Source organism: Pseudomonas sp. WMBT8, assembly GCF_050916005.1.
In the GTDB taxonomy this organism is placed as follows: domain Bacteria; phylum Pseudomonadota; class Gammaproteobacteria; order Pseudomonadales; family Pseudomonadaceae; genus Aquipseudomonas.
The window spans coordinates 2,443,598-2,501,268 of the sequence record NZ_CP188096.1 but is presented as its reverse complement, the minus strand read 5'-3'; the positions used below and the strand labels follow the sequence as shown (position 1 = coordinate 2,501,268).

Annotated in this window: 46 protein-coding genes (2 of these 46 running past the window's edge); 30 read left to right on the top strand and 16 right to left on the bottom strand. The window is 61.2% G+C overall.

The genetic code is table 11. The annotated features are described in order from the left end of the window. From purB to nuoN, 18 genes are all read left to right on the top strand, one after another. Positions 1 to 1,206, top strand: partial view of an adenylosuccinate lyase gene (purB, locus tag ACO77H_RS11620; protein ID WP_029293372.1) — the 3' portion only. The gene continues 165 nt to the left of window position 1, outside the view; only the last 1,206 of its 1,371 coding nucleotides appear in the window; its start codon lies off the left edge, out of view; it ends in the stop codon at positions 1,204 to 1,206. Positions 1,207 to 1,290: 84 nt separating this feature from the next. Further along, positions 1,291 to 2,460, top strand: coding sequence for a cupin domain-containing protein (locus ACO77H_RS11615; RefSeq protein WP_029293370.1), 1,170 nt, complete (start codon positions 1,291 to 1,293; stop codon positions 2,458 to 2,460). Next, positions 2,453 to 2,875, top strand: coding sequence for a GNAT family N-acetyltransferase (locus ACO77H_RS11610; RefSeq protein ID WP_169954348.1), 423 nt, complete (start codon positions 2,453 to 2,455; stop codon positions 2,873 to 2,875). Before ACO77H_RS11615 ends, ACO77H_RS11610 begins: the two co-directional genes overlap by 8 nt. Positions 2,876 to 3,113: 238 nt before the next feature. Continuing rightward, entirely contained in the window at positions 3,114 to 3,839 is a 726-nt protein-coding gene (locus ACO77H_RS11605; protein WP_432755485.1) for a secretin N-terminal domain-containing protein, read from the top strand. A 508-nt stretch (positions 3,840 to 4,347) separates the two neighbouring features. Then, positions 4,348 to 5,673 (top strand): isocitrate lyase, encoded by a 1,326-nt coding sequence (aceA, locus tag ACO77H_RS11600; RefSeq protein WP_003219577.1) that lies wholly within the window; start codon positions 4,348 to 4,350, stop codon positions 5,671 to 5,673. Between the two features lie 657 nt (positions 5,674 to 6,330). Beyond that, a complete protein-coding gene (locus tag ACO77H_RS11595) occupies positions 6,331 to 6,744 on the top strand; it encodes an NADH-quinone oxidoreductase subunit A (protein ID WP_003219575.1) in 414 nt (137 codons plus the stop codon). 10 nt (positions 6,745 to 6,754) lie between these two features. Then, positions 6,755 to 7,429: a NuoB/complex I 20 kDa subunit family protein gene (locus tag ACO77H_RS11590; protein ID WP_012724951.1), complete on the top strand. Its 675-nt coding sequence runs from the start codon at positions 6,755 to 6,757 to the stop codon at positions 7,427 to 7,429. Between the two features lie 71 nt (positions 7,430 to 7,500). Then, on the top strand, positions 7,501 to 9,285 hold the full coding sequence (gene nuoC / locus ACO77H_RS11585) for an NADH-quinone oxidoreductase subunit C/D (RefSeq protein ID WP_090402815.1): 1,785 nt from the start codon (positions 7,501 to 7,503) through the stop codon (positions 9,283 to 9,285). A gap of 2 nt (positions 9,286 to 9,287) precedes the next feature. Next, on the top strand, positions 9,288 to 9,785 hold the full coding sequence (gene nuoE, locus ACO77H_RS11580; protein WP_029293358.1) for an NADH-quinone oxidoreductase subunit NuoE: 498 nt from the start codon (positions 9,288 to 9,290) through the stop codon (positions 9,783 to 9,785). Then, positions 9,782 to 11,137, top strand: a complete 1,356-nt coding sequence (nuoF, locus tag ACO77H_RS11575) for an NADH-quinone oxidoreductase subunit NuoF (RefSeq protein ID WP_169954350.1) — start codon at positions 9,782 to 9,784, stop codon at positions 11,135 to 11,137. Before nuoE ends, nuoF begins: the two co-directional genes overlap by 4 nt. A 135-nt stretch (positions 11,138 to 11,272) precedes the next feature. Continuing rightward, on the top strand, positions 11,273 to 13,987 hold the full coding sequence (gene nuoG / locus ACO77H_RS11570; protein WP_432755484.1) for an NADH-quinone oxidoreductase subunit NuoG: 2,715 nt from the start codon (positions 11,273 to 11,275) through the stop codon (positions 13,985 to 13,987). Continuing rightward, on the top strand, positions 13,984 to 14,991 hold the full coding sequence (nuoH, locus tag ACO77H_RS11565) for an NADH-quinone oxidoreductase subunit NuoH (protein ID WP_017737147.1): 1,008 nt from the start codon (positions 13,984 to 13,986) through the stop codon (positions 14,989 to 14,991). The genes nuoG and nuoH overlap by 4 nt, the downstream gene beginning before the upstream one ends. Positions 14,992 to 15,002: 11 nt before the next feature. After that, entirely contained in the window at positions 15,003 to 15,551 is a 549-nt protein-coding gene (nuoI, locus tag ACO77H_RS11560; protein WP_003174725.1) for an NADH-quinone oxidoreductase subunit NuoI, read from the top strand. Positions 15,552 to 15,560: 9 nt separating this feature from the next. Further along, positions 15,561 to 16,064 carry an NADH-quinone oxidoreductase subunit J gene (gene nuoJ / locus ACO77H_RS11555; protein WP_017476146.1) on the top strand — a complete coding sequence of 168 codons (504 nt, stop codon included), beginning with the start codon at positions 15,561 to 15,563 and terminating at the stop codon, positions 16,062 to 16,064. A gap of 2 nt (positions 16,065 to 16,066) precedes the next feature. Then, on the top strand, positions 16,067 to 16,375 hold the full coding sequence (gene nuoK / locus ACO77H_RS11550) for an NADH-quinone oxidoreductase subunit NuoK (protein ID WP_003219560.1): 309 nt from the start codon (positions 16,067 to 16,069) through the stop codon (positions 16,373 to 16,375). Then, complete coding sequence (nuoL, locus tag ACO77H_RS11545; RefSeq protein WP_029293339.1) at positions 16,372 to 18,225, top strand: NADH-quinone oxidoreductase subunit L; 1,854 nt, start codon at positions 16,372 to 16,374, stop codon at positions 18,223 to 18,225. The genes nuoK and nuoL overlap by 4 nt, the downstream gene beginning before the upstream one ends. Positions 18,226 to 18,264: 39 nt before the next feature. Beyond that, positions 18,265 to 19,797: an NADH-quinone oxidoreductase subunit M gene (nuoM, locus tag ACO77H_RS11540; protein WP_057445263.1), complete on the top strand. Its 1,533-nt coding sequence runs from the start codon at positions 18,265 to 18,267 to the stop codon at positions 19,795 to 19,797. 7 nt (positions 19,798 to 19,804) lie between these two features. Further along, positions 19,805 to 21,268 (top strand): NADH-quinone oxidoreductase subunit NuoN, encoded by a 1,464-nt coding sequence (nuoN, locus tag ACO77H_RS11535; RefSeq protein WP_065944419.1) that lies wholly within the window; start codon positions 19,805 to 19,807, stop codon positions 21,266 to 21,268. Between the two features lie 233 nt (positions 21,269 to 21,501). On the opposite strand, the gene ACO77H_RS11530 is transcribed toward nuoN, so the two are convergent. The 6 genes from ACO77H_RS11530 to ACO77H_RS11505 are packed head-to-tail and all read right to left on the bottom strand — an operon-like array spanning position 21,502 to position 27,431. Further along, complete coding sequence (locus tag ACO77H_RS11530; protein WP_169954352.1) at positions 21,502 to 23,244, bottom strand: ABC transporter substrate-binding protein; 1,743 nt, start codon at positions 23,242 to 23,244, stop codon at positions 21,502 to 21,504. Positions 23,245 to 23,282: 38 nt separating this feature from the next. Further along, positions 23,283 to 23,555 carry a DUF2160 domain-containing protein gene (locus ACO77H_RS11525; RefSeq protein WP_029293327.1) on the bottom strand — a complete coding sequence of 91 codons (273 nt, stop codon included), beginning with the start codon at positions 23,553 to 23,555 and terminating at the stop codon, positions 23,283 to 23,285. A gap of 10 nt (positions 23,556 to 23,565) precedes the next feature. After that, a complete protein-coding gene (locus tag ACO77H_RS11520) occupies positions 23,566 to 24,366 on the bottom strand; it encodes a carbohydrate ABC transporter permease (RefSeq protein ID WP_017735079.1) in 801 nt (266 codons plus the stop codon). Between the two features lie 10 nt (positions 24,367 to 24,376). Then, positions 24,377 to 25,243 (bottom strand): carbohydrate ABC transporter permease, encoded by an 867-nt coding sequence (locus tag ACO77H_RS11515; RefSeq protein WP_029293322.1) that lies wholly within the window; start codon positions 25,241 to 25,243, stop codon positions 24,377 to 24,379. Further along, positions 25,240 to 26,337: an ABC transporter ATP-binding protein gene (locus ACO77H_RS11510; protein WP_432755483.1), complete on the bottom strand. Its 1,098-nt coding sequence runs from the start codon at positions 26,335 to 26,337 to the stop codon at positions 25,240 to 25,242. Before ACO77H_RS11510 ends, ACO77H_RS11515 begins: the two co-directional genes overlap by 4 nt. Then, positions 26,337 to 27,431, bottom strand: a complete 1,095-nt coding sequence (locus ACO77H_RS11505; protein WP_169954354.1) for an ABC transporter ATP-binding protein — start codon at positions 27,429 to 27,431, stop codon at positions 26,337 to 26,339. Before ACO77H_RS11505 ends, ACO77H_RS11510 begins: the two co-directional genes overlap by 1 nt. A gap of 328 nt (positions 27,432 to 27,759) precedes the next feature. Between ACO77H_RS11505 and ACO77H_RS11500 the strand changes: the two genes are divergently transcribed. Beyond that, the gene (locus tag ACO77H_RS11500) at positions 27,760 to 29,580 is read left to right on the top strand and encodes a sigma-54-dependent Fis family transcriptional regulator (RefSeq protein WP_432755482.1); all 1,821 of its coding nucleotides are present in this window, start codon (positions 27,760 to 27,762) and stop codon (positions 29,578 to 29,580) included. Positions 29,581 to 29,868: 288 nt separating this feature from the next. Here ACO77H_RS11500 and cysS read toward each other — a convergent pair whose 3' ends face one another. Next, positions 29,869 to 31,251, bottom strand: coding sequence for a cysteine--tRNA ligase (gene cysS / locus ACO77H_RS11495; protein ID WP_432755481.1), 1,383 nt, complete (start codon positions 31,249 to 31,251; stop codon positions 29,869 to 29,871). A gap of 41 nt (positions 31,252 to 31,292) precedes the next feature. Next, a complete protein-coding gene (locus tag ACO77H_RS11490) occupies positions 31,293 to 32,993 on the bottom strand; it encodes a glutamine--tRNA ligase/YqeY domain fusion protein (protein ID WP_432755480.1) in 1,701 nt (566 codons plus the stop codon). A 247-nt stretch (positions 32,994 to 33,240) separates the two neighbouring features. On the opposite strand from ACO77H_RS11490, the gene ACO77H_RS11485 reads away from it, so the two are divergent. After that, positions 33,241 to 33,744, top strand: a complete 504-nt coding sequence (locus ACO77H_RS11485; RefSeq protein WP_169954358.1) for a peptidylprolyl isomerase — start codon at positions 33,241 to 33,243, stop codon at positions 33,742 to 33,744. Further along, positions 33,741 to 34,490 (top strand): UDP-2,3-diacylglucosamine diphosphatase, encoded by a 750-nt coding sequence (gene lpxH / locus ACO77H_RS11480; RefSeq protein WP_170057959.1) that lies wholly within the window; start codon positions 33,741 to 33,743, stop codon positions 34,488 to 34,490. The genes ACO77H_RS11485 and lpxH overlap by 4 nt, the downstream gene beginning before the upstream one ends. Positions 34,491 to 34,623: 133 nt before the next feature. On the opposite strand, the gene ACO77H_RS11475 is transcribed toward lpxH, so the two are convergent. From ACO77H_RS11475 to ACO77H_RS11450, 6 genes are all read right to left on the bottom strand, one after another. Next, positions 34,624 to 36,153, bottom strand: coding sequence for a DHA2 family efflux MFS transporter permease subunit (locus tag ACO77H_RS11475; RefSeq protein WP_432755479.1), 1,530 nt, complete (start codon positions 36,151 to 36,153; stop codon positions 34,624 to 34,626). After that, positions 36,153 to 37,355 (bottom strand): efflux RND transporter periplasmic adaptor subunit, encoded by a 1,203-nt coding sequence (locus ACO77H_RS11470; protein WP_170043112.1) that lies wholly within the window; start codon positions 37,353 to 37,355, stop codon positions 36,153 to 36,155. Before ACO77H_RS11470 ends, ACO77H_RS11475 begins: the two co-directional genes overlap by 1 nt. A gap of 41 nt (positions 37,356 to 37,396) precedes the next feature. Beyond that, the gene (locus ACO77H_RS11465) at positions 37,397 to 37,870 is read right to left on the bottom strand and encodes a MarR family winged helix-turn-helix transcriptional regulator (RefSeq protein WP_432755478.1); all 474 of its coding nucleotides are present in this window, start codon (positions 37,868 to 37,870) and stop codon (positions 37,397 to 37,399) included. A gap of 220 nt (positions 37,871 to 38,090) precedes the next feature. Beyond that, positions 38,091 to 41,765, bottom strand: a complete 3,675-nt coding sequence (locus ACO77H_RS11460; protein WP_432755477.1) for a translocation/assembly module TamB domain-containing protein — start codon at positions 41,763 to 41,765, stop codon at positions 38,091 to 38,093. Continuing rightward, positions 41,762 to 43,489 carry an autotransporter assembly complex protein TamA gene (locus tag ACO77H_RS11455; RefSeq protein WP_169954364.1) on the bottom strand — a complete coding sequence of 576 codons (1,728 nt, stop codon included), beginning with the start codon at positions 43,487 to 43,489 and terminating at the stop codon, positions 41,762 to 41,764. The genes ACO77H_RS11460 and ACO77H_RS11455 overlap by 4 nt, the downstream gene beginning before the upstream one ends. Before the next feature lie 64 nt (positions 43,490 to 43,553). Beyond that, a complete protein-coding gene (locus ACO77H_RS11450) occupies positions 43,554 to 44,204 on the bottom strand; it encodes a GNAT family N-acetyltransferase (RefSeq protein WP_432755476.1) in 651 nt (216 codons plus the stop codon). A gap of 187 nt (positions 44,205 to 44,391) precedes the next feature. Between ACO77H_RS11450 and xthA the strand changes: the two genes are divergently transcribed. Together xthA and ACO77H_RS11440 are read left to right on the top strand one after the other, a co-directional pair. Further along, the gene (gene xthA / locus ACO77H_RS11445) at positions 44,392 to 45,204 is read left to right on the top strand and encodes an exodeoxyribonuclease III (RefSeq protein WP_169954366.1); all 813 of its coding nucleotides are present in this window, start codon (positions 44,392 to 44,394) and stop codon (positions 45,202 to 45,204) included. A 136-nt stretch (positions 45,205 to 45,340) separates the two neighbouring features. Further along, positions 45,341 to 46,681: a substrate-binding domain-containing protein gene (locus ACO77H_RS11440; protein ID WP_432755475.1), complete on the top strand. Its 1,341-nt coding sequence runs from the start codon at positions 45,341 to 45,343 to the stop codon at positions 46,679 to 46,681. A 104-nt stretch (positions 46,682 to 46,785) separates the two neighbouring features. Here ACO77H_RS11440 and ACO77H_RS11435 read toward each other — a convergent pair whose 3' ends face one another. Next, positions 46,786 to 48,015 (bottom strand): acyl-CoA dehydrogenase, encoded by a 1,230-nt coding sequence (locus tag ACO77H_RS11435; RefSeq protein WP_029298342.1) that lies wholly within the window; start codon positions 48,013 to 48,015, stop codon positions 46,786 to 46,788. A gap of 151 nt (positions 48,016 to 48,166) precedes the next feature. Between ACO77H_RS11435 and ACO77H_RS11430 the strand changes: the two genes are divergently transcribed. From ACO77H_RS11430 to ACO77H_RS11420, 3 genes are all read left to right on the top strand, one after another. Continuing rightward, positions 48,167 to 49,096, top strand: coding sequence for a LysR family transcriptional regulator (locus ACO77H_RS11430; RefSeq protein WP_169954368.1), 930 nt, complete (start codon positions 48,167 to 48,169; stop codon positions 49,094 to 49,096). A gap of 70 nt (positions 49,097 to 49,166) precedes the next feature. After that, positions 49,167 to 49,568: a MerR family transcriptional regulator gene (locus tag ACO77H_RS11425; RefSeq protein ID WP_154220670.1), complete on the top strand. Its 402-nt coding sequence runs from the start codon at positions 49,167 to 49,169 to the stop codon at positions 49,566 to 49,568. Between the two features lie 13 nt (positions 49,569 to 49,581). After that, positions 49,582 to 50,481 (top strand): hydroxymethylglutaryl-CoA lyase, encoded by a 900-nt coding sequence (locus ACO77H_RS11420; protein WP_169954369.1) that lies wholly within the window; start codon positions 49,582 to 49,584, stop codon positions 50,479 to 50,481. Between the two features lie 671 nt (positions 50,482 to 51,152). Here the strand turns inward: ACO77H_RS11420 and ACO77H_RS11415 are convergent. Next, entirely contained in the window at positions 51,153 to 52,838 is a 1,686-nt protein-coding gene (locus tag ACO77H_RS11415) for an AMP-binding protein (protein WP_432755474.1), read from the bottom strand. A 171-nt stretch (positions 52,839 to 53,009) separates the two neighbouring features. On the opposite strand from ACO77H_RS11415, the gene ACO77H_RS11410 reads away from it, so the two are divergent. The 4 genes in view from ACO77H_RS11410 to ACO77H_RS11395 are tightly spaced (at most 14 nt apart) and all read left to right on the top strand, a layout consistent with a single transcriptional unit that may run on beyond the window. Next, positions 53,010 to 54,173 (top strand): isovaleryl-CoA dehydrogenase, encoded by a 1,164-nt coding sequence (locus ACO77H_RS11410; protein ID WP_038441790.1) that lies wholly within the window; start codon positions 53,010 to 53,012, stop codon positions 54,171 to 54,173. Between the two features lie 11 nt (positions 54,174 to 54,184). Next, positions 54,185 to 55,792: a carboxyl transferase domain-containing protein gene (locus ACO77H_RS11405; protein WP_432755473.1), complete on the top strand. Its 1,608-nt coding sequence runs from the start codon at positions 54,185 to 54,187 to the stop codon at positions 55,790 to 55,792. Positions 55,793 to 55,806: 14 nt separating this feature from the next. After that, on the top strand, positions 55,807 to 56,613 hold the full coding sequence (locus ACO77H_RS11400; RefSeq protein WP_170057952.1) for a gamma-carboxygeranoyl-CoA hydratase: 807 nt from the start codon (positions 55,807 to 55,809) through the stop codon (positions 56,611 to 56,613). After that, a protein-coding gene (locus ACO77H_RS11395) for an acetyl/propionyl/methylcrotonyl-CoA carboxylase subunit alpha (protein ID WP_169954374.1) crosses the window boundary here: on the top strand, positions 56,610 to 57,671 show its 5' portion. The gene runs 891 nt beyond the window's last position; only the first 1,062 of its 1,953 coding nucleotides appear in the window; its start codon is at positions 56,610 to 56,612; the stop codon falls past the right edge of the window. Before ACO77H_RS11400 ends, ACO77H_RS11395 begins: the two co-directional genes overlap by 4 nt.

Below are 57,671 nucleotides of genomic sequence, written 5' to 3'. Positions count from 1 at the left end.
GTGCCGGCGTTCTCCGCCGAGGCTAACGCTGTACTGAACACCCTGGCGGAAAACTTCTCCCTGGAGCACGCCGAGCGTGTGAAAGAGATCGAGCGCACCACCAACCACGACGTCAAAGCCATCGAGTACCTGCTCAAAGAGCAAGCGGCCAAGTTGCCGGAACTGGCCCAGGTCAGCGAGTTCATCCACTTTGCCTGCACCAGCGAGGACATCAACAACCTGTCCCACGCCCTGATGCTGCGCGAAGGCCGTGATGACGTGATGCTGCCACTGATGCGCCAGACCGCCAACGCCATCCGCGAACTGGCCATCCGCTTCGCCGATGTGCCGATGCTGTCGCGCACCCACGGCCAGCCGGCCTCGCCGACCACCCTGGGCAAAGAACTGGCCAACGTGGTGTACCGCCTGGAGCGCCAGATCGCGCAAGTGGCTGCCGTGCCACTGCTGGGCAAGATCAACGGCGCCGTGGGCAACTACAACGCGCACCTGTCGGCCTACCCTGAGATCGACTGGGAAGCCAACGCCCGCGCCTTCATCGAAGACGAGCTGGGCCTGGGCTTCAACCCGTACACCACGCAGATCGAACCCCACGACTACATCGCCGAGCTGTTCGACGCCATTGCGCGCTTCAACACCATCCTGATCGACTTCGATCGCGATATCTGGGGCTACATCTCCCTGGGCTACTTCAAGCAGCGCACCATCGCTGGCGAAATCGGCTCCTCGACCATGCCGCACAAGGTCAACCCGATCGACTTCGAAAACTCCGAAGGCAACCTGGGCATCGCCAACGCCTTGTTCCAGCACCTGGCCAGCAAGTTGCCGATCTCCCGCTGGCAGCGCGACCTGACCGACTCCACCGTACTGCGCAACCTCGGCGTGGGCTTTGCCCATAGCGTGATCGCCTACGAAGCCAGCCTCAAAGGCATCAGCAAACTGGAACTCAACGCGCAGAAAATCGCCGCTGACCTGGACGCTTGCTGGGAAGTCCTGGCCGAGCCGATCCAGACCGTAATGCGCCGCTACAACATCGAAAACCCCTACGAAAAGCTGAAAGAGTTGACACGCGGCAAGGGCATCAGCCCCGAGGCGCTGCAAACTTTCATCGACGGCCTGGACATGCCAGCCGCGGCCAAGGCCGAGCTGAAACTGCTGACCCCGGCCAACTACATCGGCAACGCTGTAGACCAAGCCAAACGCATCTGATTGCGGCTTGATCCCTTGAGACGCCCGGCAGCGCCGGGCGTTTTTATTCCCGTCTGAAAAGTGCTTTTTTTCAATAGGTTACACATGAATCCTGATATTCCTCTTCAACTTCTGGGCGGCATCACGGCACGGGAATTCCTGCGCGACTACTGGCAGAAAAAACCGCTGCTGATCCGCCAGGCCATCCCTGATTTCGAAAGCCCGATCGACGCCGACGAACTGGCCGGCCTGGCGCTGGAAGAAGAAGTCGAGTCACGCCTGGTGATCGAGCACGGCGAGCGCCCATGGGAACTGCGCCGCGGCCCGTTTGCCGAAGACGCCTTCAGCACCCTGCCAGAGCGCGAGTGGACCCTGCTGGTGCAGGCGGTCGACCAGTTCGTACCGGAAGTGGCCGAGTTGCTGGAGCAGTTCCGCTTCCTGCCAAGCTGGCGCATCGACGACGTGATGATCAGCTTTGCCGCCCCCGGTGGCAGCGTAGGCCCACACTTCGATAACTACGATGTGTTCCTGCTGCAAGCCCAGGGCAAGCGCAACTGGAAGATCGGCCAGATGTGCAGCTCGGAAAGCCCGCTGCTGCAACACGCCGACCTGCGCATCCTCGCCGAATTCGAAGAGAGCGCCGAATGGGTGCTGGAGCCGGGCGACATGCTCTACCTGCCGCCGCGCCTGGCGCACTTCGGCATCGCTGAAGATGACTGCATGACCTACTCGGTAGGCTTCCGCGCACCCAGCGCCGCTGAAGTGCTGACCCATTTCACCGACTTCCTCAGCCAGTACCTGACAGATGAGGAGCGCTACACCGACGCCGACGCCCAGCCTGTCAGCGACCCGCACCAGATCCAGAGCGACGCCCTCGACCGCCTGAAAAGCCTGCTGGCCGAGCACATGAGCGACGAACGCATGCTGCTGACCTGGTTCGGCCAATTCATGACCGAGCCACGCTACCCGGAACTGGTCGCCGGCCCTGAAGAGCTGGCGCAGGATGAAGTCATCAGCAGCCTGGAAGACGGTGCAGTCCTGATCCGCAATCCGAGCGCACGCCTGGCCTGGTCGGAAGTGGACGACGATGTACTGCTGTTCGCCAGTGGCCAGAGCCGTTACCTGCCGGGCAAACTGCGCGAGCTGCTGAAGCTGATCTGCGCGGCCGACGCCCTGCACGTCGACAACCTGGGTCCGTGGCTGGCCGATGAAGATGGCCGCGACCTGCTGTGCGAACTGGTCAAGCAAGGAAGCCTGGGGTTTGCCGATGAATAAAATTCACGTAAGTGTCGCAGACTGGCAAAAGGATATCGCCGAGATCCGGCGCATTCGTGAAGCGGTATTTATCGCTGAGCAATCGGTTCCACCTGAGCTGGAATGGGACGCAGACGACGCCGGGGCCATGCATTTCCTCGCATTCGAAGGCGACTTTCCGATTGGCACTGCGCGCCTGCTACCCAGCGGCGAGATCGGTCGCGTGTCGGTCCTCAAGGACTGGCGCGGGCTGAAAGTCGGCGACAAGCTGATGGAAGCGGTGATCGGCCAGGCCGAAAAACGCGGCCAGACCCGGCAGTTCCTCAGCGCGCAGGTGTATGCCGCGCCGTTCTATGAGCGGCTGGGGTTCAAGATCGTCAGCGGGGAATTCCTGGAAGTCGGGATTCCCCATGTTGATATGGAGCGCGAGGGTTGATTTAAGACCATGGCGCGGCCATCGCAGGCAAGCCAGCTCCCACATTCGACCGCGCATGTCTCGAGCGACGCGGTCGGTGTGGGAGCTGGCTTGCCTGCGATGACGATATCAGCAACACCCAAAAAGGCCCTGCCATCCCCCGATGCCAGGGCCTTTTGCCGTCTACGATTCAACTCGCGCCCCTCCGGGCCGATAAACTGGCACCATCAAGCCCAAATGACTTGCAGAGATAACGGACATGTCCCTACGCACCCTAGTCGCCAGCCTGCTCATGGCCGCCAGCTTTTCAGCAATGGCAGCCACTGAAGTCGTACCCCTGAACAACCGCACCAGCGCCGACCTGTTACCCGTGGCGCAGAATTTCATTGGCAAGGACGGCACGGTCAGCGCCTACGGCAATCAACTGATCGTGAATGCCGAACCCGACAAGATCCAGGGCCTGCGCGCCCTGCTCACACAGCTGGACACCCCGTCCAAGCGCCTGTTGATCACCGTCGACACTAATGAGAACAATCAGCAGGCCAACCGCCAGGTCATTACCTACAGCACCGAAAGCCGAGAGGGCGGGGTCCAGCAGATCCAGGCCAGCGAAGGTGTGCCCGCGCTGATCCAGGTGGGCCAGAGCGTCCCCCTGACCACCACCCAGCCCGACGCCTACGGCCGCCCGCAAAACCAGACCCAGTACCGCAACGTCACCCAGGGCTTCTACGTGACCGCCAGCGTCACCGGCGAGACCGTGCACCTGAGCATCAGCACCAATCGTGACCGCATGAGCCAGGAACGTCCTGATGTAGTGAACGTGCAAAGTACCGACACAACCGTCAGCGGGCGCCTGGGCGAGTGGATCACCCTGGCCGGCATCAATCGCCAGACCCAGGCCGACAAACAGGGCACAACCCGCACCTACTCGACCCAGGGCCGGGATGACCTGACAGTGCGGGTCAAAGTCGAGACCTTGAACTGAAGCACCAAAAACTGACTGATTAGTCGTATTAGACCAAAGATGTAGTGCCATAAAAAAAGCACTACAAAACATTTGACGATCCAAAAAAGCATGGGCATGATGGCCTCGCTCCCGCTAATCAGGGGCCCTGGCAAGGGCCTTCGGATCGTCGCTCCAAGTTACCCACCTGAGCCGATTCGTGTCTGTACCGCCCACAAGGCGTGTTTGACGAGGTTGCGACTGGAACGAAGTTGTCCCGAGGGACGGAAGCTAACCAGGTAACCCGGCAACACACTGATGGATCGTACCAAGGCCCACGACGCCCGAAGACTGTTCTCGGTTCGCCTCTACCTGCTCACTTTCTCCCTTGAGCCTATCGTTCATCCCGTCGCCTTCCCCGCCAAGCCAAACTTGACCGCCTAAGCTTCTGGTCAGCGAGCAGCCATAACCACGCACTGAATACGTGGCTGGCAAACGGAATTTTCAACCCAGTAGTTTTTCCACAAAAGACGCGACGAGGTTTTTCCCCATGGCACTGACACGCGAACAGCAAATTGCAGCCCTTGAAAAAGACTGGGCTGAAAACCCACGCTGGAAAGGCGTGACTCGCGCTTACTCCGCTGCTGACGTCGTCCGCCTGCGCGGCTCGGTTCAACCTGAGCACACCTTTGCAAAACTGGGCGCCGAGAAGCTGTGGAAGCTGGTTACCCAGGGCGCCAAGCCGTCCTTTCGCCCCGAGAAAGATTTCGTCAACTGCATGGGTGCCCTGACCGGCGGCCAGGCTGTGCAACAAGTCAAGGCCGGCATCCAGGCGATCTACCTGTCCGGCTGGCAAGTGGCTGCGGACAACAACTCCGCCGAGTCCATGTACCCTGACCAATCGCTGTACCCGGTGGACTCCGTGCCAACCGTGGTCAAGCGCATCAACAACTCGTTCCGCCGCGCCGACCAGATCCAGTGGAAAGCCGGTAAAGGTCCGGGCGACGAAGGCTACATCGACTACTTCGCGCCAATCGTGGCGGACGCCGAAGCCGGTTTCGGTGGCGTACTGAACGCCTACGAGCTGATGAAAAGCATGATCGAGGCAGGCGCCGCCGGCGTGCACTTCGAAGACCAACTGGCTTCCGTGAAAAAATGCGGCCACATGGGCGGCAAGGTCCTGGTTCCGACCCAGGAAGCCGTACAGAAGCTGACCGCTGCCCGCCTGGCAGCTGACGTAGCCGGCACGCCGACCATCATCCTGGCCCGTACCGACGCCAACGCCGCTGACCTGCTGACTTCGGACTGCGACCCGTACGACCAGCCGTTCGTGACTGGCGAGCGCACCCAGGAAGGTTTCTACAAGGTGCGCGCCGGCCTGGATCAAGCCATTGCCCGTGGCCTGGCCTACGCGCCGTACGCCGACCTGATCTGGTGCGAAACCGCCAAGCCAGACCTGGACGAAGCCCGTCGCTTCGCCGAGGCGATCAAGAAGGAATACCCGGACCAACTGCTGTCCTACAACTGCTCGCCTTCCTTCAACTGGAAGAAGAACCTGGACGACGCGACCATCGCCAAGTTCCAGCGCGAACTGTCCGCCATGGGCTACAAGCACCAGTTCATCACCCTGGCCGGCATTCACAACATGTGGCACAGCATGTTCAACCTGGCGCACGACTACGCCCGCAACGACATGACTGCCTACGTGAAGCTGCAGGAGCAGGAGTTCGCTGACGCCGCCAAAGGCTACACCTTCGTGGCGCACCAGCAGGAAGTGGGCACTGGCTACTTCGACGACATGACCACCGTGATCCAGGGCGGCACCTCGTCCGTGACCGCGCTGACCGGTTCGACCGAAGAAGAACAGTTCCACTGAGTAAACTGAGTACACGGCCATTGCGGGCCCGATAGAAAGCTAACCGCAGTGCCGCACGATCTGACGCCCCGACTGGTTCGGGGCGTTTTTTTGCCTGAAAAATCGCTCCGGACCCAGTGAAGATCAAAATGTGGAAGCGGGCTTGCTCGCGATAGCGATATGTCAGTCAAGAAAGTGCTGGCTGACACACCGCTATCGCGAGCAAGCCCGCTCCCACAATGAAAATGCGCTCAGCCTGGTGTTTTTTGCGCAAAACCTTGATCCAGAGCGGTATTCGCCCAGAAAAAATCAGTTAAAAGTTGCGCGCTGGCAACTTGCGCCAAACGGGCAAGTAACAACAACTTTCCCTGCGCCCCGCTCATTATCCGCTTAAAACTCTTGCAAACAATATTCATTATCATTTAGAGCAATAAAACTTCGTTACACCCTAAACAAAACACAATTGATTAAAATCAAGCTAATGCCCGCAGCGTCTGGGCTACAGCCCCATAAAGGTGCACTATGTCCTTATTTCAGCGAATAATTTAGCTACAGGAATTTTACTTGCTAGGTGTTTAGCCATAAAATCACCGCGATTGATTGCGCTGCGACATATCGTCACTGCGTCGTTACTTTTTCGAGCTCAGAGACCTTTGCTCTCTGTTAAGGATTTCCAGCATGACCGAAGCGACAGGACTCATGGCCCACAACTGGGGCTTTGCCATTTTCCTCCTCGGTGTTGTCGGCCTCTGCGCCTTCATGCTCGGTGTCTCCAGCCTTCTCGGGTCAAAAGCCTGGGGCCGCAGCAAAAACGAACCGTTCGAGTCCGGCATGCTACCTACAGGTGGCGCCCGCTTGCGGCTCTCAGCCAAATTCTATCTGGTCGCGATGTTGTTCGTGATCTTCGATATCGAAGCCCTCTTTCTCTTTGCCTGGTCTGTGTCCGTCCGCGAAAGCGGCTGGACCGGATTCGTCGAAGCTCTCGTTTTCATAGCAATTCTGTTGGCAGGCCTTGTCTACCTATTTCGAGTGGGCGCCCTTGACTGGGCTCCGGAAGCTCGTCGCAAGCGGCAAGCGAAGCTGAAACAATGAGGCTTTGGCGATGCAATACAATCTCACCAGGATCGACCCGGATGCTCCTAACGATCAGTACCCCATCGGCGAACGGGAAACCGTCTCCGATCCGTTAGAAGACCAAGTCCACAAAAACATCTACATGGGCAAGCTGGAAGACGTGCTGAGTGGCGCGGTCAACTGGGGGCGCAAGAATTCCCTGTGGCCGTACAACTTCGGCCTTTCGTGCTGCTACGTGGAAATGACCACCGCCTTCACGGCGCCCCACGACATCGCGCGCTTTGGCGCCGAAGTTATCCGGGCATCACCGCGCCAGGCGGATTTCATGGTTATCGCCGGCACCTGCTTTATCAAGATGGCGCCGATCATCCAGCGTCTCTACGAGCAAATGCTCGAGCCGAAGTGGGTTATCTCCATGGGTTCGTGCGCCAACTCCGGTGGCATGTACGACATCTATTCCGTAGTTCAGGGGGTGGACAAGTTCCTGCCTGTGGACGTTTACGTGCCTGGCTGCCCGCCCCGCCCTGAAGCTTTCCTGCAAGGCCTGATGCTGTTGCAGGAATCGATTGGCAAGGAGCGTCGCCCACTGTCCTGGGTCGTCGGCGATCAAGGCGTGTACCGCGCCGAGATGCCTTCGCAAAAGGAACAGCGCCGCGAACAGCGAATCGCAGTCACCAACCTGCGCAGCCCCGACGAAGTCTGATCCAGCCCGCTTCTTTTATAGAACGAAAACCTGGCCTCATTCTTTACGTTGACCGAAAGCGATAAAAAACCATGACTACAGGCAGTGCTCTGTATATCCCGCCTTATAAGGCAGACGACCAGGATGTGGTCGTCGAACTCAATAACCGTTTTGGCCCTGACGCCTTCACCGCCCAGGCCACACGCACCGGTATGCCGGTGCTGTGGGTGGCGCGCGCCAAGCTCGTCGAAGTCCTGACCTTCCTGCGCAACCTGCCCAAGCCGTACGTCATGCTCTATGACCTGCATGGCGTGGACGAGCGTCTGCGCACCAAGCGCCAGGGGCTGCCGAGCGGCGCCGACTTCACCGTGTTCTATCACCTGATGTCGCTGGAACGTAACAGCGACGTGATGATCAAGGTCGCCCTCTCGGAAAGCGACCTGAGCATCCCGACCGTGACCGGTATCTGGCCGAACGCCAGCTGGTACGAGCGTGAAGTCTGGGACATGTTCGGGATCGATTTCCCGGGCCACCCGCACCTGACGCGCATCATGATGCCGCCGACCTGGGAAGGTCACCCGCTGCGCAAGGACTTCCCTGCCCGCGCCACCGAATTCGATCCGTTCAGCCTCAACCTGGCCAAACAGCAGCTTGAAGAAGAAGCCGCGCGCTTCCGTCCGGAAGACTGGGGCATGAAGCGTTCCGGCACCAACGAGGACTACATGTTCCTCAACCTGGGCCCGAACCACCCTTCGGCCCACGGTGCCTTCCGTATCATCCTGCAACTGGACGGCGAAGAAATCGTCGACTGCGTGCCGGACATCGGCTACCACCACCGTGGTGCCGAGAAGATGGCCGAGCGCCAGTCCTGGCACAGCTTCATCCCGTACACCGACCGTATCGACTACCTCGGCGGCGTGATGAACAACCTGCCGTACGTGCTCTCGGTCGAGAAGCTGGCGGGCATCAAGGTGCCAGACCGCGTCGACACCATCCGCATCATGATGGCCGAGTTCTTCCGGATCACCAGCCACCTGCTGTTCCTGGGTACCTATATCCAGGACGTCGGCGCCATGACCCCGGTGTTCTTCACCTTCACCGACCGTCAGCGTGCGTACAAGGTCATCGAAGCCATCACGGGCTTTCGCCTGCACCCGGCCTGGTACCGCATCGGCGGCGTAGCCCACGACCTGCCGAACGGCTGGGAGCGCCTGGTCAAGGAATTCATCGACTGGATGCCCAAGCGTCTGGACGAGTACCAAAAGGCTGCGCTGGACAACAGCATCCTCAAGGGCCGGACCATCGGCGTCGCTGCCTACAACACCAAAGAGGCCCTGGAATGGGGCGTCACCGGTGCTGGCCTGCGATCCACCGGTTGCGACTTCGACCTGCGCAAGGCGCGCCCGTACTCCGGCTATGAGAACTTCGAGTTCGAAGTTCCGCTGGCAGCCAATGGCGATGCCTACGACCGTTGCATCGTGCGCGTCGAAGAAATGCGCCAGAGCCTGAAAATCATCGAGCAATGCATGCGCAACATGCCGGCAGGCCCGTACAAAGCGGATCACCCGCTGACCACGCCGCCGCCAAAAGAGCGCACCCTGCAGCACATCGAGACCCTGATCACGCACTTCCTGCAAGTCTCGTGGGGCCCGGTGATGCCGGCCAACGAGTCCTTCCAGATGATCGAAGCGACCAAGGGTATCAACAGTTATTACCTGACGAGCGATGGCGGCACCATGAGCTACCGCACCCGGATTCGTACCCCAAGCTTCGCCCACTTGCAGCAGATCCCTTCGGTGATCAAAGGCGAGATGGTCGCGGACTTGATTGCGTACCTGGGTAGTATCGATTTCGTTATGGCCGACGTGGACCGCTAAGCATGAACAGCACGCTTATCCAGACAGACCGCTTCACCTTGAGTGAAACCGAGCGCTCGGCCATCGAGCACGAGCTGCATCACTACGAAGACCCGCGCGCGGCGTCGATCGAAGCCTTGAAGATCGTCCAGAAGGAACGTGGCTGGGTGCCCGACGGCGCCCTCTACGCCATCGGCGAGATCCTCGGCATCCCGGCCAGCGATGTGGAAGGCGTGGCGACGTTCTACAGCCAGATCTTCCGCCAGCCGGTCGGCCGCCACATCATTCGCGTGTGCGACAGCATGGTCTGCTACATCGGTGGCCACGAGTCAGTGGTCGACGCGATCCAGAGCAAGCTGGGCATCGGCCTGGGCCAGACCACTGCAGACGGGCGCTTCACGCTGCTGCCGGTATGCTGCCTGGGCAACTGCGACAAAGCGCCGGCGTTGATGATCGACGACGACACATTCGGCGACGTGCAGGCCTCTGGCGTCACCCAATTGCTCGAGGGCTACCCATGACCCTGACTTCCTTTGGCCCGGCCAACCTGATCAAGCGTTCGGCCGAAACCCACCCGCTGACCTGGCGCCTGCGTGACGACGGCGAGCCTGTATGGCTTGACGAGTACCAGGCCAAGAACGGTTACGCCGCTGCGCGCAAAGCCTTTGCCGACATGGCTCAGGACGATATCGTCCAGACCGTGAAGGACGCTGGCCTCAAAGGTCGCGGCGGCGCAGGCTTCCCCACGGGCGTGAAGTGGGGACTGATGCCAAAAGATGAATCCATCAACATCCGTTACCTGTTGTGTAACGCCGATGAAATGGAGCCCAACACCTGGAAAGACCGCATGCTGATGGAGCAACTGCCCCATCTGCTGATCGAAGGCATGCTGATCAGCGCCCGCGCGCTGAAAACCTACCGGGGCTACATCTTCCTGCGGGGCGAATACACCACCGCCGCCAAACACCTGAACCGTGCCGTGGCCGAAGCCAAGGCCGCAGGCCTGTTGGGCAAGAACATCCTCGGTTCGGGTTTTGACTTCGAGCTGTTCGTGCACACCGGCGCCGGGCGTTACATCTGCGGTGAAGAAACCGCACTGATCAACTCCCTCGAAGGCCGCCGCGCCAACCCGCGCTCCAAGCCGCCCTTCCCCGCCGCCGTTGGCGTGTGGGGCAAGCCTACGTGCGTGAACAACGTCGAGACCCTGTGCAACGTGCCGGCGATCATCGCCGACGGCGTGGACTGGTACAAATCCCTGGCCCGCGAAGGCAGCGAAGACATGGGCACCAAGCTCATGGGCTTCTCCGGTAAGGTCAAGAACCCTGGCCTGTGGGAACTGCCATTCGGCGTGACCGCCCGCGAGCTGTTCGAGGACTACGCCGGCGGCATGCGCGACGGCTACACCTTGAAAGCCTGGCAGCCAGGCGGTGCCGGCACCGGTTTCCTGTTGCCCGAGCACCTCGACGCACAGATGTATGCCGGCGGCATCGGCAAGGTGGGCACCCGGATGGGTACCGGCCTGGCGATGGCGGTGGACAACACCGTGAACATGGTCTCGCTGCTGCGCAACATGGAGCAGTTCTTCGCTCGCGAATCCTGTGGTTTCTGCACCCCGTGCCGCGATGGCTTGCCATGGAGCGTCAAGCTCCTGATGGCGATCGAGAAAGGCGAAGGCCAGCCGGGGGATATCGAAACCCTGCTGGGCCTGGTCGGTTTCCTCGGCCCTGGCAAGACCTTCTGTGCTCACGCACCGGGCGCCGTGGAGCCACTGGGCAGCGCAATCAAGTACTTCCGCTCGGAGTTCGAAGCCGGCATCGCGCCCAAAAGCGCCGCCGTCCCGCCTCTGGCAAAGCCGATCGTAGTCGGCGCGTAACGCTTCAATAGGCGAAGGGTCCGTGCCCTTCGCCTTGTCATGTGCTGACGCCGTGAAGGCTGTGTTGATGCACATGAATAACAAGATTCCATTAGCCACGCCCGCTGACAACGGGCCAACGAAGAACTTTGAACCATGGCCACTATCCACGTAGACGGCAAAGCGCTCGAAGTCGATGGGGCGGACAACCTGTTACAGGCGTGTCTGTCACTAGGCCTCGACATCCCTTATTTCTGCTGGCACCCCGCGCTTGGTAGCGTCGGTGCCTGTCGCCAGTGTGCGGTCAAGCAGTACACCGACGAAAACGACACCCGTGGTCGTATCGTCATGTCCTGCATGACGCCGGCCACCGACAACACCTGGATTTCCATCGACGATGATGAGTCCAAGGCGTTTCGCGCCAGCGTTGTCGAATGGCTGATGACCAACCACCCCCACGACTGCCCGGTCTGTGAGGAAGGCGGTCACTGCCACCTGCAAGACATGACGGTGATGACCGGCCACAACGAGCGCCGTTATCGCTTCACCAAGCGTACCCACCAGAACCAGGACCTCGGCCCGTTCATTTCCCACGAAATGAACCGCTGCATCGCCTGCTATCGCTGCGTACGCTTCTATAAAGACTACGCCGGCGGCACCGACCTGGGCGTATTCGGCGCCCACGACAACGTGTACTTCGGGCGCGTTGAAGATGGCGTCCTGGAAAGCGAGTTCTCCGGCAACCTCACCGAGGTCTGCCCGACCGGTGTGTTCACCGACAAGACTCACTCCGAGCGCTACAACCGCAAGTGGGACATGCAGTTCTCGCCGAGCATCTGCCATGGCTGCTCCAGCGGTTGCAACATCTCCCCGGGCGAGCGCTACGGCGAACTGCGTCGCATCGAAAACCGCTTCAACGGTTCGGTCAACCAGTACTTCCTGTGCGACCGTGGCCGCTTCGGCTATGGCTACGTCAACCGCGAAGACCGTCCTCGCCAGCCATTGCTGGCCGACGGCGCCAAGCTAAGCCTGGACGAGGCGCTGGACAAAGCCGCCGACCTGCTGCGCGGGCGCAACATCGTCGGTATCGGTTCGCCACGCGCCAGCCTCGAAAGCAACTACGCGCTGCGTGAACTGGTGGGTGCCGAGCACTTCTACAGCGGTATCGAAGCCGGCGAGCTGGAGCGTATCCGCCTGGTCCTGCAGGTGCTCAATGACAGCCCGCTGCCAGTACCGAACATGCGCGACATCGAAGACCACGACGCAATCTTCGTGCTCGGTGAAGACCTGACCCAGACCGCCGCGCGTATCGCGCTGTCCCTGCGCCAGTCGGTCAAAGGCAAGGCCGAAGAAATGGCCGACGCCATGCGCGTACAGCCTTGGCTCGACGCTGCGGTGAAAAACATCGGCCAGCACGCGCTGAACCCGCTGTTTATCGCAAGCCTTGCCGAAACCAAGCTCGACGATATCGCTGAAGAATGCGTGCACGCAGCACCTGACGACCTGGCCCGTATCGGTTTCGCCGTGGCCCACGCCCTCGACGCCAGCGCCCCTGCCGTCGAAGGCCTGGACGCAGAAGCCGTGGCCCTGGCCCAGCGTATTGCCGACGCCCTGCTCGCGGCCAAGCGTCCTTTGATCATTGCCGGTACCTCGTTGGGTTCCAAGGCGCTGATCGAAGCCGCCGCCAACATCGCCAAGGCCCTCAAGCTGCGCGAGAAGAACGGCTCCATCAGCCTGGTCGTGCCGGAAGCCAACAGCCTTGGCCTGGCCATGCTCGGTGGCGAGTCCCTGGACAGCGCCCTGCAAGCCGTGATCGACGGCAGTGCCGACGCCATCGTGGTGCTGGAAAACGACCTGTACACCCGCACCGATGCGGGCAAGGTCGATGCCGCGCTGAGTGCTGCCAAAGTGCTGATCGTCGCCGATCACCAAAAGACCGCGACCAGCGACCGTGCCCATCTGGTCTTGCCAGCCGCGAGCTTCGCCGAAGGCGACGGGACCCTGGTCAGCCAGGAAGGCCGCGCCCAGCGCTTCTTCCAGGTGTTCGATCCGAAGTACATGGACGCCAGCATCCTGGTTCACGAAGGCTGGCGCTGGCTGCATGCCCTGCGTGCGACCCTGCTGAACCAGCCGATCGACTGGACCCAGCTCGACCACGTCACCGCAGCCGTCGCCGCGAGCGCACCGCAACTGGCGCGTATCGTCGACGCCGCACCGTCCGCCGCGTTCCGTATCAAGGGCATGAAGCTGGCCCGTGAACCGCTGCGTTATTCCGGGCGTACCGCCATGCGTGCTGATATCAGCGTGCACGAACCACGTACCCCGCAAGACAACGACACCGCGTTCGCCTTCTCCATGGAAGGTTACTCGGGTTCGGTCGAGCCCCGTCAGCAGGTGCCGTTTGCCTGGTCGCCGGGCTGGAACTCGCCGCAGGCCTGGAACAAGTTCCAGGACGAAGTCGGTGGTCATATCCGCGCTGGCGACCCGGGCACCCGCCTGATCGAAAGCACTGGTGATTCGCTGAACTGGTTCGCTGCAGTACCGCGTCCGTTCAACCCGGCCCAGGGCACCTGGCAGGTTGTGCCGTTCTTCCACCTGTTCGGCAGCGAAGAGACCTCTTCCAAGGCCGCGCCGGTGCAACAGCGCATTCCCGCCGCCTACGTATCCGTGGCCAAGTCCGAAGCCGATCGCCTGGGCGTCAACGACGGTGCCCTGCTGAGCTTGAACGTAGCCGGCCAGACCCTGCGTCTGCCGCTGCGCATCAACGACGAGCTGGGTGCTGGCCTGGTTGCACTGCCAAAAGGCCTCGCCGGGATTCCTCCTGCGATCTTTGGCCAAACCGTTGACGGTCTGCAGGAGGCAGCGCAATGACCTGGTTCACCCCTGAAGTGATCGACGTGATCATCTCGGTCGTCAAGGCCATCGTGATCCTGTTGGCCGTGGTCGTCGCGGGCGCCCTGCTCAGCTTCGTCGAACGTCGCCTGCTGGGCTGGTGGCAGGACCGTTACGGTCCGAACCGCGTTGGCCCATTTGGTATGTTCCAGATCGCCGCCGACATGCTGAAAATGTTCTTCAAGGAAGACTGGACCCCGCCGTTTGCCGACAAGGTGATCTTCACCCTGGCGCCGGTCGTGGCCATGAGCGCCTTGCTGATCGCCTTCGCGATCATCCCGATCACCCCGACCTGGGGCGTGGCGGATCTGAACATCGGCTTGCTGTTCTTCTTCGCCATGGCCGGTTTGTCGGTCTACGCGGTGCTGTTCGCCGGCTGGGCCAGTAACAACAAGTTCGCCCTGCTGGGCAGCTTGCGGGCCTCGGCCCAGACTGTGTCCTACGAAGTGTTCATGGGCCTGGCGCTGATGGGCATCGTGGTGCAGGTGGGCTCGTTCAACATGCGCGACATCGTCGAGTACCAGGCTCAGAACCTGTGGTTCATCATTCCGCAGTTCTTCGGCTTCTGTACCTTCTTCATCGCTGGCGTGGCCGTGACTCACCGTCACCCCTTCGACCAGCCGGAAGCGGAACAGGAACTGGCCGACGGCTACCACATCGAATACGCCGGCATGAAATGGGGCATGTTCTTCGTCGGTGAGTACATCGGCATCATCTTGATCTCGGCCCTGCTGGTCACGCTGTTCTTCGGCGGCTGGCACGGTCCGTTCGGCATCCTGCCGCAGTTGGCGTTCTTCTGGTTCTTCCTGAAGACCGCGTTCTTCATCATGTTGTTTATCCTGCTGCGCGCTTCCATTCCGCGCCCACGATACGACCAGGTGATGGATTTCAGCTGGCGCTTCTGCCTGCCGCTGACCCTGATCAATTTGCTGGTGACTGCTGCCGTTGTGTTGTTGAACACGCCAGCGGGCGCGGTTCAGTGAGGATTTGACCCATGTTCAAATATATTGGCGACATCGTTAAGGGTACCGGTACCCAGTTGCGAAGCCTGGTGATGGTGTTCGGTCACGGCTTTCGCAAACGCGACACCCTGCAATACCCGGAAGAAGCGGTGTACCTGCCGCCGCGCTATCGCGGCCGGATCGTACTGACCCGCGACCCCGATGGCGAAGAGCGTTGCGTAGCCTGCAACCTGTGCGCCGTGGCGTGCCCGGTTGGCTGTATCTCCCTGCAGAAAGCTGAAACCGAAGACGGTCGCTGGTACCCGGACTTCTTCCGCATCAACTTTTCGCGCTGCATTTTCTGCGGCCTCTGCGAGGAAGCTTGCCCGACCACCGCGATCCAGCTGACACCGGATTTCGAGATGGCCGAGTTCAAACGTCAGGACCTGGTGTACGAGAAAGAAGATCTGCTGATCTCTGGTCCCGGTAAAAACCCTGATTACAACTTCTATCGTGTTGCAGGTATGGCCGTTGCCGGTAAGCCGAAAGGCGCCGCACAAAACGAAGCCGAGCCGATCAACGTGAAGAGCTTGCTGCCTTAAGGAAGAAAGATGGAATTCGCTTTCTATTTCGCATCGGGTATTGCAGTGGTGTCCACGCTTCGCGTGATCACCAACACCAACCCCGTGCACGCCCTGCTCTACCTGATCATTTCGCTGATCGCCGTGGCCATGACCTTTTTCAGCCTCGGCGCACCGTTCGCCGGTGTGCTGGAAGTGATCGCCTACGCTGGCGCCATCATGGTGCTGTTCGTGTTTGTGGTGATGATGCTCAACCTGGGGCCGGCTTCGGTCGCCCAGGAACGCGTCTGGCTCAAGCCCGGCATCTGGCTTGGCCCGGTGATCCTGGCAGCGCTGCTGCTGGCTGAACTGCTGTATGTGCTGTTCGCTCACCAGAGCGGCCAGGCCATCGGCCACACCACCGTAGACGCCAAGGCCGTGGGCATCAGCCTGTTCGGCCCGTACCTGCTGGTGGTCGAACTGGCTTCGATGCTGCTGCTCGCTGCAGCCATCACTGCCTTCCACTTGGGCCGCAACGAAGCCAAGGAGCAATGACGATGCCTGCTATCCCTTTGGAGCATGGTCTGGCGGTCGCCGGCATCCTGTTCTGCCTTGGCCTGGTCGGCCTGATGGTTCGCCGCAACATTCTGTTCGTGTTGATGAGCCTGGAAATCATGATGAACGCTGCCGCACTGGCCTTCATCGTTGCGGGCAGCCGTTGGGGCCAGCCGGATGGGCAAGTAATGTTCATCCTGGTGATCAGCCTGGCAGCCGCCGAGGCCAGTATTGGCCTGGCGATCCTGTTGCAACTGTATCGTCGCTTCCACACGCTTGATATCGACGCTGCCAGTGAGATGCGCGGATGAACATGATCTTTCTGACTTTCGTATTTCCCCTGATCGGTTTCCTGCTGCTGTCGTTCTCCCGTGGACGCTGGTCGGAAAACCTCTCGGCCCTGGTCGGCGTGGGTTCCATTGGCCTGTCGGCGATTGTCGCCGCCTACGTCATCTGGCAGTTCAACGTGGCGCCGCCCGAAGCCGGTCACTACACCCTGGTGCTGTGGCAATGGATGGCGGTCGAGGGCTTCAAGCCTGACTTCGCCCTCTACGTCGACGGCCTGTCGATCACCATGCTCGGCGTGGTGGTGGGCGTGGGTTTCCTGATCCACCTGTTCGCGTCCTGGTACATGCGCGGTGAGGCCGGTTATTCGCGCTTCTTCGCCTACACCAACCTGTTTATCGCCAGCATGCTGTTCCTGGTGCTGGGCGATAACCTGTTGTTCCTGTACTTCGGCTGGGAAGGCGTGGGCCTGTGCTCGTACCTGTTGATCGGTTTCTACTACAGCAACCGCAACAACGGGAACGCGGCCCTCAAGGCCTTTGTCGTGACCCGGATCGGCGACGTGTTCATGGCCATCGGCCTGTTCATCCTGTTCCAACAGGTGGGCACGCTGAACATCCAGGAACTGCTGGTGCTGGCACCGCAGAAATTCCAGGTCGGCGACTTCTGGATCACCCTGGCGACCCTGATGCTGCTGGGCGGCGCTGTCGGTAAATCGGCGCAACTGCCACTGCAAACCTGGCTGGCAGACGCCATGGCCGGTCCTACCCCGGTGTCGGCACTGATCCACGCCGCCACCATGGTGACCGCCGGTGTCTACCTGATCGCCCGTACCCACGGCCTGTTCACCCTGGCGCCGGAAATCCTGCACCTGGTGGGCCTGGTGGGCGGCGTGACCCTGGTGCTGGCCGGCTTCGCCGCGCTGGTGCAGACCGACATCAAGCGGATCCTCGCCTACTCGACCATGAGCCAGATCGGCTACATGTTCCTGGCCCTGGGCGTCGGCGCCTGGGACGGCGCAATCTTCCACCTGATGACCCACGCCTTCTTCAAGGCCCTGCTGTTCCTGGCCTCCGGTGCGGTGATCGTTGCCTGCCACCACGAGCAGAACATCTTCAAGATGGGCGGCCTGTGGAAGAAACTGCCGTTGGCCTACGCCAGCTTCATCGTCGGTGGTGCCGCGCTGGCAGCCCTGCCACTGGTGACCGCAGGTTTCTACTCCAAAGACGAAATCCTCTGGGAAGCCTTTGCCAGCGGTAACCAGGGCCTGCTGTACGCCGGTCTGGTTGGCGCGTTCATGACCTCGCTGTACACCTTCCGCCTGATCTTCATCACGTTCCACGGTGAAGCCAAGACCGAAGCCCACGCAGGCCACGGCATTTCCCACTGGCTGCCGCTGTCGGTGCTGATCATCCTGTCGACCTTCGTCGGCGCCATGATCACTCCGCCACTGGCTGGCGTACTGCCACAAAGCGTCGGGCATGCCGGCGGCGACGCCAAGCACAGCCTGGAAATCGCCTCGGGCGCCATCGCCATCGCCGGTATCCTGCTGGCGGCCATGTTGTTCCTCGGCAAGCGTCGCTTCGTGACCGCCGTGGCCAACAGTGGCATTGGCCGCTTCCTTTCGGCCTGGTGGTTCGCCGCCTGGGGCTTCGACTGGATCTACGACAAACTGTTCGTCAAGCCTTACCTTGCGATCAGCCATGTACTGCGCAAAGACCCGCTCGACCAGACCATCGGTTTGATCCCGCGTGCCGCCAAGGCCGGCCACACAGCCCTGAGCCGCACCGAGACCGGCCAATTGCGTTGGTATGCAGCTTCCATGGCGGCCGGTGCCGTGTTGGTGATCGGCGCCATCGTAGTGGTAGCGGTCTGATATGAACTTTGCGAACTTGCGAAAGGAAACGAGCCCGTCATGATTCTGCCCTGGCTAATCCTGATCCCCTTTATCGGCGGCCTGCTCTGCTGGATGGGCGAGCGCTTCGGCGCTACCCTGCCCCGCTGGATTGCGTTGCTGACCATGTCCCTGGAACTCGCACTCGGCCTCTGGCTGTGGGCCCATGGCGACTATTCATTTGCTCCGGCACCGGGTGTCGATCCAACCTTCGCGCTTGAATTCAAGCACGTCTGGATCGAACGCTTCGGCATCAACGTGCACCTGGCCCTCGATGGCCTGTCGCTGTTGATGATCCTGCTGACCGGCCTGCTGGGTATCCTCTCGGTACTCTGCTCCTGGAAAGAAATCGAGCGTCACGTGGGCTTCTTCCACCTGAACCTGATGTGGATCCTGGGCGGCGTTGTCGGCGTGTTCCTTGCGCTGGACCTGTTCATGTTCTTCTTCTTCTGGGAAATGATGCTGGTGCCGATGTACTTCCTCATCGCGCTCTGGGGTCACAGTTCTTCGGACGGCAAGAAAACCCGGATCTACGCGGCGACCAAGTTCTTCATCTTCACCCAGGCTTCCGGCCTGATCATGTTGGTGGCGATCCTGGGCCTGGTCCTGGTCAACTTCAACAACACCGGCGTGATTACCTTCAACTACGCCGACCTGTTGAAAACCAAGATGTCGATGACCACCGAGTACATCCTCATGCTCGGTTTCTTCATCGCCTTCGCGGTGAAACTGCCGGTGGTGCCGTTCCACTCCTGGTTGCCTGACGCTCACGCCCAGGCGCCCACCGCAGGTTCCGTGGACCTGGCCGGTATCCTGTTGAAGACGGCGGCCTACGGCCTGCTGCGTTTCGCCCTGCCGCTGTTCCCGAATGCTTCGGCCGAGTTCGCGCCGATTGCCATGACCCTGGGCCTGATCGGGATCTTCTACGGTGCGTTCCTCGCCTTCGCACAAACCGACATCAAGCGCCTGATTGCCTTCTCGTCCGTTTCCCACATGGGTTTCGTACTGATCGGCATCTACTCCGGCAGCCAGCTGGCGTTGCAAGGCGCGGTGATCCAGATGCTGGCCCACGGTGTTTCGGCAGCCGCACTGTTTATCCTCAGTGGCCAACTGTACGAGCGCCTGCACACCCGTGACATGCGTGAAATGGGCGGCATCTGGTCGCGTATCGCCTACTTGCCGGCGATCAGCCTGTTCTTTGCCGCTGCGTCCCTGGGCTTGCCGGGTACCGGTAACTTCGTCGGCGAGTTCCTGATCCTGATGGGCAGCTTCGTCAGTGCGCCATGGATCACCGCGATCGCCACCTCCGGCCTGGTGTTCGGTTCGGTGTACTCGCTGATCATGATCCACCGTGCCTACTTCGGCCCGACCAAGTCGGACGCCGTCCTCAAAGGGATGGATGCTCGCGAACTGATCATGGTGCTCGGCCTTGCGGCTTTGCTGGTGTATATCGGCGTGTATCCGCAACCGTTCCTCGACACCTCTGCCGCCACGATGCATGGCGTGCAGCAGTGGTTGAGCACCGCCTTCACTCAACTCGCTTCGGCCCGGTAAGAGCGCTATGGAATTCACGATCCAACACTTTATCGCGCTTGCGCCGCTGCTGATTACCAGCCTCACCATTGTGGTGGTGATGCTGGCAATCGCCTGGCGCCGCAATCACTCACAGACGTTCCTGCTGTCCACCGCAGGCCTGAACCTGGCCTTGCTGTCGATTATCCCGGCACTCAAGGTAGCCCCGCTGGCGGTGACCCCGCTGGTCATGATCGATGACTTCGCGCTGCTGTACACCGCGTTGATCCTGGTTGCGACACTGGCCTGCGTCACCCTCGCCCACGCCTATCTCGGCGAAGGCGGCACCGGCTACCCGGGCAACCGCGAAGAGCTGTACCTGCTGATCCTGCTGGCTGCAGCCGGCGGTATCGTGCTGGTCAGCGCGCAGCACCTGGCCGGCTTGTTCATCGGCCTTGAACTGCTGTCGATCCCGACCTACGGCCTGGTGGCCTACGCCTTCTTCAACAAGCGCTCCCTGGAAGCCGGCATCAAGTACATGGTGCTGTCGGCCGCAGGTTCCGCGTTCCTGTTGTTCGGTATGGCCTTGCTCTACGCCGAAGCCGGCAGCCTGAGCTTCAGCGGTATCGGTCACGCCCTGGCCGCCACCAGCATGCCTGCGCCAATCGCCCAACTGGGCCTGGCCATGATGCTGATCGGCCTGGCGTTCAAGCTGTCGCTGGTACCCTTCCACCTGTGGACCCCGGACGTGTACGAAGGCGCCCCGGCGCCGGTAGCCGCGTTCCTGGCTACCGCGTCGAAGGTTGCAGTGTTTGCGGTGATGGTGCGTCTGTTCCAGATCTCCCCTGCCGCCAACACCGGCGTACTCAGCGACGTACTGACCGTGATCGCCATTGCGTCGATCCTGTTCGGTAACCTGCTGGCCCTGACCCAGAACAACCTCAAGCGTCTGCTGGGTTACTCGTCCATCGCGCACTTCGGCTACCTGCTGATCGCCCTGGTGGCGAGCAAGGGCCTGGCGGTGGAAGCCATCGGCGTGTACCTGGTCACCTACGTGATCACCAGCCTCGGCGCGTTCGGCGTGATCACCCTGATGTCCTCGCCTTACAAAGGCCGTGACGCCGACGCCCTGTACGAATACCGCGGCCTGTTCTGGCGCCGTCCGTACCTGACCGCCGTACTGACCGTGATGATGCTATCCCTGGCTGGTATCCCGCTGACCGCAGGCTTTATCGGCAAGTTCTACATCGTCGCGACCGGTGTCGAAGCCCACGAATGGTGGCTGGTGGCATCCCTGGTACTGGGCAGCGCCATCGGCGTGTTCTACTACCTGCGCGTGATGGTCACCCTGTACCTGATCGAGCCAAACCTGCGCCGTGTGGACGCCGAGCTGCACTGGGAACAGAAAGCCGGTGGCGTGATGCTGCTGGCCATTGCCCTGCTGGCGTTTTTCCTGGGTGTCTACCCACAACCGTTGCTCACCCTGGTGCAGCATGCGGTGATGGCGGGTTGATCGCTTAGGCTCAAGCAGTAAACAGAACGGCACCCTTGGGTGCCGTTTTGCGTTCCTGGGGGCAGATGTGCGGTGCCACTGGCGTCGCCATCGCGGGCAAGCCCGCTCCCACATTGATCCGGTTTCATCATGAGAATACGGTCAAGTGTGGGAGCGGGCTTGCCCGCGATGGCGGCAGCAAAGACACCACAAAAAACGGCACCTCACGGTGCCGTTGTGCTATCTGCCCTACCTCACTTACGTGCCGCCTCCCAGGACTTGAGCAAGTCGGCATAGTTGACGGTTTCACCCTTGGGCTTTTCGTTCGCCAGTTTCGGCTTGGGCGCACCCGGCTGATCGAACCAGTACTGGGCATCACGCTCGGGGTTCATCTTCGGCCCACAGATCGGCTGCACCTTGGAGCGTTCCAGACGCGTCATGATGGCGTCCTGGTCCTTGGCCAGGCCATCCAGCGCCTGTTGCGGGGTTTTCTCGCCGCTGGCGGCTTCCGAGATGTGGCTCCACCACAGTTGGGCCAAGCGTGGATAGTCCGGCACGTTGGTGCCGGTCGGCGTCCATTGCACCCGCGCCGGGCTGCGATAGAACTCCACCAGGCCGCCGAGTTTCGGTGCCAGGTCGGTCATGGCCTGGGAGTTGATGTCCGATTCGCGGATTGGCGTCAGGCCGACGATGGTTTTCTTCAAGGACACGGTTTTCGACGTAACGAACTGCGCATACAGCCAGGCCGCCAGTTTTTGCTTCTCAGGCGTGGACTTGAGGAAGGTCCAGGAGCCCACGTCCTGATACCCCAGCTTCATGCCCTCCTCCCAATACGGACCGCGGGGCGACGGTGCCATGCGCCACTTCGGCGTGCCATCGGCGTTCATCACTGGCAGGCCGGGTTTGGTCATGTCAGCGGTAAAGGCGGTGTACCAGAAGATCTGCTGGGCGATGTTGCCTTGGGACGGCACCGGCCCGGATTCGGAGAAGGTCATGCCCGCCGCTTCCGGTGGCGCATAGGCGCGCATCCAGTCGACATACTTCTGCGTGGCAAACACCGCGGCCGGGCCGTTGGTGTCGCCGCCACGGGTCACGCTGGAACCCACCGGGTGGCAGTCCTCGACCCGAATCCCCCACTCGTCCACCGGCAAGCCATTGGGCAAGCCCTTGTCGCCGCCTCCAGCCATGGAGAACCAGGCATCGGTAAAGCGCCAGCCCAGGGACGGATCCTTCTTGCCGTAGTCCATATGGCCGTACACGCGCTTGCCGTCGATTTCCTTGACGTCTTCGCTGAAGAACTTGGCGATATCTTCATAGGCCGACCAGTTCACCGGCACGCCCAGTTCATAGCCGTATTTCTCCTTGAACTTGGCCTTGAGGTCGGCCCGCTCGAACCAGTCGGCGCGAAACCAGTACAGGTTGGCGAACTGCTGGTCGGGCAACTGGTAGATCTTGCCGTCCGGCGCAGTGGTAAACGAGATGCCGATAAAGTCCTTGAGGTCCAGGGTCGGCGAGGTGAAGTCCTTGCCTTCATTGGCCATCAGGTCGGTGATGGATTCGGTCTTGCCATAGCGAAAGTGCGTACCAATCAGGTCGGAATCGTTGACCCAGCCGTCATAGATGTTCTTGTCCGACTGCATCTGGGTCTGCAGTTTTTCCACCACGTCCCCCTCCTGCAGCAGGTCGTGGGTCAGCTTGATCCCGGTGATTTCACTGAAGGCCTTGGCCAGTACCTTGGATTCGTACTCGTGGGTGGTGAGGGTTTCCGACACCACATTGATCTTCATCCCACGAAACGGCTCGGCGGCCTTGATAAACCACTTCAACTCTTCAAGTTGCTGGGCTTCGCTGAGGGTGGACGGTTTGAACTCGCTGCCGATCCACTTTTTCGCGGCATCTTCATAGGCATCGGCCCAGGCTGCAGCACTCAGGCCGCTGAGTGCCAAGACTGCGGCCAATGAAATGCTATGTCGCAGCTTATTGTTTTTATCGAACATAGAGACCTCCTGGTTGGGATCAAAAGGGATGCCTGTGGCTATCCCCAACGCATCACAGACAACAGCCACACCACAGACAGCGCGGACGCCACCCAGATGCTCCAGCCGGTTACGCCAATCACCAGCAGATGCAGGTAGGCGCTCCCGAGAAGACCGATAAACAGGCGATCACCACGGGTGGTGCTGATCGGTAACAAGCCGCGCCGAGGGATGCTCGGCGAGCGCAATTCCCACGTGGTCATGCCCGCCAGCAACAGGGCAATCGCCGCAAAAAACAGCGCAGTCGGGGTGGTCCAGGCCATCCATTCCATCATCGTTTCCTCAGACCCGGCCGAGGGCAAAGCCCTTGGCCACATGGTTGCGCACAAACCAGATCACCAGCATGCCCGGCAGGATGGTCAGCACCCCGGCGGCCGCCAGCACGCCCCAGTCAATCCCCGAAGCGGACACGGTGCGGGTCATCACGGCGGCAATCGGCTTGGCATTCACGGACGTCAGGGTGCGCGCCAGCAGCAGTTCGACCCAGGAAAACATAAAGCAGAAAAACGCCGTGACACCGATCCCCGAGCCAATCAGCGGGATAAAGATCTTCACGAAAAACTTCGGAAAGCTATAGCCATCGATGTAAGCCGTTTCGTCGATCTCCTTGGGCACCCCGGACATAAAGCCTTCCAGGATCCACACCGCCAGCGGCACGTTGAACAGGCAGTGGGCCAGGGCCACGGCGATATGGGTATCGAACAGGCCGATGGACGAATACAGCTGGAAAAACGGCAGTAGGAACACCGCCGGCGGCGCCATGCGGTTGGTCAGCAACCAGAAGAACAGGTGCTTGTCGCCCAGGAAGCGGTAACGCGAAAACGCGTAGGCCGCCGGCAGTGCCACCGTCAGGGAAATCACGGTGTTCAGGCTCACGTAGTACAGCGAGTTCAGATACCCGGTGTACCAACTGGGGTCGGTGAAAATCACCTTGTAGTTGGCCAGGGTGAAGTCCTGCGGAAACAGCGTCAGGCCGCCGAGGATTTCGGTGTTGCTCTTGAAGGACATGTTCAGCAGCCAGTAGATCGGCACCAGCAGGAACAGGATGTAGATCAGCAGCGGGATGACCTTGCGCTTGCTCATGTTGGCGGCCTCAGCGGTTGGCGTCGGAGTGGGTCATGGCGGTGTAGAACAGCCAGGACACCAACAGGATGATCAGGAAATACACCAGGGAAAACGCGGCTGCAGGCCCCAGGTCGAATTGCCCTACCGCCATCTGGGTCAGGGTCTGACTTAGGAAGGTCGTTGCGTTACCCGGCCCGCCTCCCGTCAGGACAAACGGCTCGGTATAGATCATGAAACTGTCCATGAAGCGCAGCATCACCGCGATCAACAGCACGCTCTTCATCTTCGGCAACTGGATATGTCGGAAAACCGCCCAGGCCGATGCCCGATCAATCCGCGCAGCCTGGTAGTACACATCCGGTATGGCCCGCAGCCCCGAGTAGCACAGCAGCGCCACCAAAGAGGTCCAGTGCCATACATCCATCACCAGCACCGTGACCCAGGCGTCCATGGTGTTGGCGGCATAGTTGTAGTTGATGCCCATGGCATTCAGGCTCGACCCCAGCAGGCCGATATCGGCACGGCCGAAGATCTGCCAGATGGTGCCGACCACGTTCCACGGGATCAGCAGCGGGATGGCCATCACAATCAGTACCAGGGAGGACCAGCGGCCCTTGGTGGGCATGGTCAGGGCGATGGCAATGCCCAGCGGGATCTCGATCAGCAGCACACACGCGGAATAGATGAACTGGCGCAACAGCGAGTCATGCAGGCGCGGGTCCAGCAATACCTGCTTGTACCAATCGGCCCCGACGAAATAGCGGCTGGACTGGTCGAAAATGTCCTGCACCGAATAGTTGACCACAGTCATCATCGGGATCACCGCACTGAACGCCACCAGCAGGAACACCGGCAACACCAGCCACCAGGCCTTGTTGTTCTGCACCTTGTTCATGGGCGCGCCTCCAGCAGGTAATCGTCGGCATACACCATCAACCACTGCGCCGGGAAGCTGATCGACGCCCGCCCTTCGGGCACCGGTTTGTCTTCGGCCAGGCGCACCTTCAAGGGCGCGCCGTCGAGGTTGAGGGTCAGGATCTTGTAGGTGCCCAGGTCTTCGACATGCATGACCTCAGCCTGCAACGCGTCGGGATTGTGCTCATCCCACACATGAATGAACTCGGGACGTATGCCGACCTGAAGTTTCTTGTAGTCCTTTTCCGCGATCTGCCGTTGCTGCACCTCGGACAACGCCAGATGTGTCCCGGCAAACCGCACCCCACCGGCATCGGCCTGCACCTCAATCAGATTCATCCCAGGGCTGCCGATGAAATAGCCGACAAAGGTATGGCTGGGACGCTCGAACAACTCCCGTGGCGTGCCGAACTGCACAATCTGCCCGCCGTACATCACCGCGATCTTGTCGGCAAAGGTCGAGGCCTCCAACTGATCGTGGGTGACGTAGACCATGGTGATATTAAACTGCTCATGGATCTGCTTGAGCTTGCGCCGCAGTTTCCACTTCAGGTGCGGGTCGATCACCGTCAGCGGTTCGTCGAACAGGATCGCCGACACGTCATCGCGCACCAGGCCACGGCCCATTGAGACCTTTTGCTTTTCATCGGCACTGAGGTTGCGGGCTTTTTTACCCAGCAGGTTCTGCAGGTCGAGCACCTCGGCAATTTCCTGCACCTTGCTGTGCACTTTCGCCTCGGTCATGCCCTGGTTGCGCAGGGGGAATGCCAGGTTATCGAACACCGTCATGGTGTCGTAGACCACCGGGAACTGGAACACCTGGGCGATATTGCGCTTTTCCGGGGTCAGGTCATTCACCACCTTGCTGTCGAACAGCACTTGGCCTTCCGAAGGGCTGAGCAGGCCGGAGATGATATTGAGCAGGGTTGATTTGCCACACCCCGAAGGACCGAGCAATGCGTAGGCACCGCCCTGCTCCCAGATGTGGTTCATTTCGCGAATGGCGTAGTCTTCAGGCCCTGTGGGTGTAGGGCTGTAGCTATGCGCCAGGTTCTGCAAATGGATCTCGGCCATCAGGCAACCCTCGCGACACGGCGCCCGGGAGCCTGGACCAAACGACCCTGGCCATCGAACACAAACAGTTTATGGGTCGGTATGTAGATGCGGATCGGCGCATCCACGTCGTACTCGTGTACCCCCGGTAGGTGCAACACCAGCAAAAAATGCTCGCTGCGCACATGCAGGAAGGTTTCCGAGCCGCTGATCTCCGCAACTTCCACGGTGACCGCCAATTCCAGGTCATCGTCGTTGCTGGGCACCAGGCTGATATGGCTGGGACGCACGCCAAAACGGAACTCGCCCTCGCCGACCGGCCGCAGGTCAACGTTCAATGGGAAGTGCACATCGTTGGCGAAACTCACTTCGTTGCCGCTGATGCGCCCCGGCATCAGGTTGATCGGCGGCTCGGAAAACAGTTCGGCGGCCAGCACGGTCTGCGGTTGGTGATAGACCTCGGCGGCCTTGCCGCTCTGGATCACCCGGCCTTCGTGGAGGATGGTGGTGGTACCACCCAGCGCCAGTGCCTCGTTGGGTTCGGTGGTGGCATAGATGGCAATGGTGTTGCGGGCCTTGAACAACTCGCGCATTTCCTGACGCAGCTCTTCGCGCAGTTTGTAGTCCAGGTTCACCAGGGGCTCGTCGAACAAAATCAGTTCGGCATCCTTGACCAGCGCCCGAGCCATGGCCGTGCGCTGCTGCTGGCCACCGGACAGCTCCAGGGGATGACGTTGCAGGAACTTGTCGATGCGCAGCATCTTCGCGGTTTCCAGCACTTTGCTGTGGATCAGCTCGCTGCTCACCCCGGCCTGGCGCAGAGGCGAGGCGATGTTCTCGAACACGGTCATGGTGGGGTAGTTGATGAACTGCTGGTACACCATCGACACATTGCGCAAGCGCACCGGTTTATGGGTGACGTCGACGCCGTTCATCAGGATGCGCCCTGCATCAGGCTTGTCCAGGCCAGCCATCAGGCGCATCAGGCTGGTCTTGCCGGACAGCGTACGGCCCAGCAACACATTGAAAGAGCCAGCTTCAAAGCGCAGGTTGGCGTCATCGATCCAGGTCTGGCCTTCGACGACACGGGTCACATGTTCCAGGGTCAATGACATGACACGCCCTTTTTCTTATTGGAATTGTTCTTCCAGGGGCAGAGCCAGTTTCGTGCCAATAATAAAAAGTGTTGATTTACCAGCGACTTGAGCAAAACCAGTGCTCGGTGCTGAACAGAAATGAACATTCACAACTGAACAATTGAACAACCAGCGGGTTGACAATGAACAGTTCTGAACAACACTGAGTAAGCCCAGTAAAACCGTTCAACCTGTGGGAGCTGGCTTGCCTGCGATAGCGATCTCACGGACGCCATCGCAGGCAAGCCAGCTCCCACAAGGTGAGCGGTGCACGGTTCATAACAACAATAAAAAGAAGGTCACCACCATGGCCGCACCTGCCCCGCTTTTGCCCCACGACACCATCATCCAGGACTCCTGGCGCCGCTGCCGCGCCTTTGGCCTGGATCACCAGAGCGCCCCCAGCTTCGACCAGTTGCCCGCCGAGGGCATCAGCCAGTTGCTGGAGAGCCAGCACGCGCTAGTCCAGACTACTCACCAGGAAGTGCTGCCCTATTACGAGAACATCCTCAGCAATTCCAACTGCCTGATCATGCTCGCCGACAATCAGGGCCAGGTCCTGACTTCCTGGGGCACCCAGCGTTTTATCGAACCCAAGCTCGCCCGTGGCTTCAGCGCCGGGGCCAGTTGGATGGAGCGCGCCACCGGCACCAACGCCATCGGCACCGCGCTGGCCTGCGCCCAGGCAGTGCATATCGAGCATGACGAGCATTTCCTCAAGGCCAACCGGTTCATGACCGGTTCGGCCGCGCCGATCTTTGATGCCAACCGCGAAATCATTGCGGTACTGGATGTGTCCAGCGACAGCTACCTGCCGCCCTCCCACACCCTGGGCATGGTCAAGATGATGAGCCAGACCGTGGAAAACCGCCTGATCCTCAACCTGTTTGGCGGCGAACACTTCCAACTGACGTTCAATACCGGCCTGAACAACCTCGACAGCCAGTGGGCCGGCCTGCTGATTTTCGATGAAAGTGGCCAGGTGCTGTCGGCCAACCGCCGCGCCGACAACCTACTGGGCATCAGCCTGTCACGGGTGATGATCGACAGCCTGTTCCAAGTCTCGCTGCTGGAGCTGCTCAACCAGCCCGAAGGCCTACCCTTTGCCCTGCAAGCCGCCGGGCGCAACCGTTTCCAATGCCTGCTCAAACGCCCCAGGCAGGCGCCGGTGCAGGCCAGGGTCTTTAGTGAACCAGCCCCCGCGCCCATCGGCCTCAAGACCCTGCACTTTGGCGACAGCCGCGTGGAAAAAGCCGTGCGCCAGGCCGAGCGCCTACTGGAAAAAGACATCCCGCTGCTGATCCACGGCGAAACCGGCGTAGGCAAGGAAGTCTTCGTCAAAGCCCTGCACCAGGCCAGTTCCCGCAGCCAGCAGGCGTTTATCGCGGTCAACTGTGCGGCAATTCCGGCGGAGCTGGTGGAATCGGAACTGTTTGGCTACGAAAAAGGCGCGTTCACCGGCGCCAATCAAAAAGGCAGCATCGGCCTGATCCGCAAGGCGGACAAAGGCACACTGTTTCTCGATGAGATAGGCGACATGCCCCTGCCCACCCAGGCCCGGCTGCTGCGGGTGTTGCAGGAGCGTTGCGTACAGCCGGTGGGCAGCAGCGAATTGTTCCCGGTGGACCTGCGCATTATCTCGGCCACCAACCGCTCGCTGCGCGAACAGGTGCAGCTCGGACGGTTTCGCGAGGATTTGTACTACCGCATCGGCGGCCTGACCCTGGAGCTGCCGCCCCTGCGCGAGCGCAGTGACAAGCAGGCGCTGTTCAAGCAACTGTGGCAACAGCACCGCGAACCCACGCAGTGGGCCGGGCTCAGCGCCGAAGTGCTGGAATTGTTCGAGCAACATCCCTGGCCGGGCAACCTGCGCCAGGTCAGCAGCGTGATGCAGGTGGCACTGGCCATGGCCGAAGACCAACCGATCCGCCTGGAGCATCTACCGGATGATTTTTTTGTCGACCTGGGGCACGCCTCACCCAGCAAGCCGGTGGTGATGGGCGATCTGGACGATAGGCAAAACCTTCAGCAAAGACTGGCAGCGGTCGGCGGCAATATCTCCCATCTGGCGCGGGAGCTGGGGGTTAGCCGCAATACGCTATACAAGCGGTTGCGCGCCGTAACATAGCGAGCAACTTTTGTGGGAGCTTGCCTGCGATGGCGGTGTGTCAGCCAGCCTAGTAGTGACTGAACCATTGTTATCGCGAGCAAGCCCGCTCCCACAGGGGATCTTCAGCGGGGCGGGAATTTGGGCTTTGCCACACATCAAATGTGGGAGTTGTCGAGCCCCAGCGAGGCGGCGATGGCGGTGCGTCAAACAACATAAGTATTGGCAGTACCGCCGCCATTGCTGGCAAACCAGCACACACAAAAACGCCCCGAACCAGTCGGGGCGTTTTTGTTCAGCGTATAGCCGTCAGTCAGCCAGACGCCATGTCGTCCCGCCCTTGCCGTCTTCCAACACCACGCCCATGGCGGTGAGTTGGTCGCGGATGCGGTCGGATTCTGCCCAGTCCTTGTTGGCACGGGCATTCAGGCGGGCCTGGATCAGTGCGTCGACTTCGGCTGCATCCACACGCCCTTCGGCGCCGGCTTGCAGAAAGTCGTCAGCTTCCATTTGCAGCACGCCCAGCACGCTCGCCAGTTCCTTGAGACGGGCCGCCAGGCCGGCCGCAGCGGTGAGATCGCTCTCACGCAGGCGGTTGATCTCGCGGACCATCTCGAACAGCACGGCGCAGGCTTCGGGGGTGCCGAAGTCATCGTTCATCACCGTGGTGAAGCGCTCGACAAACGCCTCGCCACCGGCCGGCGCCACAACCGGCAGGCCTTTCAATGCGTGGTAGAACCGCTCCAGGGCGCCCTTGGCGTCCTTGAGGTTGTCTTCCGAGTAGTTGATGGCGCTGCGGTAATGGCTGGATACCAGCAGGTAACGCACAACCTCTGGGTGGTACTTTTCCAGCACGTCGCGGATGGTGAAGAAGTTGTTCAAGGACTTGGACATCTTCTCGCCATTGATGCGAATCATGCCGCAATGCATCCACGCGTTGGCGTAGGTCTTGCCGGTGGCCGCTTCGCTTTGGGCGATTTCGTTTTCGTGGTGCGGGAACTCAAGATCGCTGCCGCCGCCATGAATGTCGAAAGTCTCGCCCAGGCAGCAGGTGGACATCACCGAGCATTCGATGTGCCAGCCCGGACGCCCGGCGCCCCATGGCGACTCCCAGCTCGGCTCGCCAGGCTTGGTGCCTTTCCACAGCACGAAGTCCAGCGGGTCTTGCTTGGCTTCATCGACTTCGATGCGGGCGCCGATGCGCAGGTCTTCGATTTTCTTGCGCGACAGCTTGCCGTAGCCCATGAACTTGGCGACGCGGTAGTACACGTCGCCATTACCCGGGGCGTAGGCATAGCCCTTGACGATCAAGGTCTGGATCATCGCGTGCATGCCCGGGATGTGGTCCGTGGCGCGCGGTTCCATGTCCGGCTTGAGGATGTTGAGGCGCGCCTCGTCCTCGTGCATCGCGGCGATCATGCGCTCGGTCAGCGCGTCGAACGACTCGCCGTTTTCATTGGCGCGATTGATGATCTTGTCGTCGATATCGGTGATGTTGCGCACATAGGTCAAGTCGTAGCCGCTGAAACGCAACCAGCGGGTCACCAGGTCGAAGGCAACCATGCTGCGGCCGTGGCCGATGTGGCAGTAGTCGTACACGGTCATGCCGCACACGTACATGCGCACCTTGTTGCCATCCAGCGGCTTGAAGACTTCTTTGGTTTTGCTCAGCGTGTTGTAGATCGTTAGCACGATGCTTCCTTTTCTCTCTATGCAAGCCGCTCACGGCTGCATCACTGGCCCCACGAATCACGCAAGGTCACGGTACGGTTGAATACCGGATGACCAGGTTTGGAGTCCTTTATATCCGCGCAGAAGTAGCCTTCGCGCTCGAACTGGAAACGGTCTTCCGGCTGTGCGTCGCCAAGCGATGGCTCGGCGCGACAACCCGTAAGTACTTGCAGGGAGTCAGGGTTGATGTTGTCGAGGAAACTCGCGCTGTCTTCGGCCTTTTCAGGGTTCGGCGAGCGGAACAGGCGATCGTACAGGCGCACTTCGCACTCGACGCTGGCAGCCGCCGGCACCCAGTGCACCACGCCCTTGACCTTGCGGCCTTCAGGGTTCTTGCCCAGGGTTTCAGGATCGTAGGAGCAACGCAGTTCGATGATGTTGCCCTCGGCGTCCTTGATCGCTTCATCGGCACGGATCACGTAGCTGCCGCGCAGACGCACTTCACCGTTCGGCTCCAGGCGCTTGTAGCCCTTGGGCGGCTCTTCCATGAAGTCATCGCGGTCGATGTAGATTTCACGGGCAAACGGCAGCTTGCGCACGCCCAGTTCTTCTTTTTGCGGGTGACGCGGCAGTTCGAGGTTCTCGACCTGGTCTTGCGGGTAGTTGGTGATCACCACTTTCAACGGACGCAGCACGCACATGGCGCGCGGGGCGTTCGCGTCGAGGTCCTGGCGGATGCTGAACTCAAGCATGCCGTAGTCAACCACGCCGTCGGAGCGGTTGGTGCCGACCATCTCGCAGAAGTTGCGGATCGATGCCGGGGTGTAGCCGCGACGACGGAAACCCGACAGCGTCGACATGCGTGGGTCGTCCCAGCCGAACACGTGTTTTTCATCGACCAGTTGCTTGAGCTTGCGCTTGCTGGTGATGGTGTAGTTCAGGTTCAGGCGGCTGAATTCGTACTGACGCGGGTGCGCCGGTACCGGCAGGCTGTCGAGGAACCATTCGTACAGCGGGCGATGGCTTTCGAACTCCAGGGTGCAGATGGAGTGGGTGATGCCTTCGATGGCGTCCGACTGACCGTGGGTGAAGTCGTAGTTGGGGTAGATGCACCACTTGTCACCGGTCTGGTGGTGATGGGCATGACGGATGCGGTACATGATCGGGTCGCGCAGGTTCATGTTCGGCGAGGCCATGTCGATCTTGGCCCGCAGTACACGGGCGCCGTCCGGGAACTCGCCGTCGCGCATGCGGGTGAACCAGTCCAGGTTCTCTTCTACCGAACGATCGCGAAACGGGCTGTTCTTGCCAGGCTCGGTCAGGCTGCCACGGTATTCCTTGGCCTGCTCCGGGGTCAGGTCGTCGACGTAGGCCTTGCCGGCCTTGATCAGCTCCACGGCCCAGTCGAACAACTGGTCGAAATACTTGGAGGCGTAGCGCACTTCACCGGACCATTCAAAGCCCAGCCACTTGATGTCGCTTTCGATGGCGTCGATGTATTCCTGGTCTTCCTTGGCCGGGTTGGTGTCGTCGAAACGCAGGTGCGTGACGCCACCGAACTCCTGGGCCAGGCCGAAGTTCACACAGATCGACTTGGCGTGGCCGATGTGCAGGTAACCGTTGGGCTCAGGCGGGAAACGGGTGACGATCTGCGTGTGCTTGCCCGAATCCAGGTCCGCCTGGATGATCGGGCGCAGGAAATTGACCGGGACGGCAGGTCCGGCCTTGGAATTCGAGGTAGGGTCGACAGTGGGCTTGCTCATAGGATCCTTGAACAGACAGGTACGTGGCCGGGTCGGGCCAGACAAACAAAGGGCTTATCATAGCCGATGCTGTCAAGCACCTGACAGGGCATGGCCAAAAACTGCTGCATTTATTGCATGGGCGGTGAAAAACCACCTCGAAATTCCTGCAGGGCACGCTAAACTGCGCGCCTTGGCCGCAATTTAGCCAACCCGGTAAGGTGCCCAGGCGGCCGAACCCACGAATTCCCTGAAAAGAGTAATGAACATGACTCAAGTCAAACTGACCACCAACCACGGTGACATCGTCATCGAGCTGAACGCCGAGAAAGCGCCGACCACCGTCGCCAACTTCATCGAATACGTTAAAGCCGGCCACTACGAAAACACTGTTTTCCACCGTGTCATCGGCAACTTCATGATCCAGGGCGGCGGTTTCGAGCCAGGCATGAAAGAAAAGAAAGACAAGCGTCCAAGCATCCAGAACGAAGCGGACAACGGTCTCTCCAACGACAAGTACACCGTCGCCATGGCCCGCACCATGGAGCCGCATTCGGCCTCCGCGCAATTCTTCATCAACGTGGCCGACAACAGCTTCCTGAACCACAGCGCCAAGACCGTACAGGGCTGGGGTTACGCGGTATTCGGTAAAGTCACCGAAGGCACCGACGTCGTGGACAAGATCAAGGGTGTTTCCACCACCATGAAGTCCGGCCACCAGGACGTACCAGCAGAAGACGTGATCATCGAGAAAGCCGAGATCATTGCGTGATATTGCTGATTTCAGATTTGCATCTGGAAGAGGAGCGCCCGGACATTACCCGGGCGTTTCTGGATTTACTCCACGGCCGCGCCCGTGGCGCGCAAGCGTTGTACATCCTGGGGGACTTTTTCGAAGCCTGGATTGGCGACGATGGCATGACCCCGTTCCAGCGTTCGATATGCGCGGCTCTACGTGAGCTGAGCGACAGCGGCACCCAAATATTCCTGATGCACGGCAACCGCGATTTCCTGATCGGCAAGGCATTCTGCAAAGCAGCAGGCGCGACCTTGCTCAAGGACCCCAGCGTCGTGCAGATGTATGGCGAGCCCGTGCTGTTGATGCACGGCGACAGCCTGTGTACCCGCGACCTCGGCTATATGAAGCTGCGGCGCATCCTGCGTAACCCCCTTGTGCTGTTTATCCTGCGCCACCTGCCCTTGCGCACCCGCCATAAGCTGGCGCGCAAGCTGCGCAGTGAAAGCCGCGCGCAGACGCGCATGAAGGCCAACGATATTGTCGATGTAACGCCCGAGGAAGTGCCACGGGTAATGCAGGCCCATGGCGTGCACACCCTGGTCCACGGCCACACCCACCGCCCGGCCATTCACAAATTGCAGATTGGCGAGCAGGCGGCCAAACGCATTGTGCTGGGGGATTGGGACAAGCAGGGTTGGGCGTTGCAGGTGGATGAGCAAGGTTTCCAGTTGGCGGCATTCGACTTCGTCAATCCGCAGTTGGCGTTGCCTGGCGCATAACCCAGACACAACACCGATCAATATGTAGGAGCTGGCTTGCCTGCGATGCAGGCACCTCGGTAAATCAGTCACACCGAGGTGATGCCATCGCAGGCAAGCCAGCTCCTACAGTTGACTGCATTGCAATTCAAGATCAGTGACCCGACGCCGCCGGCCCCGCCTTTGCGGTAAACGGCGGCTTGGCCAGCCACACCAGCAGGATCAAGCCCATGAACATCCACCCCAGCAAGGTGAAGTAGTCCACGGTAGACATCATGTATGCCTGGCTGGTGAGGACGTGGTCCAGTTGCGCATAGGCCTTGTGGCCCGCACCGCCCAGGGTGTTCAGGGCATCGCGGGTGGCCGAGTCGTACACACTCATGCTCTCGCTCATGTAGGCATGATGCTGGTCAGCCCGGCGAATCCAGATCCAGGTGGTCAACGATGCCGCAAAGCTGCCACCCAGGGTCCGCAGGAAGGTCGCCAGGCCTGCGCCGTCGGCGATCTGGTGCGGCGGCAGGTCGGACATCAGGATGCTCAAGGTCGGCATGAAGAACAGCGCCACGCCGATGCCCATGAACAGTTGCACCAGGGCGATGTGCTGGAAGTCCACTTCATTGGTGAAGCCGGCGCGCATAAAGCAGCTCAGGCCAATCGCCAGGAACGCCAGGCCGGCCAGCAGCCGCAAGTCGAACTTGTGTGCGTACTTGCCGACAAAGGGCGAAATCAGCACCGGCAGGATACCGATCGGCGCCACGGCCAGCCCGGCCCAGGTGGCGGTGTAGCCCATCTGCGTCTGTAGCCATTGCGGCAGGATCAGGTTGATACCAAAGAACCCGGCGTAGCCCAGCACCAGCACGATGGTGCCGATGCGGAAGTTGCGGTGGGCAAACAGGCGCAGGTTGACCACCGGGTGTTTGTCGGTCATTTCCCAGATCACGAACACCGCCAGGGCGATCACCGAAATGGCCGCGCCGATGATGATGAAATTGGACTCGAACCAGTCCAGGTCATTGCCCTTGTCGAGGATGATCTGCAAGGCACCGACCCCGACGATCAGGCTCAACAGGCCAACATAATCCATCGGCTGATGGCTGGTGACCACCGGCCGCTTCTTGAGCTGCGCACGCACCACCATCACCGCAAAAATCCCGATGGGCACGTTGATAAAGAAGATCCACGGCCAGCTGTAGCTGTCGGTGATCCAACCGCCAAGAATCGGGCCTGCAATTGGAGCGACCACCGTGACCATCGCCAGCAATGCCAGGGCCATGCCCCGCCTGGCAGGCGGATAGACCGCGATCAACAGGGTCTGGGTCATCGGGTACAACGGCCCCGCGACCAAGCCCTGCAGGACCCGGAAGCCGATCAGCTCAGGCATCGAGGTGGAGATACCACACAGGAACGAGGCCAGCACAAACAAAATGGTGGCCCACAAAAACAGCTTCACCTCGCCAAAGCGCCGGCTCAACCAGCCGGTCAACGGCAGCGCAATAGCATTGCTCACGGCAAATGAGGTGATGACCCAGGTGCCCTGCTCCGAACTCACCCCCAGGTTGCCGGAGATGGTCGGCAGCGCCACGTTGGCGATGGTGGTGTCGAGCACCTGCATAAAGGTCGCCAGGGACAGGCCAATGGTGGCCATCAGCAAGCTGGGTGGCGTGAAGGAGGCGTTATTGCTCATCAGCGTTGCGCAGCCTTCGGCGCGGCCACACTGTTGTCATGGATCAACTGGGTGATCATCGCGTCGGCCTCGGCCAACTGGCGGTCATACACAGTGGTGCTGAACGAAGCTTTTTGCGGCGGTTGTTGCGCCAGCACCGGGCCGCTCTGGTCATGCAGGTTGACTTGCACCTGGGTCGACAGCCCCACCCGCAATGGGTGCTCGGCCAACTCCTGGGCATTGATGTGAATGCGCACCGGCACCCGCTGCACGATCTTGATCCAGTTGCCGGTGGCGTTCTGCGCCGGCAGCAAGGCAAAGGCGCTGCCGGTACCGGCGCCGAGGCTGTCGACGGTGCCGCTGTACTTCACGTCGCTGCCGTAGAGATCGGCCTCGATGTCCACCGGCTGGCCAATGCGCATCTGGCGCAGTTGGGTTTCCTTGAAGTTGGCGTCGATCCACAGTTGGTCCAGGGGAATCACCGCCATCAACGCGGTACCCGGCTCGACCCGCTGCCCCAGTTGCACGGTGCGCTTGGCGACGTAGCCGGTAACCGGTGCGATCAGGGTGCTGCGCGCATTGGCCAGGTAGGCCTGGCGCAGTTGCGCGGCAGCGGCCTGTACATCCGGATGGGAGGAAATCACCGTGTCATCCACCAACGCGGTGGAGGTATTGAGTTGCTGTTGCAGGTTGGCCAATGAGTTGCTCGCCGCGCTCAGGGCGTCGCGGGCATGGGACAGTTCTTCCAGGGAAATCGCGCCGCCCTGTGCGAGGATTCGGCGGCGGTTGAAGTTGTCCTGGGCGGTCTGCACTTGGGCTTTTTGCGCCTGTACCTGGGCTTTCATGCCATCCACATTGCTGTACAGGCCGCGCACCTGGCGTACCGTGCGCGCCAGGTTGGCCTGGGCACTTTGCAGGCCGACGGCTGCGTCGTTGGGGTCGAAGTTGATCAGCACCTGGCCTTCGTGGACCAGGTCGCCATCGTCGGCGCCAATGCTGACCACAGTGCCGGTGACCAACGGGGTGATTTCCACCACGTTGCCGTTGACGTAGGCATCGTCGGTGCTTTCGCTCCAGCGGCCATACAGTTCGTACCAGCCCCAGACGCCCACGACGCAGAGCACGACGACCAGCGCCAGGCCCAGCAACATGATTTTGCGTTTGCGCGGGTTGCTGTCGTCGGGTTGGGTTTGAGCGGTGTTGTTTGCTTGGGCAGTAGCCATGACAAGTACCTTGCGTTATTCAGCGCGCGTGACTGGCGTGTTCATTGAGTCCCGACCCGCTGCAGCGTGATGGGGTCACCGGCGGCGATCAGGATTTTCTTCAGGATGTGTTCCAGGGTCTGCAACTCCCCCGGCTCCAGCACCCCAGCCAGCTGGTTGAGGGCCTGGGCGCCGATCTGCGGCAACATGTCCGCCAGGCGCTGGCCTTCTGCGGTCAGCACCAGTTGCACCTGGCGCCGGTCCTGTTCGGAACGCTTGCGCGCCAGCAGGTCTTTTTGCTCCAGGCGATCGAGCATGCGGGTCATCGAGCCGCTGTCCAGGGACAGGTTGCGGCATAGCTCCGCCGGGGTATCGACGCCGAACTGGGCCATGATGATCAACACCTTGAACTGCGCGGCAGTGATGCCGTGGGGTTCCATATGGGTGTCGATGATGCGGTCTTTGAGAATCGCGGCGCGCCCCAGCAACAGGCCGAGATGGCAGTTGTGGAAGTTTTCCGGGGTGAAGTGTTTCATCGAAAGTCACCTTATTACTGCCTAGGCAGTGAATATGTGACCAAATATTACTGCCTAGGCAGCGAATGTCAAACAAATAGTTAGGTTGCTTGGTATACCCCACGACACAACTGTAGGAGCTGGCTTGCCAGCGATAGCGGTAGTTCAGTCACTATTTCCAGTGCCTGACAGACCGATATCGCTGGCAAGCCAGCTCCTACAGGTTGGTGTGGGCTAAACGTCAGAAATCGCGCTTGTAGAAGATATCCAGGGAGCTGGCTACGCCGCTGGCCACTTCCAGGTACACCCGCTTGCTCAGCAGGTAACGCAAGGCGATGGTACTGGCCGGTTCGAATACCCCGACCCCGTAACGCAGGCTGAGTTTCTCGGTGATCTTGCCGCTGGCCACCACGGCGGTGTTATTGCCACTGCCCTGGGTGTCCAGTTCAAAGTCCTGGATCCCCAGGTTCTTGGCAATGTCCGAGGTCACCCCGGCACTGCCCATCAACCCCAGGCCCAGCGCCGCTTGCGCCAGCATGTTGTTATCTTCGCCAGTAGTGCTCAACGGGCGGCCGAGCACCAGATAAGACAACGCCTGCTCCTGGCTCATGGCCGGTTCCGAAAAGATTTGCGTGGTCGGTTGCTCGGCACTGCCGCTCAGGCGGATACCGGCGATTACGTCGTCTGTCTTGCGGATGGCTTCGATATCCAGGTACGGCTGGTCGAGCGGCCCGGCGAACAGCAGGCGCGCACGCCGTACATCCAGCCTCTGGCCGTAGGCGCGGTAACGGCCGTCGTTGAGCCAGAGTTCGCCACGGGTGTCCAGGTTGTCGCCGATGTGCACCCGGCCCTGGACCTTGGCGGTCAGGCCGAAGCCGGCAAAGTTGAGCTGGTCCTCGCCCACCACCACGTTGATATCCATGGCCATGGCCATCGGCGGCTTGCCCTCTTCGGTCTGGCTGCCAACGATCACTGTGTCATCCGAAACCTTGACCGTGGACGGCGGCAGTTCGCGCACGGTGATATCGCCGCGCGGGATGTGCACATTGCCGGCAATTGCCAACTTGTCGTCCTTGAGGGTGATCTTCAGGTCGGGCGCCACTTCCAGCTTGGCGTAGGGTTCGACGGTCACCGGCAACTGGGAACCTTGCAGGCTGAGGTCAACGACCAGCGCCCGCCCCCAGTCGATCTGCCCCTTGAGGCTGCCCTGCCCGGCCTTGCCACTGCGCCAGCCGCCGTTGAGCTGCACGCTTTCGCCGGCGATCAGGGCCTGCACGTTCAGGCCTTCAAGGCTGATGGGCAGTTCGGGCCCGGAAATCTCGCCGGCGATCAGGTTGATGCTGCCGTTGACCTGCGGCGCCAACAACCCGCCGGAGATGCGCCCGCTGCCATTGAGCTTGCCATTGAGTTTTTCCACCATCGGCACAAACGGCCGCGCGACCGCCAGGTCCAGGCCGGTGAGGCTGAAGTTGCCGGAGATCGGCTTGTTTTTCGCCACCGGGTTGATCTGCGCCTGCAACAGCAACTCACCCAGCTTGCCACCGTGAAAATTCAGCTGGGTATCGATGCGCGTGGGGTTGAGCGTGGTTTCCAGCTTGAGGGTGTCGTAGGGGAAATCCAGCCATTGGTCCTTATCCTTGACCCGCAGCGTGCCGCCACTGGCATCCACCGCGATCAGGCCTTTGGGGCCGCTGGCCGGCAGGTCGAGTTGGATATCGGCGTTGAGCTTGCCCTGCCAGGCAAAATCCTTGGGCAGCCATTGCGCCAGGCTGTCGATGGGGAACTGCTTGAGGTGGTAACGCAGCTTGGGATCAGGCATCAGCCGCTGGTCTTCGCCACACAGGCTGGCGGGCCCGGAGACCCAGCAGTGGGCGGCGAACGTCAGCTTGCCGTCGGCCATGCGCTCGATTTTTGCCGGGGCCTGCAGTTTCCAGTCCTGGCCACCGGCCTGCACATCGCCACTGGCCAGGCGCCCGCGCCAGTTGCCCTTGTCAAGATTGCCGTCCAGGGCCAGGGCCAGCTTGACCAGGGGGCCCATCAGCTCCAGTTGGACTTTCTGGCTTTTGATATCGCCCTGGGCACTGGCGGTCAGGGTACCGAGCTGGGTGTCACCGGCCTGGATGCCGCTGCCCTTGAGGTCGATCTTCGCCCGCTGTGCGCTATCGAGCGTCGCGTCCAGGCTGAGGGCTTGCAGGCGGTTTTCTTCAAATACCAGTTGCTGGCCCTTGAGGTCGAGCTTGCCCTGGGGTGCGTTCAACGTACCGGCCACATCGAGCCGACCGTTGACCTGCCCACGCAACTGCGGCCACAGCTGGGCCAGGCGTGCGAGCTTGATGTCAATCTGCCCGGCCAGGCGTTGTTGCAGGCTGCCACTGCCATTGATGCGGTTGTCACCCAGGCGGATATCCAGGTTGGCCAGGGTCCATTGCTCGCCCGCGCCTTCGGCCTTGGCCGCCAGCACCGCAGGCTGGCCGCGCAGGCGGCCCTTGAGGTCGAGGTCGGCGTTGAGCTTGAGTTGTTCGTTCTTCAACTCACCCTTGCTGCGCAGCGGCCCGGCCAGGGTGCCCGGCAGTTCTGCGACCCAGTACGCCGGGTTCAGCGCCGACAGGTCCAGCGCCGTGTCCCAGGCGATGCCCTCGGCAAATTGCAGGTTCAGGTGGCCTTCGGCCTTGCCCTGGCCAGCGGTCAATTTCAGCTCGGGCAGGAACACTTGCTTGAGGTCGCCGCTGAACGGCGTGACCAGGCTGAATTTGCCGGCCGGGCCGTCGAGGTCGGCCTTGAGATTGCCCAGGTAGTTGCCGTCCTTGTAGGAGACTTCGCCGTTGAAGGTGCGCAACACCACTTGCGGCTCGTCAATCAGCGGATACAGGCGATGCCAGGGGAAGTCCAGCCAGTCGATTTTTGCGTCTGCGCTCAAACCCTGCTGCCAATCCAATTGGGCACTGAGCTTGAGGCTTTGCTTGTCCCCGGCGTTCAGGTCCAGGCCGGCGATCTGCGCGCCCTTGGCATCGACCCGGCCTTGCAGCAACAGGTCAACCGGGCCTTTTTCTGCGGGTAATACAGCCTTGCCCAGCAGCTGATAGCCCGTGCCCAGGTCGCCCTTGGCAGTCAGGTCCAGTTGGTTGAGTTGCAAGGTGTCCGGCAGGTCGGCGGCGGGTTTGAAGCCATCGGCGGTGATGCGCAACTGCGCGGGCAGGTTCTCGACCAGGGGTTGCAGTTCGCCGCTGAGTTTGGCGGGCAGGTAGCCCGTGCTGTCAGCGTCGAGCTTGAGGGTCTTGAGCAAATCACCGGTGACGTTCAGCGCCACAGCCCACGGCGCGCCGCCCGGGGCGTAGGGCAGGCTCAGGTTACCGCTCGCCGTCAGCGGCCAGTCACCGGTGGGTTGCAGCACGCCGTTGAGGTCCAGCACCAGGCCTTCGCGTTGCAGGTGCACCGCGTCGATCTGCATCCCCGCGGCCGTCCAGTGCGCGGCCAGTTGCAGGCCCTGGAGTTCTTCGCTGCCGTTGAACAGCAGACTGCCGACGCGCACGTCGCCCAGTTCGATGGCCACGGGCAGGTTCAAGTCCGGCAGGGTAATCGGGCCGCTGCTGTCTTCGGTGCTGGGTGGCAATTGCAGGCTGACCTGCTCCACATCCAGTTGCCGGATGCACAAGGTCATTCGCAACAGGCACGCCGGTGACCAATCGAACTTCGGCGCGTTGAGCTCCACGCGGCTGCTGTCTTGTTGCCACAGCACCTGGTCGGCGCTCCATTGCCCGCCCAGGCGGCCCTGGAAGTTATCCACGGTCAACCCCGGGACTTGGCCGAGGGCCCAGCGACTGCCGACTTGCGTACCCAGTACGCTCCAGACAGCCAGCGGCACCAGGGCTGCAACCGCCACCACACTCAGACCCGCTATTTTCAAACCACGCTTCACAGCTCAGGCCCCATGGAAAAGTGCAAACGAATGCCGCCCGGATCTTCCAGGGCATGGGCCAGGTCAAGGCGAATCGGGCCGACCGGCGACACCCAGCGCACGCCGACCCCGACCCCGGTTTTCAGGCTCGGCAATTCCAGGCTGTTAAAGGAGTTGCCCTGGTCGACAAAGGTCGCGATCCGCCATTTTTCGGCGATGGAATATTGATACTCGGCGCTCAAGGCCACCATGTAGCGGCCACCGATGCGGTCGCCCTTGTTGTTTTCCGGGGACAGGGTCTGGTACTCGTAGCCGCGCACGCTCTGGTCGCCACCTGCAAAAAAGCGCAGGGACGGCGGCACCGACTTGTAGCCATTGGTGGCGCTGCCGCCAAACTGCGCACGGCCGAGGAAGCGGTGCTTGTCCCACACGGTGGTCAAGCCCTTGATCATCGCCGTGCCGTACAGCAGGTTGGTGTCCGAACCCAGCCCTTCCTTGGCCACCTTGGTATCGAACTGCAGGCGATAGCCGTTATGGGGGTCGATGCGGTTGTCGCTGCGCAGGTAGGAATAGCTGATTCCGGGCATCAGCAGATTGCTCAAGCCGGAGTCGTCCCCCAGGCGATATTCTTCGCGCTGCCATTTGAGCGAGATCACCCGTGTCCAACCGCTGGGCAACTTGCTGTGCCATTCCGGGCCGAGGGTGAGCAACTTGCTGAGGGTGTCGGTGTTGGCCATTTCTTCGTTCTGGTAGCCACCGGCAAAACGCAGCTTGTCAGTCAGCGGCGGATCGAGGGGAATGTCGTACCACAGGCCGACGTTCTGCCGGGGCGCCGACAACTCGGCCTCCCAGCCATAGCTGTGCCCTTGGGGGTTGACCCAGTGCCGCGTCCAATTGGCCTTGCCACGCGGGCCGACGTCGGTGGAAAACCCCAGGCCCAGGCCCATGGTTCGCGGTTTGCGGGTTTCCAGCTGGACCGCCACCGGGATCACATCATTGGCCGCCGCGGCCGGGGCGGCATCCACCCGCACACCCTCGAAATAGCCACTCGATTGCAGGGCCTGGTTCAGCTCGGCAATCAATTCGGAATCGTAGGGGGTGCCACTTTGGAACGGCACCATGCGCTGCAACAGTTCTTCATCAAACGGGGTATCGCCAGCAAAGTTGACCTTGCCGAGGGTGTAGCGCGGGCCGCTGTCGTAGACCAGTTCGATATCGGCCACGCCCGCCTGGGGGTCGACGGACAGGGTCTGACGCGTGAAGCGGCCACTGAAATAGCCGAAGCGCGAGGCCTGGTTCTGGATCAGGCGCTTGGCGTCTTCGTAATGGCCATGGTTGAGCACGGCGCCGGACTTGAGGTCTTGGCTGTCAGGTACGCGAAAGGATTTGAGCTCGGCCGCCGGGCCGTCCACCCGAATCGTGACATTACGCAAATGCACGGGCTCGCCGGGGTCGATGCTGAGGATCAGGCGCGGGTTCTTGCCGGGCTTCACCTCGCTGGCAATCTGCGGCTGATAATAGCCCAGTGCCTGGGCGGCCTTGCGCGCCTGCTCCTCGGCACCGCGGCTAAAGCGCAGCAAGGCCTCCTCGTCACGCTCGCCAACCCCGCCGATATAGCCTTCGATATTGGCCTTCAGCGCATCGTTTGAAGGTTTGACCCGCACGTCCAACTCGCTTTGCGCCAGGGCGCCGCAGCTTGTGAACAGCAGAATCAAGCCGCTGGTAAATCTATTTGAAAACTTCATAGGCGCGGATGCTACACGAGCTGGGGAGCACCTTAGAACCGGGAATTGTCTGAATAATTCTGTGTTAAGGCGTTGCAGGTTGTAACACCTGGGGATTCGGGTGAAAAAACACATGCTCCAGGATGGGTCCTACAGCCACCTCTCCGACTTCGTCATAGCCCTGGCGCTTGTAGAACTCCAGGTAGAGCGGATTGCCAGTGTCCAGCACCACCCCTTGTGAATGCGGGTCTTGCGCGCACCAGTTATGCACGGCTTCCAGCAGTTGCTCACCGTAGTGCTTGCCCTGGAATTGCGGGTGGATCCCCAGCAGCGGCAACACATGCACCGACTCGGACGGCAGGCAAGCCAACACCGCCTGATGATATTCGAGGTAACGCCGGGTGCAGCGCACACCGGTGCTCAGCCACATGCGCAATTGCCAGGCCCAGCTTTCCGTGATGCCCAGGCGCCGTTGTGGCGGGGCAATCAGGGCGATGCCGATCAGCCGGTCATTGACCAGCAGGCCGATCGCCGGCAGTTCCTGGAGAAAATGCTGCTTGACCAGCTCGCGCACGGTGGCCCTGACCCGCTGCTCATAACCGGAGCGTTCGGCTTCGAACAGATAGGCGAAGGTCGGCTCATGGCGATAGGCGTGGAACAGCAGCGAACGCGCTTCGCGCGAATAGCCGCGGTCGAGCATATGAACCTGGGCAATGGCGGTCGAGGTATCAGGCATCCGGTGTATCTCCCCTGGGCGCAACTCAAAAGGCCGCGCTCTTATTGTTACGAGCCCGGGGCAACTGAGTCGTTCCCTGCCATCGGCTCCTTGAGAGACATTAGCAGTGCATCTGTCCTACCGCCACGCTGGCCCCCGTCCGACTTGTCGGCTAGCATCGCCCTTTTGCCAGACTGGACTGCCGACCATGAAAATCGTCTCCTTCAATATCAACGGGCTGCGCGCCCGGCCTCATCAGCTGGCGGCCCTGATCGACAAACATCAACCGGACGTGATCGGCCTGCAGGAAACCAAGGTCCACGACGACCAGTTCCCGCTGGCCGAAGTCCAGGCCCTGGGTTACCACGTGTACTACCACGGGCAGAAAGGCCACTACGGTGTCGCCCTGCTCTCGCGCCAGGAACCACTGGCCCTGCACAAGGGTTTTGCCAGCGACGAAGAAGATGCCCAGCGCCGCTTTATCTGGGGCACCTTTGCTGATGAACACGGCAACCCGATCACCATCATGAACGGCTATTTCCCACAGGGTGAAAGCCGCGACCACCCAACCAAGTTCCCGGCCAAGCAGCGCTTCTACGAAGACCTGCAAAACCTGCTGCAAACCCAGTTCAGCAATGACCAGGCGCTGGTGGTGATGGGCGACGTGAACATCTCCCCCGAGGATTGCGACATCGGCATCGGTGCCGACAACGCCAAGCGCTGGCTGAAGACCGGCAAATGCAGCTTCCTGCCGGAAGAGCGCGAATGGATGGCGCGCCTGAAGAACTGGGGCCTGACGGACAGCTTCCGGCACCTGAACCCGGATGTGGCCGATCGCTTCAGTTGGTTCGATTACCGCAGCCGCGGTTTTGAAGATGAACCCAAGCGGGGCCTGCGCATCGACCTGATCATGGCCTCCAATGGCCTGCTGCCACGGGTCAAGGACGCGGGTGTGGACTACGAGCTGCGCGGCCTGGAAAAACCATCGGACCATGCGCCGATCTGGCTGGAACTGAGCTGATCTTTGCGCCAACACCATAAAATGTGGGAGCTGGCTTGCCAGCTCCCACATTTGGATAGGCTGGGTGTCAGTCATATTTTGGCAACCTTACTGACTTAATCTGCCCGCACTTCCTTTGGCTTGAGAAGGTGGCGGCATGATGCTGCGCGTTCTGTACCTGCTGGCCCTCTGCGGCGCTTTTCCTCTTGCGGCGCTTGCAACGCCCCTACCCTTTCCCGAACATGGCCCGGCCTTGCGCATCCAGGGTTCCAATACCATTGGCGCGGCGCTGGGCCCGGCGTTGGTCAAGGGCCTGATGGAGCAACAGGGCCTGAAGGCCGTGCACCGTGAACCGGCCAGCCGTCCCAACGAACAGCGCCTCGTCGGCACCAGCCCCCAGGGCAAGCGAGTGCAGGTGGAAATCGCCGCCCACGGCACCAGCACCGGCTTCGCCGCGCTGAAAAATGCCGAGGCCGACCTGGCCGCCGCGTCGCGCCCGATCAAGGACCGCGAGCTGGTCGAGCTTGAACCCCTGGGCGACCTGAAAAGCCCCGGCGCCGAACAGGTGATTGCCATCGATGGCCTGGCGATCATCCTGCATCCAAGCAACCCACTGCAGATGCTGACCACCGACCAACTGGCGAGGATTTTCAGCGGCGAAATCAGCACCTGGGAAGCCTTGGGCGCCAGCGGCGGGAAGATCCGGCTGTATGCCCGAGATGATCAATCCGGCACCTTCGACACCTTCAAGGAACTGGTGCTCAGCCGTCGCGGCAAAACCCTCGACAGCACCGCCAAGCGCTTTGAGTCCAGCGAACAATTGTCCGATGCGGTCAGCCAAGACCCGCAAGGCATCGGCTTTATCGGCCTGCCCTACGTGCGCCAGGCCAAGGCCGCAGCCATCATTGACGGTGACTCCCAAGCCATGTTGCCGCAGAGCAGCCTGATCGCCACCGAGGACTATCCGCTGTCGCGCCGCTTGTTTTTCTACCTGCCGCCCAATAACAGCAACCCCTGGGCCGAGGCCCTGGTGGACTTTGCCCAAAGCGCCCAGGGCCAGGCCATCGTGGCCGCCAATGGCTTTATCGCCCAACAGGTCCAGGCCATCACCGTGCAGCCTCGGGCACCGATGCCCGAGGCCTACCAGGCCATCGCCCGCGAGGCGCAGCGCCTGAGCGTGAACTTTCGCTTCGAAGAAGGCAGTGCCAGCCTGGACAACAAGGCACGCCAGGATCTGGCGCGGGTGGTGGCTTATATAGGCAGCCACGACAAACGGGACAAGCGGGTCACGCTGGTGGGGTTTGGTGATGCCAAGGATGACCCGCAGCGCGCCGACCTGCTGTCCAAGCTGCGGGCGATGGCAGTGCGCAGGGAGTTGGTCAAGAGTGGCGTGGTGTTGCGCGATATTCGCGGCTTTGGCGCCGAGATGCCGGTAGCGGCCAACACCGTGGATGAGGGGCGGATCAAGAATCGCCGGGTGGAGGTCTGGGTGTATTGAAACCTGCAGACGGGGGTTGATTGGCCCACCGCAATCGCGGGCAAGCCCGCTCCCACAGAGGTCAGTGTGGGAGCGGGCTTGCCCGCGATGCAGGCGACGCGGTCCTACTGGCCGCTGCGCATCAGCTCTTTAGGCACATACTTGCCAATCTCGAACTTGCCAATGGCCGCGCGGTGCACTTCATCCGGGCCGTCGGCCAGGCGCAGGGTGCGCTGCATGGCGTACATATAGGCCAGCGGGAAGTCATTGGAGACCCCGGCACCGCCATGGATCTGGATCGCCCGGTCAATCACCTTCAAGGCCACATTCGGCGCCACCACCTTGATCTGGGCGATTTCACTTTTCGCCACTTTGTTGCCGACCGTATCCATCATGTAGGCCGCCTTCAACGTCAGCAGGCGCGCCATGTCGATTTCCATCCGCGAGTCGGCGATTTTGTCGATATTGCCACCCAGGCGTGCCAACGGCTTGCCAAAGGCGGTGCGGCTGACCGAGCGTTTGCACATCAATTCCAGGGCGCGTTCAGCCATGCCGATGGAGCGCATGCAGTGGTGGATACGGCCCGGGCCAAGGCGCCCCTGGGCAATTTCAAAGCCGCGACCTTCACCCAACAGGACGTTTTCGTACGGCACACGCACGTTGTCGAACAGGACTTCGGCATGCCCGTGGGGCGCGTCGTCGTAGCCGAACACCGGCAGCGGCCGGACGATTTTCACCCCCGGTGCATCCACCGGCACCAGGATCATCGAGTGCTGCTGGTGGCGCGGCGCATCCGGGTTGCTCAGGCCCATGAAGATCAGGATCTTGCAACGCGGGTCGCACGCGCCGGAGGTCCACCACTTCTTCCCGTTGATCACCCACTCGTCACCCTGGCGCTCGGCGCGGGCGGCCATGTTGGTGGCGTCGGAAGACGCCACATCCGGTTCGGTCATGGCGAATGCCGAGCGGATCTCGCCGCGCAGCAGCGGCTCCAGCCAACGTTGCTTCTGCTCTTCGTTGGCATAGCGCACCAGCACTTCCATGTTGCCGGTGTCGGGCGCCGAGCAGTTGAAGGGCTCCGGCCCCAGCAGGGAGCGGCCCATGATTTCGGCGAGCGGCGCGTATTCCAGGTTGGTCAGGCCGGCGCCCAGTTCGGACTCCGGCAGGAACAGGTTCCACAGGCCTTCGGCCTTGGCCTTGGCCTTGAGCTCTTCCATGATGGCGGTGGGCTGCCAGCGATCACCTTCGCTGACCTGGCGCTCGAACACCGGCTCGGCGGGGTACACGTAAGCATCCATAAACGCGGTAACGCGTTCACGCAGTTCCTGAACCTTGGGCGAATAGGCAAAATCCATGAGCAGCTCCCTTCTTGGAGAGGTTGTTTAGGTCATGCAATCGATGCTAGAACAGCGTTGATAATTTACCTAGCCTATTCTCGGCGTGTATTAACATTCATCACCGATATATGATCGGCGCATGAAAACCTAACAAGAAGAGCGCAACGAAATGAATCTGAGCAAGGTCGACCTCAATCTTTTCATCGTGTTTGACGCGATCTACACCGAAGCCAACCTGACCCGCGCCGGGCAGATCGTCGGCATCACCCAGCCGGCGGTTTCCAACGCCCTGGCACGCCTGCGCGAGACCTTCAACGACCCGTTGTTCGTGCGCACCGCCCAGGGCATGGTGCCGACTCCGATGGCCCAGAACATCATTGGCCCGGTGCGCAACGCCTTGTCGTTGCTGCGGGTGTCGGTGCAGGAAAGCCGGATCTTCAACCCGTTGCAGGCGGCCAAGACCTACCGCATCAGCATGACCGACCTCACTGAAGCGGTGATCCTGCCGCCGCTGTTCCAGCGCCTGCGCCGCCTGGCGCCCACGGTGATCATCGAGAGCTTTTTGTCCAAACGTCGGGAAACCACCAAGGAACTGGCCGCCGGCCGCCTGGATTTTGCGGTGGACGCGCCGCTCAACACCGACCCGCAAGTGCGCCACGTCAAGCTGATGGAAGACCGCTACGTGTGTGCCATGCGCAAGGGCCACCCGATGGCGGGCAAGGAAAAATTCAGCCTCGATGACTACCTGGCGCTGACCCATATCCATATTTCCAGCCGGCGCAATGGCCTGGGCCACGTCGACCTGGCCCTGGGCAAGATGGGGATCCAGCGCAAGATCGCCCTGCGTTCGCAGCATTACCTGATGGCCTCCCAGGTCCTGCAGCAGACCGATATGGTGATGACCGTGCCCGAGCGCTTTGCACGGCGTAACGATCTGCACTCATTCAACCTGCCGGTCAATGATGTGCCGCCGGTGGAAACCCACCTGTACTGGCATGAAAGCACCGACCAGGACCCGGCCAACCGCTGGATGCGCGAGCAGATGATCGAGTTGTGCCAGCAGGTCACGGCGCGCGAGAAGAAGTTGGATAACGCGTAGGTGGTGATTTGCTTGACGTTTACGTCAAGCAGCCATTAGCGTAGCGCCAAGACCCTCCTTGAGCGCGACCATGAGCACGACCTACAGCATCTCCGACCTGGCCCGCGAGTTGGACATCACCACCCGGGCCATTCGCTTCTATGAAGAACAAGGCCTCTTGAGCCCTGAACGCCGAGGCCAGGAGCGTATCTATTCGCCCCGGGACAAAGTCAGCCTCAAGCTGATCCTGCGTGGCAAGCGCATCGGTTTTTCCCTGGCCGAATGCCGCGAACTGATCGAGCTCTACGACCCCAGCAGCGGCAATCAAAAGCAATTGCACAGCATGCTGGCGAAGATCAGCGAACGCCGTGAGCAGTTGGAACAACAGTTGCTGGACATCGAACAGATGAAGCTGGAACTGGACACCGCCGAAGAACGTTGCACCCAGGCCCTGGAACAGACGATCCAGAGCCAGGTCGGCCAACCCCAATAAAAAGGTAGATCCCATGTCTCTCCCCTCTCATGTGCGCCTGGTCGAAGTCGGCCCGCGCGACGGCCTGCAAAACGAAGCACAGCCGATCAGCGTGGCCGACAAGGTGCAACTGGTCGATGCCCTCAGTGCGGCAGGCCTGGGTTACATCGAAGTCGGCAGTTTTGTCTCGCCCAAGTGGGTCCCGCAAATGGCCGGCTCCGCCGAAGTGTTTGCACAGATCCAGCGCAAGCCCGGCGTGATCTACGGCGCGCTGGCGCCGAACCTGCGTGGGTTCGAGGACGCGCTGGCGGCCGGGGTCAAGGAAGTCGCGGTGTTTGCGGCGGCGTCCGAGGCGTTTTCCCAGCGCAATATCAACTGCTCCATCAGCGAGAGCCTGGAGCGCTTTGCGCCGATCATGGCGGCGGCGCAGCAGCATGGTGTGAGTGTGCGCGGCTATGTGTCCTGTGTGCTGGGTTGCCCTTACGAAGGCCGGGTTGCGCCGGAGCAAGTGGCCGCCGTGGCCCGTGAGCTGTATGCCATGGGCTGTTACGAGGTGTCGTTGGGCGACACCATCGGCACCGGCACCGCAGGGGCTACGCGGCGCATGTTCGAGGTGGTGGGCAAGGACGTGCCACGGGCAAAGCTCGCCGGGCATTTCCATGACACCTACGGCCAGGCCATCGCCAATGTCTATGCCAGCCTGCTGGAAGGTATACAGGTGTTCGACAGCTCTATCGCCGGCCTTGGCGGCTGCCCCTATGCCAAGGGCGCCAGCGGTAACGTGGCCACCGAGGACGTGCTGTACCTGCTCGATGGCCTGGGCATCGAGACCGGTATCGACATGGACCAGTTGATTGTGGCGGGCCAGCAGATCTGTACGGTCCTGGGCCGCCCTACCGGCTCACGCGTGGCCAGGGCCCGCAATGCCCATTGAGTAGCGCTTGTGTTACCTCGCGGCTACACATCGGGTAACACGGGAACATATCTTGTCGCATTTTCTGAAGTAAATTTCCCTCATAAAAATCAAGCCATTGATTTTAAAGGACTTTTAAAAGTTGGCACGGCTCCTGCTATCTCTATGGCATAACAAGAATAAAAAGCACCAAACCTAATAAAAATAAGACGTAACGACTCTGACATAACAAAAACAACACGGCAGAGACGCAGCTAACAGATTTTTTTGGAGAAGATGTGCTTCGCAGGGTACGGCGCAAGCCGCCACTCGCAACCGGGCAGAGAACAATAAAACTACCTCAAGGTAGCTACCCACTGGTTGGATCGCGTGCGAAGAAGCAGATCAGCGCTCAAAAAAATACGTTTGCTCTTGACCCCGGATGGGGGTCGCCAAAAACAGCGGTAAAGGGCCACGGTTGCCAAAAACAACAACAGACCGCCCCTCAATAATAAAAAAAGAGCACGTAACAACAAATTAAAGGGGAGCTTCGGCTCCCCTTTGTGCTGTCTGGATGAAAACAATACCGACTGACACGCCACCGTTAATGTGGGAGCCGGCTTGCCTGCGATAGCGGTGTGTCAGCGACTCAATTGTTGACTGATAAACCGCAATCGCAGGCAAGCCAGCTCCCACCCTTTAGATCGGGGCGATCAGGGTTTCAGCGTTCGCAGTTGCTCGATCGTGATCTCACGCATGCGAAACTTCTGGATCTTCCCCGTCACCGTCATCGGAAACTCTTCGACAAACCGGAAATGCTTCGGCGTCTTGAAGTGTGCAATGCGCCCCTTGCACCAGGTCTGCAGTTCCAGCTCGTTGGCCACCTGCCCCGGGTGGAATTTGATCCAGGCCACGATCTCTTCGCCGTAACGCTCGTCGGGAATGCCGATGATCTGCACATCCGCCACCGCCGGGTGGGTGAAGAAGAACTCCTCCAGCTCCCGTGGGTACACGTTTTCGCCACCGCGAATGATCATGTCTTTGTTACGCCCGGCGATGCACACGTAACCCTGCTCATCCATGGTCGCCAGGTCGCCGGTGTGCATCCAGCCGGCGTCGTCGATGGCTTCGCGGGTGCCCTCGGGGTTGTTCCAGTAGCCGAGCATCACGCTGTAGCCTCGGGTGCACAACTCGCCGATCTGCCCACGCGGCACGGTGTTGCCGGCTTCGTCGATGATCTTGCTTTCCAGCTGGGGCTGGGTGCGCCCAACCGTGGTCACGCGCCGCTCCAGGTCATCATCCGCACCGGTCTGCAACGACACCGGGCTGGTCTCGGTCATGCCGTAGGCAATCTGCACTTCGCTCATGTGCAGGTCGCTGATCACCCGGCGCATCACCTCGATCGGGCAGGTGGAACCGGCCATGATCCCGGTGCGCAGGGTCGACAGGTCGAACGTGCTGCGTTGCGGATGATCGAGCACCGCGATAAACATCGTCGGTACGCCGTACAGGCCGGTAGCGCGTTCTTCGGCCACGGCGGCCAGAGTCAGTAGCGGGTCGAAGCCGTCATTGGGATAGATCATGGTGGTGCCATGGGTGATGCAGCCCAGGTTACCCATGACCATGCCAAAGCAATGATAGAGCGGCACCGGGATCACCAGGCGATCCTGCGCGGTCAGGCCCAGGCTTTCGCCAACCATGTAGCCGTTGTTGAGAATGTTGTGGTGGCTGAGGGTGGCGCCCTTGGGGAAGCCCGTGGTACCGGAGGTGTACTGGATGTTGACGGCTTGATCGAAGTGCAGGCTGGCCTCGCGGTGGTGCAATTGTTCCGGGGGGGTACCCGTCCCCAGAGCCGACAATTGCGACCAGGGCAGGAACCCCGAGGGCGGTCGCGCCTCCAGGCTGATCACCCCGCGCAGTTGCGGCAACAGATCACAGTGCAACTGGCCGATGCCCTGCTCCGCCAGTTCCGGCACCAGCGCCTGCAGCATCCCGTGGTAGTCGGAGGACTTGAACGCGCCGGCACAGATCAACCACTGGCAACCCGACTGCTTGAGCACGTATTCCAGTTCACTGCTGCGGTAGGCCGGGTTGATGTTGACCAGGATCACCCCGAGCTTGGCGCTGGCCACCTGGCTGATGCACCACTCGGCGCAGTTCGGCGCCCAGATGCCCAAGCGATCCCCGGCCTGCAACCCCAGGGCCAGCAGCCCGCGTGCATGCAGGTCCACAGCTTCGGCCAGTTGCCGCCAGGTGTAGCGCAGTTGCTGATGGCGCACCACCAAGGCCTCGCCCTCCGGGTGCTGCGCCACGGTGCGGTCAAATGCCTGGCCGATGGTCATGGCCAATAGGGCCTTGTCCTGTGGGCCACGGCTGTAGCTCTGATTCGGTTGATCCATGACGACCCCTATTGTCTTTTTTGTAGGTGGACGGTGCGCCGGTCAGGCGCGAGCTTGACGTTAACGTAAGCTACGATTGACAGTCATGCAACGCAAGTTTACGTTAACGTAAAGGTGATCGCCCAATGGCGTCGCCAGCCCCACAACAATAATGTTTATAGGTGCCCTCCCATGAGTTACCCGACCCTGAACTTCGCCCTCGGTGAAACCATCGACATGCTGCGCGACCAGGTGCAGGCCTTCGTGGCCAAGGAGCTGGCGCCACGGGCAGCGCAGATTGATATCGACAACCTGTTCCCCGTGGATATGTGGCGCAAGTTCGGTGACATGGGCCTATTGGGCATCACCGTGCCGGAAGAATACGGCGGTGCCGGCCTGGGTTACCTGGCCCACGTGGTGGCCATGGAAGAAATCAGCCGTGGCTCGGCCTCGGTGGCGCTGTCCTACGGCGCGCACTCCAACCTGTGCGTCAACCAGATCAACCGCAACGGCAACCACGAGCAAAAACTCAAGTACTTGCCCAAGCTGATCAGCGGCGAGCACATTGGCGCCCTGGCCATGAGCGAGCCGAATGCCGGTTCCGATGTGGTGTCGATGAAGCTGCGCGCCGACAAGCGTGGCAGCGTGTACGTGCTCAACGGCAGCAAGACCTGGATCACCAACGGCCCCGATGCCCACACCTATGTGATCTACGCCAAGACCGACCTGGAAAAAGGCGCCCACGGCATTACCGCGTTTATCGTCGAACGCGACGCCAAAGGGTTCAGCCGCAGCAACAAGTTCGACAAGCTGGGCATGCGCGGCTCCAACACCTGCGAGCTGTTTTTCGATGACGTCGAAGTGCCCGAAGAAAACATCCTCGGCGCGCTCAATGGCGGGGTCAAAGTGCTGATGAGCGGCCTGGACTACGAACGCGTGGTGCTCTCCGGTGGCCCTACCGGGATCATGCAGGCCTGCATGGACCTGATCGTGCCGTACATCCACGACCGCAAGCAGTTCGGCCAGAGCATCGGTGAGTTCCAGTTGATCCAGGGCAAGGTCGCCGACATGTACACCCAGCTCAACGCCAGCCGCGCCTACCTCTATGCCGTGGCACAGGCCTGCGAGCGTGGCGAAACCACGCGCAAGGACGCCGCCGGGGTGATCCTGTACAGCGCCGAACGCGCAACGCAGATGGCTCTTGATGCAATCCAGATTCTCGGCGGCAATGGCTACATCAATGAATTCCCCGCAGGCCGCCTGCTGCGCGATGCCAAGCTGTATGAAATCGGCGCGGGCACCAGTGAGATCCGGCGCATGCTGATTGGTCGCGAACTGTTCAACGAAACCCGCTGAGGGAGTGCACCATGGCCACCCTGCACACCCAACTCAACCCGCGTTCGGCAGAATTCGCCGCCAACAGCGCGGCGATGCTCAAACAGGTCGATGCCTTGCACACCCTGCTCGCCCAGGTCCAGCAAGGCGGCGGCAGCAAGGCCCAGGAGCGTCATACCTCCCGTGGCAAGCTGCTGCCGCGCGAGCGCATCAACCGCCTGCTCGACCCGGGCTCGGCGTTCCTTGAGCTCAGCCAACTGGCGGCGTATCAGGTCTACGGTGAAGACGTACCGGCTGCTGGCGTGATCGCCGGGATCGGCCGCGTTGAAGGCGTGGAATGCATGATCGTCGCCAACGATGCTACGGTAAAAGGCGGCTCCTACTACCCGCTGACCGTAAAAAAACACCTGCGCGCACAGACCATCGCCGAACAGAACCGCCTGCCGTGCATCTACCTGGTGGATTCCGGCGGCGCCAACCTGCCGCGCCAGGATGAGGTGTTTCCCGACCGCGAGCACTTTGGGCGGATCTTCTTCAACCAGGCCAACATGAGCGCGCAAGGCATCCCGCAGATCGCCGTGGTCATGGGTTCCTGCACCGCTGGCGGCGCCTATGTGCCGGCGATGGCCGATGAAGCGATCATGGTGCGCCAGCAGGCGACTATCTTCCTCGCCGGCCCGCCACTGGTGAAGGCCGCCACCGGCGAAGTGGTCAGCGCCGAAGACCTTGGCGGGGCCGACGTGCACTGCAAGATCTCCGGGGTGGCCGACCACTACGCCGACAGCGACGAACACGCCCTGGCCCTGGCCCGGCGCAGCGTTGCCAACCTCAACTGGCGCAAGCAGGGGCAGTTGCAACAGAGCACGCCGGTCGCGCCGCTGTACGCCAGCGACGAGTTGTACGGGGTGATCCCGGCCGACGCCAAGCAACCTTTTGATGTGCGCGAAGTGATTGCGCGACTGGTGGACGGCTCGGTCTTCGATGAGTTCAAGGCGCTGTTCGGCACCACGCTGGTCTGCGGCTTTGCCCATTTGCATGGCTACCCCATCGCGATCCTCGCCAACAACGGGATCCTCTTCGCCGAAGCTGCGCAAAAAGGCGCGCACTTTATCGAACTGGCCTGCCAGCGCGGGATTCCCCTGCTGTTCTTGCAGAACATCACCGGCTTTATGGTCGGGCAGAAGTACGAAGCCGGTGGCATCGCCAAGCACGGGGCCAAGCTGGTCACGGCGGTGGCCTGCGCCAAGGTGCCGAAATTCACGGTGATCATCGGCGGCAGCTTTGGTGCCGGTAACTACGGGATGTGCGGACGCGCCTATGACCCGCGCTTTTTGTGGATGTGGCCCAACGCCCGCATTGGCGTGATGGGCGCCGAACAGGCCGCCGGCGTGCTGGTGCAGGTCAAGCGCGAGCAGGCCGAACGCGGTGGCCAGGCGTTCAGCGCCGAGGACGAAGCGCAGATCAAGCAGCCGATCCTCGACCAGTACGAAACTCAAGGCCACCCCTACTACTCCAGCGCCCGCCTGTGGGATGACGGCGTCATCGACCCCTTGCAGACCCGTGACGTGCTGGCCCTGGCCTTGTCCGCCGCGCTGAATGCCCCCATCGAGCCGAGCCGCTTCGGCGTGTTCCGCATGTAATTGGAGCTGCACCCATGAGCGATTTCAACACCGTTGAACTGGTCAACGACCCCCGTGGCTTTGCCACGCTGTGGTTGAGCCGGGAACAGAAGAACAACGCGTTCAACGCCGAAATGATCCGTGAGCTGATCATTGCCCTGGACCAGGTGCAGGCCGATGCCTCCCTGCGCTTTTTACTGGTACGCGGGCGCGGCAAGCATTTCAGCGCCGGCGCGGACCTGGCCTGGATGCAGCAGTCGGCCGAGCTGGACTACCACACCAACCTCGACGACGCCCGCGAGCTGGCGGAGTTGATGTACAACCTGGCCAAACTGAAGATCCCGACACTGGCGGTGGTCCAGGGCGCGGCCTATGGCGGCGCGCTGGGCCTGATCAGTTGCTGCGACATGGCCATTGGCGCCGATGATGCGCAGTTCTGCCTGTCAGAAGTACGCATCGGCCTCGCACCGGCGGTCATCAGCCCGTTTGTGGTGCAGGCGATTGGCGAGCGTGCGGCACGCCGCTATGCCTTGACCGCAGAACGCTTCGACGGCCAACAGGCGCAAGCCATCGGGCTGTTGGCGCAAAGCTACCCGCTTGAGGCGCTGAATCAGCAAGTCGAACTATGGATCGCCAACCTGTTGCTCAACAGCCCGGCCGCCATGCGCGCCAGCAAGGATCTACTGCGCGAAGTGGGTAACGGCGCACTCACCCCGGCGTTGCGCCGTTACTGCGAAAATGCCATCTCACGCATCCGCGTCAGCGCCGAAGGCCAGGAAGGCCTGCGCGCGTTTTTGCACAAGCGTGCGCCCAGTTGGCAGTCCCAGGAGCCGCGCTCATGAGTGCACCGTTGATTACCTGCGTACTGGTGGCCAACCGTGGCGAAATCGCCTGCCGGGTCATGCGCACGGCCAAGGCGTTGGGCATGACCACCGTTGCCGTACACAGCGCTACGGACCGCGATGCGCGCCACAGCCGCGAAGCCGATATCCGGGTGGACCTGGGCGGCAGCAAGGCCGCCGACAGTTACCTGCAGATCGACAAACTGATCGCCGCGGCCAAGGCCAGCGGCGCCCAGGCGATTCATCCCGGCTATGGCTTTCTTTCCGAAAACCCGGGATTTGCGCGGGCGATTGAAGAGGCTGGGCTGATTTTCCTCGGCCCACCTGCCTCGGCCATTGATGCCATGGGCAGCAAGTCGGCGGCTAAGGCATTGATGGAAACCGCCGGCGTGCCGCTGGTACCGGGTTACCACGGGGCCGGCCAGGACCTGGAAACCTTCCGCCAGGCCGCCGCGCGCATTGGCTACCCGGTGCTGCTCAAGGCCACGGCCGGCGGCGGCGGCAAGGGCATGAAAGTGGTCGAGGACGAAAGCCAACTGGCCGAAGCCCTGGCCTCGGCCCAGCGCGAGGCGCTGTCGTCGTTTGGCAACGCGCAGATGCTGGTGGAGAAATACCTGATCAAGCCGCGCCACGTAGAGATCCAGGTATTCGCCGACCAGCACGGCCATTGCCTGTACCTCAATGAACGCGACTGCTCGATCCAGCGTCGCCATCAAAAGGTTGTCGAAGAAGCACCGGCCCCCGGCCTCAGCCCTGCCCTGCGCCAGGCCATGGGCGAGGCAGCGGTGCGTGCCGCCCAGGCGATTGGCTATGTGGGCGCCGGCACCGTGGAGTTTCTGCTGGATGCGCGCGGTGAATTCTTCTTCATGGAGATGAACACCCGCTTGCAGGTGGAACACCCCGTGACCGAGGCCATCACCGGCCTGGACCTGGTGGCCTGGCAGATTCGCGTGGCGCAAGGCGAGCCGCTGCCAATCACCCAGGAGCAGGTGCCGTTGCGCGGCCATGCCATTGAAGTGCGGCTGTATGCCGAAGACCCGGCCAATGACTTTTTGCCG

Excerpts from the sequence above, each read along its gene's own strand:
- ACO77H_RS11615 (WP_029293370.1), top strand. The coding sequence starts at position 1,291 with ATGAATCCTGATATTCCTCTTCAACTTCTGGGCGGCATCACGGCACGG.
- ACO77H_RS11610 (WP_169954348.1), top strand. The coding sequence starts at position 2,453 with ATGAATAAAATTCACGTAAGTGTCGCAGACTGGCAAAAGGATATCGCC.
- ACO77H_RS11605 (WP_432755485.1), top strand. The coding sequence starts at position 3,114 with ATGTCCCTACGCACCCTAGTCGCCAGCCTGCTCATGGCCGCCAGCTTT.
- aceA (WP_003219577.1), top strand. The coding sequence starts at position 4,348 with ATGGCACTGACACGCGAACAGCAAATTGCAGCCCTTGAAAAAGACTGG.
- ACO77H_RS11595 (WP_003219575.1), top strand. The coding sequence starts at position 6,331 with ATGACCGAAGCGACAGGACTCATGGCCCACAACTGGGGCTTTGCCATT.
- ACO77H_RS11590 (WP_012724951.1), top strand. The coding sequence starts at position 6,755 with ATGCAATACAATCTCACCAGGATCGACCCGGATGCTCCTAACGATCAG.
- nuoC (WP_090402815.1), top strand. The coding sequence starts at position 7,501 with ATGACTACAGGCAGTGCTCTGTATATCCCGCCTTATAAGGCAGACGAC.
- nuoE (WP_029293358.1), top strand. The coding sequence starts at position 9,288 with ATGAACAGCACGCTTATCCAGACAGACCGCTTCACCTTGAGTGAAACC.
- nuoF (WP_169954350.1), top strand. The coding sequence starts at position 9,782 with ATGACCCTGACTTCCTTTGGCCCGGCCAACCTGATCAAGCGTTCGGCC.
- nuoG (WP_432755484.1), top strand. The coding sequence starts at position 11,273 with ATGGCCACTATCCACGTAGACGGCAAAGCGCTCGAAGTCGATGGGGCG.
- nuoH (WP_017737147.1), top strand. The coding sequence starts at position 13,984 with ATGACCTGGTTCACCCCTGAAGTGATCGACGTGATCATCTCGGTCGTC.
- nuoI (WP_003174725.1), top strand. The coding sequence starts at position 15,003 with ATGTTCAAATATATTGGCGACATCGTTAAGGGTACCGGTACCCAGTTG.
- nuoJ (WP_017476146.1), top strand. The coding sequence starts at position 15,561 with ATGGAATTCGCTTTCTATTTCGCATCGGGTATTGCAGTGGTGTCCACG.
- nuoK (WP_003219560.1), top strand. The coding sequence starts at position 16,067 with ATGCCTGCTATCCCTTTGGAGCATGGTCTGGCGGTCGCCGGCATCCTG.
- nuoL (WP_029293339.1), top strand. The coding sequence starts at position 16,372 with ATGAACATGATCTTTCTGACTTTCGTATTTCCCCTGATCGGTTTCCTG.
- nuoM (WP_057445263.1), top strand. The coding sequence starts at position 18,265 with ATGATTCTGCCCTGGCTAATCCTGATCCCCTTTATCGGCGGCCTGCTC.
- nuoN (WP_065944419.1), top strand. The coding sequence starts at position 19,805 with ATGGAATTCACGATCCAACACTTTATCGCGCTTGCGCCGCTGCTGATT.
- ACO77H_RS11530 (WP_169954352.1), bottom strand. The coding sequence starts at position 23,244 with ATGTTCGATAAAAACAATAAGCTGCGACATAGCATTTCATTGGCCGCA.
- ACO77H_RS11525 (WP_029293327.1), bottom strand. The coding sequence starts at position 23,555 with ATGGAATGGATGGCCTGGACCACCCCGACTGCGCTGTTTTTTGCGGCG.
- ACO77H_RS11520 (WP_017735079.1), bottom strand. The coding sequence starts at position 24,366 with ATGAGCAAGCGCAAGGTCATCCCGCTGCTGATCTACATCCTGTTCCTG.
- ACO77H_RS11515 (WP_029293322.1), bottom strand. The coding sequence starts at position 25,243 with ATGAACAAGGTGCAGAACAACAAGGCCTGGTGGCTGGTGTTGCCGGTG.
- ACO77H_RS11510 (WP_432755483.1), bottom strand. The coding sequence starts at position 26,337 with ATGGCCGAGATCCATTTGCAGAACCTGGCGCATAGCTACAGCCCTACA.
- ACO77H_RS11505 (WP_169954354.1), bottom strand. The coding sequence starts at position 27,431 with ATGTCATTGACCCTGGAACATGTGACCCGTGTCGTCGAAGGCCAGACC.
- ACO77H_RS11500 (WP_432755482.1), top strand. The coding sequence starts at position 27,760 with ATGGCCGCACCTGCCCCGCTTTTGCCCCACGACACCATCATCCAGGAC.
- ACO77H_RS11490 (WP_432755480.1), bottom strand. The coding sequence starts at position 32,993 with ATGAGCAAGCCCACTGTCGACCCTACCTCGAATTCCAAGGCCGGACCT.
- ACO77H_RS11485 (WP_169954358.1), top strand. The coding sequence starts at position 33,241 with ATGACTCAAGTCAAACTGACCACCAACCACGGTGACATCGTCATCGAG.
- ACO77H_RS11475 (WP_432755479.1), bottom strand. The coding sequence starts at position 36,153 with ATGAGCAATAACGCCTCCTTCACGCCACCCAGCTTGCTGATGGCCACC.
- ACO77H_RS11470 (WP_170043112.1), bottom strand. The coding sequence starts at position 37,355 with ATGGCTACTGCCCAAGCAAACAACACCGCTCAAACCCAACCCGACGAC.
- ACO77H_RS11465 (WP_432755478.1), bottom strand. The coding sequence starts at position 37,870 with ATGAAACACTTCACCCCGGAAAACTTCCACAACTGCCATCTCGGCCTG.
- ACO77H_RS11455 (WP_169954364.1), bottom strand. The coding sequence starts at position 43,489 with ATGAAGTTTTCAAATAGATTTACCAGCGGCTTGATTCTGCTGTTCACA.
- ACO77H_RS11450 (WP_432755476.1), bottom strand. The coding sequence starts at position 44,204 with ATGCCTGATACCTCGACCGCCATTGCCCAGGTTCATATGCTCGACCGC.
- xthA (WP_169954366.1), top strand. The coding sequence starts at position 44,392 with ATGAAAATCGTCTCCTTCAATATCAACGGGCTGCGCGCCCGGCCTCAT.
- ACO77H_RS11440 (WP_432755475.1), top strand. The coding sequence starts at position 45,341 with ATGATGCTGCGCGTTCTGTACCTGCTGGCCCTCTGCGGCGCTTTTCCT.
- ACO77H_RS11435 (WP_029298342.1), bottom strand. The coding sequence starts at position 48,015 with ATGGATTTTGCCTATTCGCCCAAGGTTCAGGAACTGCGTGAACGCGTT.
- ACO77H_RS11430 (WP_169954368.1), top strand. The coding sequence starts at position 48,167 with ATGAATCTGAGCAAGGTCGACCTCAATCTTTTCATCGTGTTTGACGCG.
- ACO77H_RS11425 (WP_154220670.1), top strand. The coding sequence starts at position 49,167 with ATGAGCACGACCTACAGCATCTCCGACCTGGCCCGCGAGTTGGACATC.
- ACO77H_RS11420 (WP_169954369.1), top strand. The coding sequence starts at position 49,582 with ATGTCTCTCCCCTCTCATGTGCGCCTGGTCGAAGTCGGCCCGCGCGAC.
- ACO77H_RS11415 (WP_432755474.1), bottom strand. The coding sequence starts at position 52,838 with ATGGATCAACCGAATCAGAGCTACAGCCGTGGCCCACAGGACAAGGCC.
- ACO77H_RS11410 (WP_038441790.1), top strand. The coding sequence starts at position 53,010 with ATGAGTTACCCGACCCTGAACTTCGCCCTCGGTGAAACCATCGACATG.
- ACO77H_RS11405 (WP_432755473.1), top strand. The coding sequence starts at position 54,185 with ATGGCCACCCTGCACACCCAACTCAACCCGCGTTCGGCAGAATTCGCC.
- ACO77H_RS11400 (WP_170057952.1), top strand. The coding sequence starts at position 55,807 with ATGAGCGATTTCAACACCGTTGAACTGGTCAACGACCCCCGTGGCTTT.